The sequence below is a fragment of the Pseudomonas sp. GW821-FHT01D09 genome, assembly GCF_059422465.1.
This window is the reverse complement of the sequence record NZ_JBWKWY010000039.1, coordinates 1-46668: the sequence shown is the minus strand read 5'-3', so window position 1 is coordinate 46668 and position 46668 is coordinate 1. Positions and strand designations below refer to the sequence as shown.

45 protein-coding genes and 1 pseudogene are annotated in these 46668 nt (G+C 60.0%); 24 read left to right on the top strand and 22 right to left on the bottom strand.

Annotation, left to right across the window (positions count from 1 at the left end; genetic code table 11):
• On the bottom strand, positions 1-1322 hold a 1322-nt coding region (locus AC07W7_RS24330; protein WP_495040266.1), incomplete at its 3' end, for a DUF6531 domain-containing protein.
• A gap of 172 nt (positions 1323-1494) precedes the next feature.
• Positions 1495-2367, bottom strand: coding sequence for a BrxR family helix-turn-helix transcriptional regulator (locus tag AC07W7_RS24325; protein WP_495040265.1), 873 nt, complete (start codon positions 2365-2367; stop codon positions 1495-1497).
• 122 nt (positions 2368-2489) lie between these two features.
• Between AC07W7_RS24325 and AC07W7_RS24320 the strand changes: the two genes are divergently transcribed.
• Positions 2490-2723 (top strand): hypothetical protein, encoded by a 234-nt coding sequence (locus tag AC07W7_RS24320; RefSeq protein ID WP_076964958.1) that lies wholly within the window; start codon positions 2490-2492, stop codon positions 2721-2723.
• A 96-nt stretch (positions 2724-2819) separates the two neighbouring features.
• Entirely contained in the window at positions 2820-4784 is a 1965-nt protein-coding gene (locus AC07W7_RS24315) for a hypothetical protein (RefSeq protein WP_495040264.1), read from the top strand.
• On the opposite strand, the gene AC07W7_RS24310 is transcribed toward AC07W7_RS24315, so the two are convergent.
• From AC07W7_RS24310 to exaC, 13 genes and pseudogenes are all read right to left on the bottom strand, one after another.
• The gene (locus tag AC07W7_RS24310) at positions 4781-5179 is read right to left on the bottom strand and encodes a MerR family transcriptional regulator (protein WP_495040263.1); all 399 of its coding nucleotides are present in this window, start codon (positions 5177-5179) and stop codon (positions 4781-4783) included. The two genes, AC07W7_RS24315 and AC07W7_RS24310, sit on opposite strands and share 4 nt — an antisense overlap.
• Positions 5166-5761: pseudogene (locus tag AC07W7_RS24305) on the bottom strand (NAD(P)H-dependent oxidoreductase). The gene AC07W7_RS24310 and the pseudogene AC07W7_RS24305 overlap by 14 nt, the downstream one beginning before the upstream one ends.
• 362 nt (positions 5762-6123) lie before the next feature.
• Positions 6124-7191, bottom strand: a complete 1068-nt coding sequence (locus tag AC07W7_RS24300; protein WP_495040262.1) for a hypothetical protein — start codon at positions 7189-7191, stop codon at positions 6124-6126.
• On the bottom strand, positions 7188-8312 hold the full coding sequence (locus AC07W7_RS24295) for a DNA cytosine methyltransferase (RefSeq protein ID WP_076964954.1): 1125 nt from the start codon (positions 8310-8312) through the stop codon (positions 7188-7190). Before AC07W7_RS24295 ends, AC07W7_RS24300 begins: the two co-directional genes overlap by 4 nt.
• Before the next feature lie 593 nt (positions 8313-8905).
• Complete coding sequence (locus AC07W7_RS24290) at positions 8906-9679, bottom strand: LexA family transcriptional regulator (protein ID WP_076964953.1); 774 nt, start codon at positions 9677-9679, stop codon at positions 8906-8908.
• A 224-nt stretch (positions 9680-9903) separates the two neighbouring features.
• Positions 9904-10431, bottom strand: coding sequence for an inorganic diphosphatase (gene ppa, locus AC07W7_RS24285; RefSeq protein ID WP_003176323.1), 528 nt, complete (start codon positions 10429-10431; stop codon positions 9904-9906).
• A gap of 111 nt (positions 10432-10542) precedes the next feature.
• Positions 10543-11355 carry a M90 family metallopeptidase gene (locus tag AC07W7_RS24280; protein ID WP_169865982.1) on the bottom strand — a complete coding sequence of 271 codons (813 nt, stop codon included), beginning with the start codon at positions 11353-11355 and terminating at the stop codon, positions 10543-10545.
• Between the two features lie 6 nt (positions 11356-11361).
• Complete coding sequence (locus AC07W7_RS24275; protein ID WP_038443607.1) at positions 11362-12018, bottom strand: DedA family protein; 657 nt, start codon at positions 12016-12018, stop codon at positions 11362-11364.
• Positions 12019-12321: 303 nt separating this feature from the next.
• Positions 12322-12780 carry a GNAT family N-acetyltransferase gene (locus tag AC07W7_RS24270; RefSeq protein ID WP_076964951.1) on the bottom strand — a complete coding sequence of 153 codons (459 nt, stop codon included), beginning with the start codon at positions 12778-12780 and terminating at the stop codon, positions 12322-12324.
• A gap of 105 nt (positions 12781-12885) precedes the next feature.
• Positions 12886-13725, bottom strand: a complete 840-nt coding sequence (gene eutC / locus AC07W7_RS24265; protein ID WP_495040261.1) for an ethanolamine ammonia-lyase subunit EutC — start codon at positions 13723-13725, stop codon at positions 12886-12888.
• Positions 13722-15116 (bottom strand): ethanolamine ammonia-lyase subunit EutB, encoded by a 1395-nt coding sequence (locus AC07W7_RS24260; protein ID WP_076964949.1) that lies wholly within the window; start codon positions 15114-15116, stop codon positions 13722-13724. The genes eutC and AC07W7_RS24260 overlap by 4 nt, the downstream gene beginning before the upstream one ends.
• A 51-nt stretch (positions 15117-15167) precedes the next feature.
• Positions 15168-16601 carry an ethanolamine permease gene (gene eat, locus AC07W7_RS24255; protein WP_495040260.1) on the bottom strand — a complete coding sequence of 478 codons (1434 nt, stop codon included), beginning with the start codon at positions 16599-16601 and terminating at the stop codon, positions 15168-15170.
• Between the two features lie 204 nt (positions 16602-16805).
• Entirely contained in the window at positions 16806-18326 is a 1521-nt protein-coding gene (exaC, locus tag AC07W7_RS24250) for an acetaldehyde dehydrogenase ExaC (protein ID WP_169865994.1), read from the bottom strand.
• A gap of 291 nt (positions 18327-18617) precedes the next feature.
• On the opposite strand from exaC, the gene AC07W7_RS24245 reads away from it, so the two are divergent.
• From AC07W7_RS24245 to AC07W7_RS24225, 5 genes are all read left to right on the top strand, one after another.
• Positions 18618-20540: a sigma-54-dependent Fis family transcriptional regulator gene (locus AC07W7_RS24245; protein WP_495040259.1), complete on the top strand. Its 1923-nt coding sequence runs from the start codon at positions 18618-18620 to the stop codon at positions 20538-20540.
• A 342-nt stretch (positions 20541-20882) separates the two neighbouring features.
• Complete coding sequence (locus AC07W7_RS24240; protein WP_495040258.1) at positions 20883-22004, top strand: hypothetical protein; 1122 nt, start codon at positions 20883-20885, stop codon at positions 22002-22004.
• 268 nt (positions 22005-22272) lie between these two features.
• Positions 22273-23622 (top strand): UDP-N-acetylmuramate:L-alanyl-gamma-D-glutamyl-meso-diaminopimelate ligase, encoded by a 1350-nt coding sequence (gene mpl, locus AC07W7_RS24235; protein WP_099168336.1) that lies wholly within the window; start codon positions 22273-22275, stop codon positions 23620-23622.
• On the top strand, positions 23619-24248 hold the full coding sequence (gene ubiX, locus AC07W7_RS24230) for a flavin prenyltransferase UbiX (protein WP_076964944.1): 630 nt from the start codon (positions 23619-23621) through the stop codon (positions 24246-24248). The genes mpl and ubiX overlap by 4 nt, the downstream gene beginning before the upstream one ends.
• Positions 24241-24525 (top strand): YceK/YidQ family lipoprotein, encoded by a 285-nt coding sequence (locus AC07W7_RS24225; protein WP_099168337.1) that lies wholly within the window; start codon positions 24241-24243, stop codon positions 24523-24525. The genes ubiX and AC07W7_RS24225 overlap by 8 nt, the downstream gene beginning before the upstream one ends.
• Before the next feature lie 127 nt (positions 24526-24652).
• On the opposite strand, the gene AC07W7_RS24220 is transcribed toward AC07W7_RS24225, so the two are convergent.
• The 3 genes from AC07W7_RS24220 to AC07W7_RS24210 form a co-directional block, all read right to left on the bottom strand.
• Positions 24653-25294: an oxidoreductase gene (locus AC07W7_RS24220; RefSeq protein WP_076964942.1), complete on the bottom strand. Its 642-nt coding sequence runs from the start codon at positions 25292-25294 to the stop codon at positions 24653-24655.
• A gap of 29 nt (positions 25295-25323) precedes the next feature.
• Positions 25324-27042: a C13 family peptidase gene (locus tag AC07W7_RS24215; RefSeq protein WP_076964941.1), complete on the bottom strand. Its 1719-nt coding sequence runs from the start codon at positions 27040-27042 to the stop codon at positions 25324-25326.
• Between the two features lie 138 nt (positions 27043-27180).
• On the bottom strand, positions 27181-27636 hold the full coding sequence (locus AC07W7_RS24210) for a MaoC family dehydratase (RefSeq protein WP_076964940.1): 456 nt from the start codon (positions 27634-27636) through the stop codon (positions 27181-27183).
• Positions 27637-27843: 207 nt separating this feature from the next.
• Here AC07W7_RS24210 and AC07W7_RS24205 point away from each other — a divergent pair, with 207 nt between their 5' ends.
• The 4 genes from AC07W7_RS24205 to AC07W7_RS24190 all read left to right on the top strand — a co-directional run bounded on the left by AC07W7_RS24205 (position 27844) and on the right by AC07W7_RS24190 (position 29845).
• Positions 27844-28206, top strand: a complete 363-nt coding sequence (locus AC07W7_RS24205) for a CidA/LrgA family protein (RefSeq protein WP_057438999.1) — start codon at positions 27844-27846, stop codon at positions 28204-28206.
• Positions 28203-28919: an LrgB family protein gene (locus AC07W7_RS24200; RefSeq protein ID WP_076964939.1), complete on the top strand. Its 717-nt coding sequence runs from the start codon at positions 28203-28205 to the stop codon at positions 28917-28919. Before AC07W7_RS24205 ends, AC07W7_RS24200 begins: the two co-directional genes overlap by 4 nt.
• 21 nt (positions 28920-28940) lie before the next feature.
• Positions 28941-29531, top strand: a complete 591-nt coding sequence (locus tag AC07W7_RS24195) for an LON peptidase substrate-binding domain-containing protein (protein WP_099168340.1) — start codon at positions 28941-28943, stop codon at positions 29529-29531.
• 107 nt (positions 29532-29638) lie between these two features.
• Positions 29639-29845 (top strand): hypothetical protein, encoded by a 207-nt coding sequence (locus AC07W7_RS24190; RefSeq protein WP_076964937.1) that lies wholly within the window; start codon positions 29639-29641, stop codon positions 29843-29845.
• A gap of 1 nt (position 29846) precedes the next feature.
• Here the strand turns inward: AC07W7_RS24190 and AC07W7_RS24185 are convergent, their stop codons facing one another.
• Positions 29847-31163 (bottom strand): bifunctional DedA family/phosphatase PAP2 family protein, encoded by a 1317-nt coding sequence (locus tag AC07W7_RS24185; RefSeq protein ID WP_169866000.1) that lies wholly within the window; start codon positions 31161-31163, stop codon positions 29847-29849.
• A gap of 159 nt (positions 31164-31322) precedes the next feature.
• A complete protein-coding gene (locus AC07W7_RS24180; protein ID WP_495040257.1) occupies positions 31323-32006 on the bottom strand; it encodes a DNA-3-methyladenine glycosylase in 684 nt (227 codons plus the stop codon).
• A 177-nt stretch (positions 32007-32183) separates the two neighbouring features.
• Here AC07W7_RS24180 and AC07W7_RS24175 point away from each other — a divergent pair, with 177 nt between their 5' ends.
• The 13 genes from AC07W7_RS24175 to AC07W7_RS24115 all read left to right on the top strand — a co-directional run bounded on the left by AC07W7_RS24175 (position 32184) and on the right by AC07W7_RS24115 (position 44868).
• Positions 32184-33449: a glutamate-5-semialdehyde dehydrogenase gene (locus tag AC07W7_RS24175; protein ID WP_099168341.1), complete on the top strand. Its 1266-nt coding sequence runs from the start codon at positions 32184-32186 to the stop codon at positions 33447-33449.
• Entirely contained in the window at positions 33449-34093 is a 645-nt protein-coding gene (gene nadD, locus AC07W7_RS24170) for a nicotinate-nucleotide adenylyltransferase (RefSeq protein ID WP_076964190.1), read from the top strand. Before AC07W7_RS24175 ends, nadD begins: the two co-directional genes overlap by 1 nt.
• Positions 34094-34163: 70 nt before the next feature.
• Complete coding sequence (gene rsfS / locus AC07W7_RS24165) at positions 34164-34658, top strand: ribosome silencing factor (RefSeq protein ID WP_032861691.1); 495 nt, start codon at positions 34164-34166, stop codon at positions 34656-34658.
• Positions 34659-34667: 9 nt separating this feature from the next.
• Entirely contained in the window at positions 34668-35135 is a 468-nt protein-coding gene (gene rlmH, locus AC07W7_RS24160) for a 23S rRNA (pseudouridine(1915)-N(3))-methyltransferase RlmH (RefSeq protein ID WP_076964191.1), read from the top strand.
• A gap of 15 nt (positions 35136-35150) precedes the next feature.
• Complete coding sequence (mrdA, locus tag AC07W7_RS24155) at positions 35151-37046, top strand: penicillin-binding protein 2 (protein ID WP_169901432.1); 1896 nt, start codon at positions 35151-35153, stop codon at positions 37044-37046.
• 31 nt (positions 37047-37077) lie between these two features.
• On the top strand, positions 37078-38181 hold the full coding sequence (gene rodA / locus AC07W7_RS24150; protein ID WP_154220613.1) for a rod shape-determining protein RodA: 1104 nt from the start codon (positions 37078-37080) through the stop codon (positions 38179-38181).
• A 17-nt stretch (positions 38182-38198) separates the two neighbouring features.
• On the top strand, positions 38199-39209 hold the full coding sequence (gene mltB, locus AC07W7_RS24145) for a lytic murein transglycosylase B (RefSeq protein ID WP_076964194.1): 1011 nt from the start codon (positions 38199-38201) through the stop codon (positions 39207-39209).
• Positions 39209-40204, top strand: a complete 996-nt coding sequence (locus tag AC07W7_RS24140; protein WP_495040256.1) for a septal ring lytic transglycosylase RlpA family protein — start codon at positions 39209-39211, stop codon at positions 40202-40204. Before mltB ends, AC07W7_RS24140 begins: the two co-directional genes overlap by 1 nt.
• A gap of 183 nt (positions 40205-40387) precedes the next feature.
• Positions 40388-41545 (top strand): D-alanyl-D-alanine carboxypeptidase family protein, encoded by a 1158-nt coding sequence (locus AC07W7_RS24135; protein WP_029292257.1) that lies wholly within the window; start codon positions 40388-40390, stop codon positions 41543-41545.
• Positions 41546-41630: 85 nt separating this feature from the next.
• Entirely contained in the window at positions 41631-41906 is a 276-nt protein-coding gene (locus AC07W7_RS24130) for a DUF493 domain-containing protein (RefSeq protein WP_029292256.1), read from the top strand.
• Positions 41906-42553 carry a lipoyl(octanoyl) transferase LipB gene (gene lipB, locus AC07W7_RS24125; protein WP_076964196.1) on the top strand — a complete coding sequence of 216 codons (648 nt, stop codon included), beginning with the start codon at positions 41906-41908 and terminating at the stop codon, positions 42551-42553. The genes AC07W7_RS24130 and lipB overlap by 1 nt, the downstream gene beginning before the upstream one ends.
• 25 nt (positions 42554-42578) lie before the next feature.
• On the top strand, positions 42579-43580 hold the full coding sequence (gene lipA, locus AC07W7_RS24120; RefSeq protein ID WP_162493910.1) for a lipoyl synthase: 1002 nt from the start codon (positions 42579-42581) through the stop codon (positions 43578-43580).
• A 355-nt stretch (positions 43581-43935) separates the two neighbouring features.
• Positions 43936-44868, top strand: coding sequence for a S66 peptidase family protein (locus AC07W7_RS24115; RefSeq protein ID WP_495040255.1), 933 nt, complete (start codon positions 43936-43938; stop codon positions 44866-44868).
• Positions 44869-44935: 67 nt separating this feature from the next.
• Here the strand turns inward: AC07W7_RS24115 and AC07W7_RS24110 are convergent, their stop codons facing one another.
• Entirely contained in the window at positions 44936-46261 is a 1326-nt protein-coding gene (locus AC07W7_RS24110; protein ID WP_076964199.1) for a lytic murein transglycosylase, read from the bottom strand.
• A 61-nt stretch (positions 46262-46322) separates the two neighbouring features.
• The gene (arfA, locus tag AC07W7_RS24105) at positions 46323-46487 is read right to left on the bottom strand and encodes an alternative ribosome rescue factor ArfA (protein WP_032861705.1); all 165 of its coding nucleotides are present in this window, start codon (positions 46485-46487) and stop codon (positions 46323-46325) included.
• Positions 46488-46668 lie beyond the last annotated feature (181 nt).

The window sequence follows — 46668 nt, the reverse complement described above, 5'->3', positions numbered from 1 at the left end:
CTGGTGCGATACAGGCGCGTCCAGGCAAATGGCAGTACGCCATCCAGCTCGCCATCGGTCAGGGTCAGCAGTTCTTCTCCGGTGACCATGGACACCGGGCAACCGTGGGTCGCGGTTTTATCGGCGCTGGCGCTGGCCTGGTCGTTGGGGTTTTTCGCGGAGGAGGGCACATCGTCCACGACCTCTATCTGCTTGAGCGTGGTATTGCGCCGCGCCCCCCAGTGCATCCGCAGGCCACCCTTTTTCAAGCCGCCGACAACGCCGCGCACGGCCACCGCCTTGTAGCGCTCCACCGCCCCCATAAAACGCTTGAGGATGTCGAACACGCCCTTGACGAAGCCCACCGCCAGCTCAACCACCTGCGCCCCATACTTGGCCAGGCGCAGCCCCAGATACGCGATCCCGGCACCTTGCAGGGCAATGGTCAGCACCAGCGCAATCAGCAAATCAATGAGCAGCGACACGGCAAACCCGGCAAGCACCTCGGCGGTTTTCCCCGCCACCTGGCTGGGCGGCAATGCCGACAGCCAGATCATCGCCGTGCGCAACATCAGGTACAGCGCCGCTTCGTCGCTGGCCAGCAACATCGCCTGTTCCATCACCTGCGGCGCCTCACGCGCCAGGGCTGCCAGCTCGGCGGCCTGGGTGCCCAGGCGTTCGATGTGCTTGGCCGGGTCCTTGAGGATGTCCTGCACCAGCGACAGGCTGTCCCACACCTCGGAAATGGCTGACCAGGTGCCGGCCAATATCCCACTGCCAATGGCACTTGACGCCGACGCCTGCCAATGCGGTTTGAACCCCCTCCATTCCTTGCGCAGCCAGGCTTGTAGCTCGGCGGTCAAACCGTCGTAGGAGGTAAACAGCGCCTCCACCTGCGCCGGCGTAACCCCGCCCTGCACGCGCACCTGATAGCGCCCACCGGCCGTGCAGTGATGGGTGCCCTTGCCCTGTGCATCCAGTTGGATCAGCGTGGAGCTGCCATCATCCAGGCCAATCACCTGCACCTGGAGATTGCCCAGGGGCACGTCATACACCGACTCGAATTGGCTCTCGATCTTCAGCTCGCCGCCTGCCGGGCACACGGCAACACTGGAGGCAAAATCGGTGTCGCTCATGCTCACCGACACCTGGGAGTCACCAACCCGCAGCACCCGCTCCAGGCCCAGCAGCGACGGCAAATCCGCGGCATGGCTGGCCTTGTCCAGGGCCTGCGCGTACCAGCTTGTTACCTGCTGGCGATACACTGCCAGGCTCTGGTGAAAGCCATCGAGCTCGTATTCGATCCGCTCGATGGGCGATGAATCAGGGGCAGGGGCTGGCATCCATGACGTCTCTGCAAAAGAAAGGCGTCGGAGAATGCCGCAGGAAAAGGGAGGGTGGAGGTGTGGTCCGTTAAATCAGAATGGGCTTACGTGCAGGAGGCGTTTTCCAGGTGAGATCGCCGCTTATACCCACATGAAACGGCGATGCTGTTGACTGGTAAAAGCCGATTTTTCAGTCATACAACCAAGGCTTCAGCTCCTGCAGGTTTTTCACCACGATCTGCTGGGCCTCGGGTTTGGGGTCGAGGTTCTTCGGATCGATCTGGTAGCGCTGTAGGACATATTTCACCAAGGCCTGGCGACTGGGGATCACCAACTGCCCATCGACCATGCCCAAATCCGCCTCGATAATTGCCCGCTGCGCCGCTGCCAGGCGCTGGTCCGGGGTGATCACCAAGTCCACGGCGGTCTCCCAAACGTGATCGGCGTCGATCAGGTTCTCGGATTTGCCCAGCAACTCCGGTTCACCGCGCAGGCGGCTCAGGACGAAGTCGCGGTATTTGCCGTTCTTCTCGCAGTAGGCCCGTACATGCCAGCGCATACCGGTGTACACCAGGGTATGCGGGGCAATCAGGCGCACTTCCGGCTCGGGGTTGGCCAGGGACACGTACTCGGTTTCCAGGCGCAACCCTTCGCGGCAAGCCTTGAGCAGCGGGCGTAGGATTTGTGGGCGGATGCTGCGGTCCGGCACCTCCAGCACCTTGGTATGGGCATAGGCCAAGGCCAGCCCTTCGATGTGCGGCGCGCGTTCGTTGTTCTGGTACAGCAGGTGCAAATAGGCGCTGGCACTGTCGTCGATAAAGCGCGGCTTGAAGTGCTTGCTCGGGATGTAGCCCTTGAGCTGCTTGTCATATGTCAAGTTTCGGGGCGCATGTTCGGTGATGTAGGTGTTGATATCTTTCGAGGCCTGCTGGCGACTGATGCCGAAGCTCTGGATCAAGTGCCCCGTGGTCAGGCGGCCTTCCCACCAGGCGACGGTTTCGATCAGGCGATAGCGAAGTGCCAGGTCCCAGCGCACCTGTTCGACGGATTGTGTGCGTTTCATGACCCCTCCCATATGTGCGATTACTTTACCTGTATCTGTCTACAGTATGGACCTGTAATAAAACACGACATATCGTGTTGCTGTCTTCGAGATCGCTCGAATTCACTAAAAGGATGCAGGATATGGGGATGTCGGAGCTTGTTTCGACCAGTGCGTTGGTACTCATTGGCGTGATCTTGCTGGTGCTGTTGATGCAGTACCTGCGCCTCCGGGAAATTTGGAGGTTTGTTGCGGGCTGCCGTACGGCGACACGCTGGGCCAAGATTCGCGAGATGGAAAACCGTGAACTCAAGCGCGCCCTGCGGGCAGAGCGGGCACGGGTCCAGGAGCTGAAGCTAAGGCTGGAGCTGTCTTGAAGGGTGATCAAGGTGATGGCCTAGTGCTATTCTGCCGCGCAGCTTCCGGCGTCCAGGCTCAATGACGCTGAAAAAATCAGAAAGGGAGATAGGGACATGTCGTTGTTGGAGTTTTTGCAGGCCAAGAAATATTCAAGTTCGGGGCGGGTTCATGTCGCACCCAACATCCCGAAGAAACTCTTGAGCAACGCCCTTTCTGCCTACGGCCTGACCGTGGACCCCAGCGAAGTGGTGGTGCTGATTGACGACACCATGTTTGCCAGCGGCAAAGACGGCTGCTTGATCGGCCAGGATTACCTGGCCATCCGCGAAAGCTTCAGCGATGCCGTGGCCTATGCCTACGATGAAATCGACGGGTTGGAAATCAAGGGCAGCAAACTCTTCCTCAACAAGCGTCAGGCGATTGCCTTCAACATGCCGGACAAAGACGACCTGCACGATTGCTTTTCCCTGTTGCAGGAATGGCTGCGTACCCGGGGCGGCGAGCAGTCGGCCCCGGTGGCGACGCCGGCGGCGGTAAAGGCCTCGGCCGGCAACCAGGAACTGTCGGCAGCCCAGGTCGATTCCATTGTGCAAATGACCCTCAGCCTGGCCCAGCGCCTGGGGCTGGAGCGCGTGTACGTGCGCCCGCATATCCCGCAAAAAAAGCTGCAGGCGGCCCTGGAATCGTACGGCGCCAACATGAGCGAAGATGAAGTGCTGGTGCTGATTGACGACACCCTGTTCGGTGGCGCCAAGGAAGGCGTCTTGATGGGCGAGAGCAAGCTGGCGGTGAAGATGGTCTTCGACACCCCGCGCCTGTTTTTCTGGCGCCACCTGGACTCGCTGGCCGTGGAAAAGCGCGACCTGTTCGTCAACTCGCGCAAGGTCGGAACCTTTACCCAAGTGGGTGAGAAAGAACTGGGTGAGTTCTTCTCTGTGATCAACGAGGCCCTGGGGGATGCCCGCCGTGGGCTGGCCGATCAGCCGCTGGTGGCGGTTGCGCAACCTGCCGTTGCAGTGGTTGCCGCCGAGCCTGAGGCCCCGACCCCGCTGGCAGAACCGGTTGCCGAAGAGATCCTCGCCCTGGCAGTCATCGAAGAGACAACCTCTGACGGTCCACAGAAAAAAATCAGCGGCAAGGACAAGCTGTTGGGCTACGTTGCCGTGGCCATCGAGCAGAATAAATCGAAGATCCTACCGTTTATCAAGGACAAGACCGGCGAGGCTTCCCTGGCGGCCTTGCGTGATGACGGCAATGTTGAAAAACTCGGTGGGTTTATCTACGCCTTCCTGCCTGGAGTCGTGCGCCTGGCCCTCAAGGAAGAAACTTTTGTGCGGTTCGTCCTCGACAACCGCAACAAGCTCCTCGACAAACTGCTGGCCGGCGAAGCCGAGCGGGTCGCGGCGCTGCAAGACATCACCCCGCCGACGCGACTGGCCCCGACCTATCACGCCGAACTCGATGACCTGCTGATGGACGACGAGCCTGTGGTGCAACCCGGGCAACGGGCTATCGAGAAAATGCAGGCCATCCTCGCCGACCTGAAGCAGGAACAGCGTGACGACCCGGATTCAGCGGTTATCTGGCAGTTGCCGATCAACTACCTGGGCGCGGTGATTCCCAAGGCGCAAAAACTTATTGGCTTCCCTGATGAAGAAGTCGAAGGCCAGATCTTCTTTGTGCTGGCCTTTATGTATGGCTTCTCGTTTCATAAGATTCCCGAATCGGTTCGTCAGCAAGATGGTCTGCTCGAAGGTTTTCTGACCGGGTTTCTGATGGTGTGCGAGAACTACCAGGAACGCAGCCCAGGCAGCAAGGTAAGGCCGGAAGACGACCAGATGTTGATGGCAATGGCCATGGCCAAAATGGCCACCAAGCAGCAGCTCAATGAAATGGTCAGGAAGATGCTGGATGAGTACAAGGATGTCGCCAAGCCTGGTGACTTTGAACTCGACGACATCATGTTGCTGCTGCGTGAAGCCAATGGTTTTGCCGAGCAATGGGTCGACAGCCTGACACGGGAAATTATCGCCGAAGAACGCGCCCTGCAAAACAAATGGGGCGATCTGCTGAACTAGCTGTGGCGCGCAGTGCCGGTTTCCACCAGGCGTGCAAACTGGCACTGACCCTGGGCCTGCTCCAGGCTGCCTTCAAACGCCACCAGCCCTGCATGCACCTGTTGCAGGGCTTCGATCTGCGCCATCAACTCATGCTTCTTTTGTGCGATCGCCTGGTTGGCGCGCTGCCACGGCAACTCATCGCCATGGTGCCCGTGCAGAATCCCCTGTAACTCCTTGAGCTTGAAACCCAACTGCTGCGCGCACTTGATAAACGTCAGTAGCTCAACGCTTTGCGCCGAGTAAACCCGATACCGCCCCTCGCGTTGCGGGGGTGGCAGCAAGCCGATGTCCTCGTAGTGACGAATCGCCTTGATCGTCGTGCCTGACAACTGCGCGGCTTTACCGATGTACATGGAGGTCCTTTCCTAAAAAAATGTGCCAGCCTTTTTCAGCCACGTGTCCCGCTGCGCCGCAGTAGAGCCCAGCAGCGGGCCGAACAGCACTGTCTTGATCGGCTTGATGCCACAAAACTCAAGGGTGGTCTTACGCATCTGGTGCACGCCGGGCATGCGGTAGAACCAACGGTAATACCACGGCGGCGTATCCAGGGCCACCAGCAGATGGGCGGTGCGGCCCTTCAAGAGCTTGTCGGGGAATGCCTTGCCCTTGCGGTATTTGAAGGCAAAGCCGGAGAGGAAAATCCGATCGATAAACCCCTTCAACAAGGCCGGCACACCGCCCCACCAAATGGGGAAGACAAACGTCAGGTGTGTGGCCCAGAGTATGTCGGATTGGGCACCAAGCAAATCGGGTTCCAAGGCTTGGTCCTGGTGATAGGCGTGGTGCAGGATCGGATCGAAAACCATCTCGCCGAGCCGTAGGATACGGACCTCATGGCCGGCGGTTTTAGCCGATTGGAGGTAGGCTTCGGCGAGTGCCGAACAGAAACTGGTGCTGGAGGAGTGGCCGAGGATGACCAGAGTGCGCTGAACCACGGGGAAAGCCCTAAGGGAAATGATGTTTAGCGTAGGGTCTGCCGTATAGGGGAGAGTCAAGGGCGGCAAAAAACTGGTGATTCAAGATGGGCTTGGTTCTGGCGTGCGGGCAGTGCGGAATGTTTGAGGCAGGAGCCTTATGCAGTAGTTCCGGACGCATGGATCTGTGGGGGAGCGGTTAACTGTAATTCCTACCGCAACCGTTCTTATATGAGCCTTCCCGAGTTATCTGAATTTAATGTCAGAGGTAGAGGGGGGGGAACACTTCTGAACGCGATCAGGCGTAAAGTTGATGATTTTGGTGATGTGCGCCACTCTGATCATCCGATTTTCTTGAGATGATCAGAGTGTCTAGTTAAAAATCAATCCATTAAATTTTGATCGGCCACTAATGGGGCAGCATGAGACTCATCAGTAATAACTAATGCTACTGGTGCATAAGGCAGGGAGTTGAAAAGATTCCCAAAGTTATAGCGCCACTGTAACGCAAAGCTCATTCCGATTTTTCCATCTAAGGGACTTCTCAGAAAACGCTGCCACTCGTTATCATTAGGGAGGCGTGCAAAATCTTTGTGGTTGTCAATGACCCAGTCATTGCATGCATTTATAATGGCTGAAACTTTTTGGTTGGAGTGCCTTATTTTTATTAATTTATTCAGTTCATCTATCGAGTTTGGCTCTATTCCCTTCTTGATATCAGCTGAAGACTTGGTTTGAAAGTCTAGCTCTATAGCATTGATCAGCGCATTGATAGTGTTGTCATCGTCGTAAAGAGAGTTTAAAAGTCGCAGAAGCGACTTTGCCCGCCAGTCTTGTTGATTGATATGACATAGAAATTGAAGCATTTTCTTGCAAAGGGACTCGCTCTCATCAAAAAGCCGCTGCTTATTTTTTGATGCCAATAGACAAAGGTTTCTGTCGGCAATTTCACTCCCTTTAAGGTATGCGGCTTTGATAATTTGAATTTTGACCGGGGGAGGATTTTTTTTTGCGGTTTGATAGTCGGTTAACAGTATGATCGCATCACTCTCATTGCCAAGAATTCGCTCATACGCAGAGAAAAAAGGTTCGCTTGTGCAAAAGTTCTCGGAGGGTGATTTAATACCAAGATCCAAGTAAGGTATATCAACGCCTTTCGCCGGATTAACCTCGAGCGGAGGAATGTTGAAAGGTTTAAGAGTATGCTGTTCTAACACACCGAGTAGCGTCATTTCAATGACGCTGCCAATTGTCTTGCCGTCTAAGTTTGGCATGGACTGACCGGTTGCAAGCAGTTCATACCAGTGCGGAAGCTTTCCGCCACGCCCGACTCTTTGTAATATGCCCTTAATATTTTCTACGCCTTCGCCGCGAAGGTATAGATTCAATTGCTCAACGATTTCAGGCAAATTAATTTTTATATGCTCGCGAAGCATGAGAATTTCGGTCATACCAATTCCATTTGTGCTGAGGCCGATTGAAAGGTTGTGTAGCTAGTTGAGGTGGCTCTTTTGATTGCCCATGTCACGAGTGCTGGCGGCACGGCATTCCCATAAAGAGGATACTGGTCGTAGAGTTTCACTGACGCGCAATGATTATCTGGAAAACCTTGGATCCTGGCATATTCAACAGGAGTTAGGCGCCTAAACTCATTCCCGATTTTATAACGTTCATAGTGCCGACTGGTTGTGCAGGTCAGGGTGGGAGCAACGCCCTCTATTCCAAAAACGGAATACCCCATTCGTGCACCGCCTTTTTGGTTGTATAAAATTTCGACACCATTATAAAATCTATTCACCTCTTCACTGGTTTTTATTCGTTCCAGTGTGTTTTCTGTAAAATAAAAGTTATCGTTCGGACGCTCCTCAAGAACATCTTTAAGTTTTACTGGCCTGGCCGCATCGGAAAAACCTTCAATTTTTGCATGGAAAAACTTCCCATTAAGAGCTAGTCCCCACGTGTGAAATTTTGAGCCATGATCTTCAATGCTCTTCCAGTTTTCGGTGTTTGACGCCACAGACGCTTGATGAGGCGTTAGCTCTGAAATATCAGAGCTAGTGCAGAGGTAAGATTTTGGGGTATGGTCTCTGTGACCAATAATCACAACTCGTTCTCTGTGCTGAGGTAGGCCGAAGTTTACGGAGTTTAGAAGTCGCCATTCAACCAAATAGCCGATCTCAGACAGGGCATCTAAAATTGTGGCGAAATGTTTTCCGCTATCCATGGATAGAAGTCGTTTGACGTTTTCTAGCACAAAGTACTTGGGTTTTTTCCTTTCGAGGATGTGAACTATTTTTTCAAATAAACTTCCTCTTGCATCCTCAAGCCCAAGCTTTCGGCCTGCACTTGAAAAGGGTTGGCATGGGAAACCACCTGTTAGTAGGTCATGATCAGGAACTTGATCGAGGAAATTCGATATGTCGCCAAAATGAAAATGTTCTTCACCAAATCTTTTTTGATAGACTTTTGCGGCAGTGGGGCTGATGTCGTTGGCCCAGACTGTTTCAATTCCTAATGAGTCACATGCGACTCTAAAACCACCAATTCCTGCAAATAACTCAATTGCTTTCATAAAATTTTCGGCCTGAATGTTTGCTCTAGCTAGACAATCCGGCGCAGCCTATCTGTGCCCACGGTTTTGGGTCGCACTTTAGCAGTTTTCAAAGGCATGGGTACCGTAAGCATTCGCCCAACACGCCTTGCGCGGATAAACGGGTGCCCAGCTATGTGGCTTACTCTCTGTATTGGTAATCAAGTTGCCACAATCGGTTCGAGGGTGTTGCGCCAGCAGTCGGACTCAGCTTACCCATTGGATTTCCCCCGTCGTCCGTTTTGTCCCCCACCTTATCGTTGGGTGAGGTCAAATGGCGTAGAACACCATCGGCAGGGGGATGCCTGACTCCCCCGGAATAGCTCAGCTATCAGGAAGATTCTCGGATGGGATAGGATTATTTCGGACAATTAAAAAGCCGGCTTGTGGCCGGCTTCTCGGGGACTGGTTAAGTCTATTTTTGGTAAACCTCACCAGCCTTCAATCATTCACTCAGGCTTTCACCCAAATGATAAAGGGGGCATCAGCGGGAACTCCTCCGCATCGCCGGGCAGGGGGTGTTGGCGCTATGCCAACCCCTGCCAAATGTGCCGCGCATGATACTCATGTTTTCCTTAGTTTCCCAGCGTTTGGTCTGATTTAGAGCCGTCGTAGCCGATCAGATGGTCATCCAGCGGCACCGGTGGGCGGCGGTTGTTGAGGGTGGACCACCAGAAGACCCAGCCGAGGATTTGTACGTTTTGCTCGAAGCGTTGGTCGTAGGTCAGGAGTTCGTCGGGGTGTTCGTTGCTGTTGTGGCTGCGCATGCGCAGGCCGCCGCCGGGGCGGTTGTAGAGGTATTTGATGCGCAGCATGCCGTCGTGTTCGAGGGCGTAGATTTCGCCGTCGATGATCTGGGTGCGGCCGCGGTCGATGGCGAGGATGGCGCCGTCCTGGATAATATCGATCATGCTGTTGCCGACCATATAGGCCCCCAAGGCGCGTTCGGCAGTGACGTTGAGTTGTTCCAGGGTGCGCAGGGAGAGGCGTAGGCTTTCCTGGGTGTTGAAGGAGGCGTGGAGGGGGATTTCCACGTCGATCTTTTCCGGGCCACTGGCGGGGCCGCAGAGATAGTGGCCGCAGTCTTCGCGTGTGGCAGCGCTGTTTGCGGGGTTGGGGCCTTCCAGCTGGAGGTTGGTCGGCGGGTATTTAGGGCCTTCGCCGGTACGCAGCCAGCGGCTGGTGACACACAGCAGTTCTGCTATTTCGTCGAGCCGGGCCATGGGCACGCCGCGCTTGAACCAGTTGTTCACATGCTGGGGCGTGACGTCGCGATTCTTGGCGAAGTCGGATGCGGAAAGATGAACTTCCCGAAGTAACATTCTTAAGCGATCACCTGATGTATTCATAAACGCAGAGTTTACTGGCCGGAAAAACAGATCAAATAAACCATGAGTTGAATTGGTGTATGTAGGTGTTTCCTTATTGCAAGTAAAATCCTGGCTAAATGCTTTGCAGTTAAACGTTAGTTTCTGTTTTGTTTATATTGTTGAACGTATTGTTTATTTTTTCCCACAAAAAAAGCCCCGGATAATCGGGGCTTTTTTGATTGCCGGGGCAATGAGTAGCGGTATCAGCCTTTGTAGGCGGCTACCGACTTCATGATCTCGGCACGGGCGGCGTCTGCGTTGCCCCAACCGTCGATCTTCACCCATTTGCCTTTTTCGAGGTCTTTGTAGTTCTCGAAGAAGTGCTTGATCTGTTCCAGCAGCAGTGGCGGCAGGTCGGTGTATTCCTTCACGTCGACATACAGCTGGGACAGCTTGTCGTGTGGCACTGCGATGACTTTGGCATCGCCGCCGCCGTCGTCGGTCATGTTCAGGATGCCAACCGGGCGGGCGCGGATGACCGAGCCTGGGGTGACCGGGTAAGGGGTCACGACCAGCACGTCGAGGGGGTCGCCGTCGTCAGCCAGGGTGTTGGGGATAAAACCGTAGTTGGCCGGGTAGAACATCGGGGTGGCCATGAAACGGTCAACGAACAGGCAGTCGCTGTCTTTGTCGATTTCGTATTTGATCGGCGCATGGTTGGCCGGAATCTCGATGGCGACGTAGATGTCGTTCGGCAGGTCTTTGCCAGCCGGAATCTTGCTGTAGCTCATTGGGCGTTGCCCCCGTAGTTGGCCAGGTAAAGTGGCCGGATTGGCCTAAAAGTGGCGGCGATTATAGGCATATTCCTGCGCCGATGCCACGCGCCAGACGTCGTACGGTACTTAGCCTTCAGTCTGATAGCGCGGGTCGCTGGCCTGCAGATGTTTCAGGCGGGCCAGTGGATCCTGGCGGTAAAACTGGCTCAGTTGCGCGTAGACCTGTGGATAACTGTCTGCGAGCAAATCCGGGGCGCTGAAGAAATATTCGCTGGTGACGGCAAAAAATTCTGCCGGGTTTTCCGCCGCGTAAGGGTCGATGGCGGTTTCGGCGTCGGGGTTGTGGTCGAGCTGGCGGTTGAGGTCGTCATAGGCGCTCTGCATCACACTGGCCCATTGCTGCACGGGCATGCCATGGTGCAGCGGCGGCAGGCCGTTGGCATCGCCATTGAGCATGTCGAGCTTGTGCGCCAGTTCGTGGATCACCAGGTTGTAGCCCTCCCAATTGCCGCTGGCCAGCACGCCCGGCCAGGCGAGGATCACCGGGCCTTGCTGCCAGGCTTCGCCGCTGTGTTCGCCATCCCATTCATGTTCCACGCCGCTGGCGTCGCGATGGCGCTGGGGGCTGCGGAAGTCATCGGGGTAGAGAATGATTTCGTGAAAACCCTGGTACCACTCCAGCTCGCCGAGGTTCATCAGTGGCAGTTGGGCCTGGGCGGCGAGCAGCAGGCGTTGTTCCTGGTGCAGTTCGACGCCGGGCAGGGCGGTGAGGTGCTTTTCGGTGAGGAACAGCACGCTGGCTTCACGCAACCATTGGTCCTGTTCGGCGCTGATACCGTCGAGGAAGGTCAGGTGATGGCGCACCCGTTGCCAGGTTTCATCGGCAACCGGGTGCTTGGCCAGGAGGCGCCGGCGACGCCAGGCGCTGAGGGACCACATGGCCGATCAGTGCGGCTTGGCTTCGGATGAGGTGCGGCCAAAGCGGCTGCGGGCCACGCCAATGATCATCGGCACCAGCGACAGCAGGATGATGAACACCACCAGCAGCGACAGGTTTTTTTTGATGAACGGTACGTTACCGAAGAAGTAGCCCAGGGTGACAAGGCCGCCGACCCAGAGGATGGTGCCCAGCACGCTGAAGCCAAAGAAGCGCGGATACGGCATTTTGGCGACGCCGGCGACGAACGGCGCGAAGGTGCGCAGGATCGGCAGGAAGCGCGCCAGGGTCACGGTTTTGCCGCCGTGCTTGTCGTAGAAATCGTGGGTTTTTTGCAGGTAATCGCGGCGGAAGATTTTCGAGTTGGGGTTGCTGAACAAGCGTTCCCCGGCGGTGCGGCCGATCACGTAGTTGGTGCTGTCGCCGAGGATCGCCGCCAGCATCAGCAGGCCACCCAGCAAGACCGGGTCCATGCCGCCACCCGCGGCGACGGCGCCGGCAATAAACAGCAGGGAATCGCCGGGCAAAAACGGCATGACCACCAGGCCGGTCTCGCAAAAAATCACCAGGAACAGGATGGCGTAGATCCACGGACCGTAATTGGTTACCAGCAGGTCGAGGTACACGTCGAGATGCAGGATAAGGTCGAGCGGGTTGAAATCCATGGATGGCACCTGTGTGAATGACCCGACTCAGCGGGCCTGTGCGGAGGCTCGGGTAATAAGGCTACGCGTGTATGCCGTTTTTCTTACAACCCTAAAAGGTCGGCATTATACGGATTGAATGGTGAAAAGCGTGTTGGTTTTGTAGCGGGGGATGTCGCAGCTATTCTGACTAGCACTGATCCAAATGTGGGAGCGGGCTTGCTCGCGATAGCGGTGTGTCAGTGAAAAATACCTCGACTGACCCAGCGCTATCGCGGGCAAGCCCGCTCCCACATTTTTTTGTGGTGTTTGGGCGAATGGCTTTTAGTCTTCGCTGATCGGCAGCGTGTAGTTCTTGAACTCGGTGTCTTCACGAAAGCCCATGGACTCATAGGTCTTCTGCGCCACGGCGTTGTCGCTACTGGTCGATACGCGCAAGCGCACGGCATTGGTTTCCTTGGCCATCTTTTTTGCGGTGCGCATCAGGTTGTCGGCCACCAGTTGGCGGCGGGCATCCTCGGCGACGTAGATGTCATTGAGGATCCACACCCGTTTCAACGACAGTGAGGAAAAGCTCGGATACAGCTGGCAAAAGCCCAGCAGTTTGTGGTCGTCGTCATCCGCCAGGGCCAGGTAGATCACCGACTCCTTGCGCCGCAGGCGCTTTTCCAGAAAGGCCCGGGACGAGTCAGGAAAGGGCAGCGCGCCATAGAACTCGCGGTACTTGACGAATAATGGGGTCAACAGGTCCAGGTGTTCCAGAGTCGCTTGAGTAATCCGCATGCTAGGCCTCAACTTCTATAGGAATACAACGGCAAACGGTCCATTACTCGGGCGGCCGCCACTTGATGCTGCCTAAGGTGGCGAAAAATCGCAATCGTGCCGGCATCACTCCTTGGGCGGGCTAAGTAGGAAGTTACCTTTCATCAAGTCGGGATCATCCGACTCCAGTGTTTGAACCTGTGCCTCATCCTTGAGATTGACCCCCGACAACTGCCGCCGACAGGCCTCGCGCATCAAGTACAGCAAACGGTGCGCCGCCATGCCGTAGCTCAGGCCCTCCAGGCGTACATTGGAAATACAGTTGCGGTAGGCATCGGTAAGGCCGACCTTGGGGTTGTAGGTGAAATACAGCCCCAGGCTATCCGGTGAGCTGAGTCCCGGCCGCTCGCCGATCAGGATCACCACCATCTTGGCGCCGAGCAACTGGCCGATTTCATCGGCGACTGCCACCCGGCCCTGTTCCACCAGGATCACCGGCGACAACGACCAGCCTTCAGCGTGGGTCTGTTCTTCCATGCGTGTCAGAAACGGCGCGGTATGTTTATGCACCGCCAGCGCCGATAAACCATCGGCCACCACCACCGCCAGGTCCACCCCGCCCGGGTTGGCCAGGGCGTAGTCGCGCAGGACCTGTGCCGACTCATCGCTCAGGCGGCGCCCCAGGTCCGGGCGTTGCAGGTAGCTGTGGCGGTCAGGTGCGGCGCTGTGCAGCAACAGGCTGTCGCGGCCGCGCTCGGCCATTTGGCGGCTCAATTCGGCATGGTCAAACGGTAGGTGTACCGCGTCGCGGGCCTGGGCGTGGGCGAACTGGAAGTCCAGTTGCGCCCCCGTGGGAATGCTGGTGCCGGTGCGGCCCAGGGCAATCCGCGCCGGGGTCAGGCGCCGCAGTTCCAGCCACGGGTTATCGCTTTGAGGTGTGTCGATCTGCACTTCAGGCTCCTTCATCCCAATTGCGCCAAGGCGTGACGGAAGGCCGGGGGCAGGTTGTTGCCAAACCGCACCTTGCCATCGGCTTGCGTGAAGATGCCCATTTTCGCCAGCCACTGTTCAAATTCCGGCGCGGGCTTCAACCCCAGGGTTTGCCTGGCGTAGAGCGCGTCGTGGAAGGAGGTGGTCTGGTAGTTGAGCATGATGTCGTCGGAACCCGGGATGCCCATGATGAAGTTGATCCCGGCCACGCCCAGCAGGGTCAGCAGGGTGTCCATATCGTCCTGGTCGGCTTCGGCATGGTTGGTGTAGCAGATGTCGCAGCCCATGGGCACGCCCAGCAGCTTGCCGCAGAAGTGGTCTTCGAGGCCGGCGCGGATGATCTGCTTGCCGTTGTACAGGTACTCGGGGCCGATAAACCCGACCACGGTGTTGACCAAAAACGGCTTGAAGTGCCGCGCTACGGCATAGGCGCGGGTTTCGCAGGTTTGTTGGTCAATCCCAAAGTGCGCGTTGGCCGACAGGGCGCTGCCCTGGCCCGTCTCGAAATACATCAGGTTGTGCCCCAGGGTCCCGCGATTCAGGCTCAAGCCTGCGTCGTAACCTTCCTGCAACACATTCAGATTGATCCCAAAGCTGGCATTGGCGGCCTCGGTGCCGGCAATCGACTGGAACACCAGGTCCAGCGGCACGCCGCGGTTGATGGCTTCGATGGAGGTGGTGACGTGGGTCAGCACGCAGGCCTGGGTCGGGATTTCGTAGCGCTGGATGATGGCATCGAGCATTTCCAGCATGGCGCAGATCGAGGCGATGCTGTCGGTAGCCGGGTTGATGCCGATCATGGCGTCGCCGTTGCCATACAGCAGGCCGTCGAGGATGCTCGCGGCGATGCCGGCCGGTTCATCGGTCGGGTGGTTGGGTTGCAGGCGTGTGGACAAGCGCCCGCGCAGGCCCATCGTGCCGCGGAACTGGGTGACAACGCGGATCTTCTGTGCCACCAGCACCAGGTCCTGCACGCGCATGATCTTCGACACGGCGGCGGCCATTTCCGGGGTCAGCCCTGGCGCCAGGGCGCGTAGGCTGTGTTCGTCGGCCGCGTCGCTGAGCAGCCAGTCCCGCAGGCCGCCGACGGTCAGGTGGCTGACCACGGCAAAGGCCTGCTGGTCGTGGGTGTCGATGATCAGCCGGGTGACTTCATCGCTTTCATAGGGGATCAGCGCCTCTTGCAGGAAGTGCTTCAACGGGATATTGGCCAGGGCCATCTGCGCCGCCACCCGTTCGCCGTCGTTCTGCGCGGCGACGCCGGCGAGAAAGTCCCCGGAGCGGGCGGGACTGGCCTTGGCCATCACGTCCTTGAGGCTATCGAAACGGTAGGTCAATGCACCGACCGAGTGGGAAAAACTTGCCATACAGACTCTCCATGACGGCGCGGGCGGTGGCCCGCGCCGTGGTTTACGGCGTTAGTGCAAGGCGGCCTCTGCGGCCTGGATCGCCGCGAATTCTTCTTCCGGCGTGCCTGCTACCAAGTGATGCCGACTGTAGAAAGCAAAGTAAGCAATTAATACTCCATAGATGATCGCCGCGCCAATCACCACGCGCGGGTCCACCAGGAAGCCTGCCACGACGGCGATGCAGGCCAGTATCAAGGCCAGGCCCGAGGTGAAGATGCCGCCCGGTGTGCGGTATGGCCGCTCCATTTTGGGGCGACGGATGCGCAGGGTGATATGCGCGGCCATCATCAACACATAGGAAATGGTCGCGCCAAATACCGCCACCAGGATCAGCAGGTCGCCCTGGCCGGTCAGCGACAGGCCAAAACCGATGATCCCGGGAATGACCAGGGCCAGCACCGGTGCTTTGCTTTTATTGGTTTGCGACAATTTACGCGGCAAGTAACCCGCGCGGGACAGGGCGAAAATCTGCCGGGAGTAGGCGTAGATGATCGAGAAAAAACTCGCGATCAGCCCAGCCAGGCCCACCAGGTTGACGAAGCTGCCCATCCAGGTCGAGCCGCCGTAGGCCAGGGCCAGGGATTCCACCAGGGGGTTGCCGGATTTGACCAGCGCCAGGGTGCCGGCGCCGCCCGGGGCGATCACCAGGATCAGCAGGGCGAAACTGGTGAGCACCACAATCGCGCCGATCAGGCCACGGGGCAGGTCGCGCTTGGGGTTCTTGGTTTCTTCGGCGGCCAGGGGCACGCCTTCGACGGCGAGGAAAAACCAGATCGCATAAGGGATCGCGGCCCACACGCCGACATAGCCGAACGGCAGGAAGCTGCTGGCGCCCCTGGCCTCGGTCACGGGAATGTCCAGCAGGTTGGAGACGTTGAAGTGCGGCACCATCGCTACCAGGAACACGCCCAGGGCAATCGCGGCCACGGCGGTGATCACGAACATCAGCTTCAACGCTTCACCGACGCCCAGGATATGGATGCCGATAAAGATGATGTAGAACGCCAGGTAGATCATCCAGCCGCCAATGCCGAACAGCGACTCGCAATAGGCGCCGATAAATACGGCGATGGCGGCGGGGGCGATGGCATATTCGATCAGGATCGCCGTGCCGGTGAGAAAGCCCCCCCAAGGGCCGAAGGCGCTACGGGCAAAACCATAGCCGCCGCCAGCGGTGGGGATCATGGACGACAGTTCGGCCAGGGAGAAACACATGCACAAGTACATGGTGGCCATCAGCAATGTGGCGAGAAACATCCCGCCCCAGCCGCCCTGGGCCAGGCCGAAGTTCCAGCCGGCATAGTCGCCGGAAATCACATAGGCCACGCCGAGGCCGACTAATAGCACCCAGCCGGCGGCGCCTTTTTTCAATTCTCGTTGTTGGAAGTATTCGGAGCCGACTTTTTCAAAGTCGACTGACGAACTGGTGGGTTCGCTAGGCATGGGGAAGTACCTTTGGTTCTTATTGTTTTATCCCGGCTGACTTGAGCCGGATGAGATGCCGAGTATTTGTGATGATTCAGTGTGGGAGCTGGCTTGCCTGCGATAGCGGTTTCACATTCAACATGAGTGTTGGTTGTGCTGGCCTCCTCGCAGGCAAGCCAGCTCCCACACTTGATTGCATTTCAAGTGTGGGAGTGATGAGGGTTAGAAGAAGCCCAGTGGGTTGATGTCGTAGCTCACCAGCAGGTTCTTGGTCTGCTGGTAGTGATCCAGCATCATCTTGTGCGTCTCGCGCCCCACGCCGGATTTCTTGTAGCCACCAAACGCCGCATGCGCGGGGTACAGGTGATAGCAGTTGGTCCACACACGCCCGGCCTTGATCGCCCGGCCCATGCGGTAGGCGCGGTTGATATCGCGGGTCCACAGGCCGGCACCCAGGCCAAACTCGGTGTCGTTGGCAATCGCCAGCGCTTCGGCTTCATCCTTGAAGGTGGTGATGCTGACCACCGGGCCAAAGATTTCTTCCTGGAACACACGCATCTTGTTGGTGCCCTTGAGCAGGGTCGGCTGGATGTAATAGCCGCTGGCCAGGTCGCCGCTCAGTTTCTCCACCTTGCCGCCGGTCAGCAGCTCGGCGCCTTCGCCCTTGGCGATTTCCAGGTACGACAGGATCTTGTCGAACTGCTGCTCGGACGCCTGGGCGCCGACCATGGTGTCGGTGTCCAGTGGGTCGCCACGTTTGATCGACTCGACCTTCTTCATCACCACTTTCATGAAGTCGTCGTAGATCGACTCTTCCACCAGCGCGCGGGAGGGGCAGGTGCACACTTCGCCCTGGTTGAAGAACGCCAGCACCAGGCCTTCGGCAGCCTTTTCGATAAATTGCGGTTCGGCTTTCATGATGTCGGCGAAGAAGATGTTCGGCGACTTGCCGCCCAGCTCAACGGTGGACGGAATAATGTTTTCGGCCGCGCAATGCATGATGTGCGAGCCCACCGGGGTGGAGCCGGTAAAGGCGATCTTGGCGATACGCTTGCTGGTCGCCAGGGCCTCGCCTGCTTCCTTGCCGAAACCGTGCACCACGTTCAGTACGCCCGGTGGCAGCAGGTCGCCGATCACTTCCATCAGCACGTTGATGCCCAGCGGGGTCTGCTCGGCGGGCTTGAGTACCACGCAGTTGCCGGCGGCCAGGGCGGGCGCGAGTTTCCAGGCGGCCATCAGCAGCGGGAAGTTCCACGGGATGATCTGCCCGACCACGCCCAGGGGTTCGTGGAAATGATAGGCGGCGGTGTGTTCGTTGATTTCGGCGCTGCTGCCTTCCTGGGCGCGGATGCAGCCGGCGAAGTAGCGGAAGTGGTCGGCGGCCAGGGGGATGTCGGCGTTGAGGGTTTCGCGCACCGCCTTGCCGTTGTCCCAGGTTTCGGTGATGGCCAGCAGTTCGAGGTTCTGTTCGATGCGGTCGGCGATTTTCAGCAGCACCAGCGAGCGGTCCTGGGCCGAGGTCTTGCCCCAGGCGTCGGCGGCGGCATGGGCGGCGTCCAGTGCCTTGTCGATGTCCTTGGCTGTGGAGCGCGGGAAGTCGGCGATGGGCTTGCCATTAACCGGCGAAGTATTGGTGAAGTAGTTGCCATCGACCGGGGCCACAAATTCGCCACCGATGTAGTTGCCGTACTTGGCCTTGAACGAAACGATAGCGCCTTCAGTTCCAGGGTGTGCGTAACGCATGGGGGGTATCTCCTGACTTCTTATGTTTATTGGAGTGCAGCGTGGCTGCGCTTGATAAAGCGTAGAGCAAAGGTCGGGCCAGTGCCCTGCAGGTCAGGTAAATCAAGGGTTGTGGGTTTGTTGCAGGGCGTTGCTGTGACAGGCCTGGTACAGCCTGTGTGACACTTTGTGCCATAAACGGTACAGGCTGTGACCCATGGGTCGCCCCGGCATTGCAATGCGCCAAGGCCTGGAGGATGCTGGGTGCCCCGGTCCGCGGTGTGTCCCACGCAACAGGAGAACAATAAGAATATGCACAACGATGATTTCAGCCGCCATGCCCGGCAAGTCCTGACGGTCACCCGCGGGCAAGACCCGCTGCACGGCCCCGGCAGCGACCCATCGATCGCCCGCTCCTGGCTACGCTGCCTGGAGGACTACCACCTTGACCCGGCACTGACCATCGCCCCCACGGTGTTGGAGCATGATCGCCTGCTGGAAAGCCGCGAGCGCCTGCAACAGGTGCTGCACATCGCCGGCACCGAAATGAACCATTTGCATCAACAACTTTCCGGCGCGGGGCACGCGGTGCTGCTGACCGACGCGCGCGGGGTGATCCTCAATTGTGTCACCGCGCCCAGCGAGCGCAAGGTGTTCGAGCAGGCCGGTCTGTGGCTCGGCGCCGACTGGAGCGAGGCCTGTGAAGGCACCAACGGCATCGGCACCTGCCTGGTGGAGCGCCAGGCCCTGACCATTCACCGCGACGAACACTTTCGCGGGCGCCACACCGGGCTGACCTGTTCCGCCAGCCCGGTGTTCGACCCCCATGGCGACCTGCTGGCGGTGCTCGACGTGTCCTCGGCCCGCGAGGCGGTGTCGCGCCAGAGCCAGTTCCACACCATGGCGCTGGTCAATCTCTCGGCGAAGATGATCGAGAGCTGCTATTTCCTGCGTCACTTTGAAAGCCACTGGTTGCTGCGTTTCCACCTGCAGGCCGAGTCCGTGGGCCTGTTCAGCGAAGGGCTGCTGGCGTTTGATGGCGAAGGGCGGATCTGTGCGCTCAACCAAAGCGCGCAGAACCTGCTGGGCCAGCCGCGCGGGCGCTTGCTGGGGCTGCCGGTGGAGATGTTTTTCGATTGCACCCTGGACCAGTTGCTCGGGCGCGCCAGTGCCAATGCCAGCGCCAGTTGGCCTCTGCGCACCCGTGATGGGCGCAGTTTATTTGCGGTACTGCGCGGCGAGGCCCGCCGGGCGCCGACTCCTGTAGTGCAAGCGCCACCAAAGGTTGAGCGACCACGCTTGCCGGGTATCTGCCTGGGGGATGAGGCGCTGCAAAACGATTTTCGCAAGGCCTTGCGGGTCTTCGAGCGCGATGTGCCGCTGCTGATCAATGGCGAAACCGGCTCCGGCAAGGAGGCTTTCGCCAAAGCCGTGCACCACGCCAGCCAGCGTGCCGACAAAGCCTTTGTCGCCCTGAACTGCGCGGCCATCCCCGAGAGCCTGATCGAGAGCGAGCTGTTCGGTTACCGCGGCGGCAGCTTCACCGGCGCCCGTAAGGAAGGCATGCGCGGCAAGCTGCAGCAGGCCGACGGCGGCACCTTGTTCCTCGACGAGATCGGCGACATGCCCCTGGCCATGCAGACCCGGCTATTGAGGGTGCTGGAAGATCGGTTGGTGGTGCCCATTGGTGGCGAGCCGCAAGCGGTGGATGTGCGGATCATCAGCGCAACCCACCGTGACTTGTTGGCGCGGGTAGCCAGCGGCACTTTCCGTGAAGACTTGTACTATCGCCTCAATGGCCTGGAAGTGGTATTGCCACCATTACGCGAGCGTAGTGACAAGTCGCAGCTACTGGACTTTCTACTGGCGCAAGAAGCAGACGGGCAGCCGATAGTGCTGGCTATCGAGGCGCGTCAGGCACTACTGGATTTCTCCTGGCCGGGTAACGTGCGGCAACTGCGTACGGTGCTGCGTACATTGGCTGCACTGTGTGAAGGGGGGAGGGTAGGGTTGAGCGACTTGCCGGCGATGATTGGCCAGGCCTCCTCCCAGGCACAAATCGCCGTACCGCGAGGCAGGCAGCCATTGGAGGACGCCGAGCGCCTGGCATTGCTGGCCACCCTGGAGCAGCAGCGCTGGCATATGACCCTTGTTGCGGAACAGTTGGGCATCAGCCGCAATACCTTGTACCGCAAGTTGCGCAAACATGGCATCGCCTTGCGTTCAGCGGGCTGAGTGAGGTCGAGGGGGCTTAAGCTCCCTGGATGACTTGCTTGTCTTGTAGTTGTGCGAATGGGTGATGGATTAATTGTTTTTTTGTATTTTAAGTTTGCTGATGGTCGGGTGGGAGAAGTCAGGTAGTAACTAATTAAAGCATTTTTTGCGTTTCCAGGTGATAGCGTAAAAGATGGTAAAATTTCTGATGATTAGAGATTGTTGTTGTAAGTTGTAGTAGCTGTTTTTGTTTGTGTATTTTGTGGAACTGATTTTTGTTTTTTTATACTCAAGTGGGGCAGGCGCTTCAATGTTTATTGAAACGTTGGCTTCAGGGATGCTTGAGTTTAGCAGTGACGCTTCATGAGCTATTTTTACTATAGAGGTGAAGATATGAATATTACAAATTTCCCGGCGAAAAGTTCTCTGCAAGTTATGGAATCGGTCGCTTGGGGAGATAATCAACAAGTAGCCACCGGTACGAAAAGTGCGCCAAGCTTGAATGAAACAGCGGGCGTTCCAGAGGGCCCCGCACCCGGCGAGGCGAATACGGCGGGTGAAGGTTCTGTGCGCACAAAGAGGGGGTTTAAATCTTTAGGCCTTCCCAGGGTTTTCTCCAGGCCCAAGCCCAACATTCCCCAATCGCCTGGGCTTGCAGGTACCTATAAATCCCTTTCAGATAGCGTTCCGCGCCCGCCCGTCGGCCCTCCAAACACTCCAGGGATCACTAACTTCAGGAACCTTGCGTTCAAAACGCAGCACCCTAACTCGCCAATCTCTGGTCCGGTCAAACCGGCGGTTGCGAAACCGACGACTTTTGGCGATGTGGCAGGCAACCTGGTTGCAGCCGATCGGCTGGTCAAGGCCGGTGTATTTAAAACGGGTCCGTCCTTGAAGACCGTCACACGTGATGCGGTTGTGAATGCGACTGTAAATGGACTTGTCAGCACACCGTTAAGCATTGGCACTTACGCGGGTTCAGTGTGGAGTGGTGAAACTATCAAAGGTAACTTTAGCGCCAATACCCCATTGTTGCCGCCGGTCCACCTGCCTGCACCAAGTCAGATGGCCAATGGCGTTGCTGCGGCGTCAGGCACTACGGGGGAGCAAGATGCCGCAACGATTAATTTGCGCTTGGATAATGCCGAGTTAAAAATGCTGCTTTTGACCAATACGCTCCAAACTCTTGTAGAGGGTGGCGAGGGCAAGGCTCTTGGGAAGAGTCCGGACTGGCCAACCGGGGTGAATGAGCGCCTCGAAAAACTTGATAAAATTTACTCTGGGGCAGAAAAGGCTTTGCAGGCAGTTGCCGAAGAAAATGAATTTATTTTCAAACCCTATAAAGATGAATCTGCGACCGGGTCCAGTAGTGTCACCCATCAATTGGATGTGCTTGATAAAAGAAGCGATCAGATCAGTAAAAGTATAGGGCGCCTGGTTGTCGTCCGTGAGTTGGAAGAAAAGAAGAAAGGGAGCATAGTTTAAAAGTGAACTTTCTGTTTTTGGTTCGGTAGTTTAAATGTGTTTGTATGTTTTAATAACTGAAAGTTGTCGGGCCTGGTGTTGTACGGGGATTTCCCAATCACCGGGCTTGACTCAGTTCATTGAGTTGTAGAAAAAAGTAGAAAAAGCCCGCGACTGCTTGCCCGAGAACGCTGTGATCATGGCCGGAAAAGATTGCACGCTAATCGCTAAAAGAGTGCGAATTTTCCCACCCTACGCTAACCTGCCTCGATGTTTTACGAGGTCGACTATGCACATTCATATTCTCGGTATTTGCGGCACCTTCATGGGTTCGATGGCGGTCCTGGCCAAAGAGCTGGGCCATCATGTCACTGGCTCCGATGCCAACGTCTATCCACCCATGAGCACGCAATTGCAGGCCCAGGGCATTGAGTTGACCCAGGGTTACGACCCGGCGCAATTCAACCCGGTGCCGGACCTGGTGGTGATTGGCAATGCCATGTCCCGTGGCAACCCGGCTGTGGAATACGTGCTGAACAACGGCCTGCCTTATGTCTCCGGCCCGCAATGGCTGGCTGACCATGTGCTGCAAGGCCGCTGGGTGCTGGCGGTAGCCGGTACCCATGGCAAGACCACCACCAGCAGCATGCTGGCCTGGGTGCTGGAGCACGCGGGCATGAGCCCGGGCTTCCTGATCGGCGGTGTGCCGCAGAACTTCTCGGTGTCGGCGCGTTTGGGCGATACCCCGTTTTTTGTCATCGAAGCCGACGAGTACGACAGCGCTTTCTTCGACAAACGCTCCAAATTCGTTCACTACCGCCCGCGCACGGCGATCCTGAACAACCTGGAGTTTGACCATGCGGACATCTTCCCCGATCTGCCAGCCATCGAGCGGCAATTCCACCACCTGGTACGCACTATTCCCAGCGAAGGTCTGGTGATTCACCCCACCACCGAGCCGGCCTTGCAGCGCGTGATCGAGATGGGCTGCTGGACCCCGGTGCAAACCACCGGCGCGGGCGGGCAGTGGCAGGTCAAGTTGTTGAGCGAAGATGGCTCCAGGTTTGAAGTGCTGTTTGAGGGCGAGGCCCAAGGCATTGTCGATTGGGACATGACCGGCCAGCATAACGTCGCCAACGCCCTGGTGACCCTGGCGGCGGCGCGCCATGTCGGCGTGGTGCCGGCCATGGGCATTGCCGCGCTGAGTGCGTTCAAGAGCGTTAAGCGGCGTATGGAAAAGGTCGCTGAAGTGAATGGGATTACCATCTACGACGACTTTGCCCACCACCCCACGGCAATTGCCACCACCCTCGACGGCCTGCGCAAGCGTGTCGGCGATGCACCAGTGATCGCGATTATCGAGCCGCGCTCCAACTCCATGAAGCTGGGCGCACACCGCGATGGCCTGCCGGAAAGCGTCAACGATGCCGACCAGGTGGTGTGGTACGCACCGGCCAATCTGGGTTGGGACCTGGCGGCCGTGGCCAGGCTGTGCACGGTGCCGTCGGTTGTCAGCGACTCCCTGGAAGGCATCATCGAACAGGTCAAACGCCAGGCTAAGCCGGGCACGCATGTGGTGATCATGAGTAACGGCGGCTTTGGCGGCCTGCACGGCAAACTTGCGCAGGCGTTGCAATGAGCGGGCCGGAACGCATCACCCTGGCGATGACCGGTGCGTCTGGCGCGCCTTATGGGCTGCGCTTGCTCGATTGCCTGGTGCGCGAAGACCGCGAGGTGCATTTCCTGATTTCCAAGGCGGCGCAATTGGTGATGGCCACCGAGACCGATGTCTCGCTGCCGCCCAAGGTGCAGATGATGCAAGCCTTCCTCACCGAATACACCGGTGCGGCGGCAGGGCAGATCAAGGTCTACGGCAAGGAAGACTGGATGGCGCCAGTGGCCTCCGGCTCCGGTGCGCCGGCGGCGATGGTGGTGGTGCCGTGCTCCACCGGCACCTTGTCGGCGATTGCCACCGGCGCCTGCAACAACCTGATCGAGCGCGCGGCGGATGTGACCTTGAAGGAGCGCCGCCAGTTGATCCTGGTGCCGCGCGAGGCGCCGTATTCGAGCATTCACCTGGAGCACATGCTCAAGCTGTCGAATATGGGCGTGACCATTCTGCCGGCGTCGCCAGGCTTTTATCACCAGCCGCAGACCATCGATGACCTGGTGGATTTCGTGGTAGCACGGATTCTCAACCTGCTGAATATCCCCCAGGACATGCTGCCGCGCTGGGGTGAGCATCATTTGAGCAGCGATGAATAAAGCCCTGCTGATCGCGCTGGCACTGCACCTGACGGGCTGCGCCACCGCACGCACCCTGGATGCGGCCAAACCCGGCGCGCCAGTGGTGTATGCAGGCACGCGCCTGGATCTGTATGCAATGCAGGGTGGCTGCTGTGCCATGGACCGCTTTGGCGCCGAAGCGCCGAGCTACCCCGGCCTCGACCTGCCGGCCAGTGCCTTGCTCGACACGCTGCTATTGCCGCTGTCGGCGTTGACGGTGCTGGGGGTTGGGTTTAATGCGACGGGTGGGTTGTAGCCTGTAGCGGTGGATGTTGTCTGGGTGGGCCCCATCGCAGGCAAGCCAGCTCCCACATTTGATCTGTGAATGCATTCATGTGGGAGCCGGGCTTGCCCGCGATGAGGCCCGCCCGGTCACCGCAGATTCACTTGCCGAGTTTACGCAACTCATCCGACTCGACAACCCGCACCCCATCCTGCTCTTCCAGCGCCAGGCGCCACATGGCCCGGGCCAGTTCGCACACTTCGATGCCGCGATACTTGCCGGGAATCAGCCGTGACAACGGCCCCACGAGTTTCTCGGCCAGGCGTGTCTCCAGGCGTTCACCCAGCAGCAGCGAGGGCCGCACGATGGTCAGTTGCGGCCAACCCTGGGTTTTCAAGGCCTGTTCCATCTCACCCTTGACCCGGTTATAGAACACCGAGGATTTTGGGTCGGCGCCGATCGCGCTGATCACGATCAGGTGCCGAGCCCCCATTTCCCGGGCGCGCTTGCCGAATGCCACCACCAGGTCCAGGTCAACCGCACGGAAGGCCTGTTCGGAACCGGCTTGCTTGAGGGTGGTGCCCAGGCAGCAAAAGGCCAGGTCGACCCGGCCGCTCAGGTGTGGCAGCAATACGCTGGGGTCGCCGACCGGGTTTTCCAGGTGCGGGTGCTCGGCCAGCGGGCGGCGGCTGGGTGCCAGCACGCGAGTGACGGTGGGCTCGTTGAGCAGGCGATCCAGCAGATGTTCCCCAGTCAAGCCCGAGGCTCCGGCAAGCAATATATGCTGAGGCGTCAAGTACATGGTGTTTCCCCCCTTGATACAGTTTCAGCTTAGTTGCTCTTGGCGTCCTTGCTATTGATAGAGACGCTTTCCAGCGCCTTTCGTGCCTGCTGCTTACGCAATAATTGCCAACGGGCGATCACGCGCTTGGGGGCCCAGATCTGTGGTTCGGAGGCCTCGAAATTATCAGCCATTTCTCGTTCGGTCACATGCCGTTGGGCCAGCTTGAAGGCGTGCTGCAAATCGTCGGTCTGGGTCAGGGCCTGGGCGAACAAGGCATCGCCAAAGTAGGTGAAGTCGGCTTCTTCCGAGCAGCCAAACGACACGCGATCGGCGCGCGAGGCGGTCATGAGCAGGGTGTGTTCATCCTTGAGCGCCGGGATGAAGCCGCCGGAGTAGCACGCGGAAATCACGATGACCTTGTCGCGGTTTTTCAGTGGTGCCATCACCGCAGCCAGTTCGTCGCTTGGCAGGTCGGCCAGCTCCATGCGGGGTTGGTCGAGCACCAGTTGGTGTTCATGGGTGCCGTGGCTGGTCAGGTAGATAAACACCAGGTCTTCGGGGCCGGTGCGCTCGGCCAGAGTCTGCACGGCGCGGCGCAGGCTTTCGCGGGTCGCCATCGGGCGGTCGGCGATATGGTCGCGGTGGTTGACCAGGCGGATCTGCCCGCGCGCGCCGAAGCGGCTGGCCAGCAGGTTGCTGACATAGTCGGCCTCGCGCAGGAATACGCTTTGCTTGCCGTCGCCGGCCACCACCAGGGTGTATAGCTCGACGGCCGGGGTAGACGCCGGTACGGCGGCGAGGGCGTCGTCGAGCAAGCGGCCCTGGGCCAGTACCCCGACTTCCAGGGTATCGGGCAACAGCTTGCCGTCGGCATCGCGCACGCGCAGGCCGTTGGCCCAGGTCCCGGCCTGCACGGTGCCATCGGCGAGTACCAGGGTGCCCTGGCCGTGATAGCTGTCGTTGTCGAAACCACCGATATAGAAACTGCCATCACTGAGGTTCAGGCGCCCTTCACCGGTAAAGCGCCAGTCACTGAAGTGCCCGAGGTAATGGCTGCCATCCACGCCGGTCAGTTCGCCCTTGCCGCTGAGGGCGCCTTCGCGGAACTCGCCGGTCCACACGTCGCCGTCGGCGTTTTCGTAGCGACCCTTGCCGTTGAGCTGGTTCTGCTTGAAGTGGCCGATGTACATGTCGCCTTCGGCGCTGTTGAAGGTGCCATTGCCCTCCAGCTGGCCATTGACGAAGCGCCCGCTGAACTGGTTGCCGCTGTCGTCGTTGCGCTGGCCTTCGCCGTTGGGCTTGCCGTGGGCAAACTGGCCCTGGTATTGGCTGCCGTCGGCCAGTTCCAGGCGGCCGAGGCCGGAATACTGGTCGTCCTTGAATTCGCCGCGATAGGTCATTTGCCCCTCTTTGAGGGTGCCTTCGCCATTGCGCCGGCCTTGCCTGAAGCCGCCGACGTAGGTATTGGCCGAGGTGGTCAGGGTGCCTTGGCCGTCGAACAGGCCTTGCTGGAACTGGCCTTTATAGACTTCGCCGTTGCTGCCATGCCATTCGCCCTGGCCATGCCACTGGCCCTTGTCGAATTGCCCGGCGTACCAACTGCCGTTGGGGTAGTCCACCCGGCCCTGGCCTTGCAACAGCCCATCGACCACATCCCCGCGATAACGCCCGCCGTCTGGCAGCCGGGCATCGGGCGGCAACAGGGATTCGCCATCGCCGCAAGCGGTGAGCAACAAGGCGAGAGCAAGGGGGGCGAGTGGGCGCATAGCGGGATCCGGATAATTGAGCGCCGAGTATGCCGCAGCGGGGGAAGCTATACCTAGTGGTCTATGCGCGAATTAGGACTTGTCGGCGATGGCGCGCCTGCCGGCGCTATCGCCGGCAAGCCGGCTCCTACGGGTGTATCAGACGAAGCACAGTGACAACGACTCGGCGATGTAGGCCGGTTTTTCCTGGCCGTCGATTTCCAGGGTGCAGGTGGCCTTGAGCAGCCACTGGCCAGGCTTTTTCTCGGTGGCGTCGGTGAGGGTCACCGCCAGGCGTACCCTGGAATTGACTTTTACCGGCTGGATAAAACGCACGCTGTCCAGGCCGTAATTGACGGCCATCTTCAAGCCCTCGGGCATGATCAGGATGTCTTCGATCAACTTGGGGATCAGCGACAACGACAGGAAGCCATGGGCGATGGTGCTGCCAAACGGAGTCTGGGCGGCTTTTACCGGGTCGACGTGGATGAACTGAAAATCGCCGGTCGCTTCTGCGAACAGGTTGATACGCTCCTGGTCGATGGTGAGCCATGGGGAACGTCCCAGTTCCTTGCCGACATAATCATTGAGTTGCGCTACAGGTACATAGGGCATTGCGACTCTCCTTGGTTCATCAATTTATCTCCCGGCAGGCGCGAGCCAGTTCGCGCCTGCCGGGGTGTTGTTTTGGTTGGATTCCAGGGAACCAATGTAGATCATCATGGGCAAATGGCCCGGTCAACCCACCATGCTTTTGGCGAATGCCAGTTCATAGGGGCTGCGTGCTTATAATGCCCACGGGCTTTTGGGGGAGAAAAACCCATGTTGTTACGCGGTTTGACTTGGCTGGTGTTGTTTCAATTGCTTGGCACGGCGATCAATCATTTGTTCCTGCCGGTCTTGCCGGGGCCGATTGTCGGCCTGTTGCTGCTGCTGGCGTACCTGGTGTGGCGTGGTGAGGTCGGTGAGCCGTTGAGCCTGGCCGCCGGCAGCCTATTGCGTTACTTGCCGTTGCTGCTGGTGCCGCCGGCGGTGGGGGTGATGGTGTATGCCAAGGACATTGCGGCCGATTTCTGGGCCATCGTCGGGGCGCTGGTGTTGTCGCTGGTGATCGCCATGGCCTTTGTTGGCGTGCTGATGCAAAAGCTGGTTAAGCGCCAGGCGCAGCGGGAGGAGGGGCAATGACCTTCGATTGGCAGGGTGCGTGGGCCGCGGTGATCCACCATCCGTTATTTGGCATTGGCATTACCCTGGGCGCCTATCAACTGGTGCTGGCGGGGTTCGAGAAAACCCGCTGGATTTTCCTGCAACCGGTGCTGGTGTCGATGTTGCTGGTGATTGGCGTGTTGCTGGGATGCGGCCTGACCTACGTCGAGTACCGCAAAAGTACCGAGATCATGAGCATCCTGCTGGGCCCAGCCACGGTGGCGCTGGCGGTGCCGTTGTATCTGAACCTGAGGCGGATTCGCCAATTGTTCTGGCCGATTTTTACTACGCTGGTAGTGGGGGGCGTGTTTGCCACCGGCCTGTGTGTGTGGCTGGGGTGGTGGTTTGGCGCCGAGCATATGGTGCTGATGACCATGGCGCCCAAGTCGGTGACTTCGCCGATTGCCATGCTGGTGGCCGAGCAGATCGGTGGCGTTGCGGCACTGGCAGCGGTGTTCGTGCTGATCACCGGGGTGATTGGTGCGATGATCGGGCCGGCGTTCCTGTCGCGCCTGGGGGTACACAGCCCGGAGGCGCGGGGCATGGCCTTGGGCATGACGGCCCATGCGGTCGGCACCTCGGTGGCCTTGCAGGAGAGCGAGGAGTGCGGCGCGTTTGCCGCATTGGCGATGAGTCTGATGGGCGTGGCCACGGCGGTATTCCTGCCGTTGGCGGTGTCTTTGGTGATCTAAGTCGGGTTTAAGGAACGCTTTATGAGTCTGGCGCTTTTTCCGCTCAATACGGTGCTGTTTCCAGGCTGCACCCTCGATCTGCAACTGTTCGAGGCGCGCTACCTGGACATGATCGGCCGCTGCATGAAAAAGGGCGAAGGCTTTGGTGTGGTGTGCATCCTGGATGGCAAAGAGGTCGGCCTGGCGCCGGACGGCTATGCAGTGATTGGCTGCGAGGCGCTGATTCGGGACTTCAAGCAGCAGGACAACGGCTTGCTGGGGATTCGTGTCGAGGGCGGGCGCAGGTTTCGGGTGCTTGAGGCGGATGTGCAGCGCGATCAACTGCTGGTGGCCGATATCGAGTGGTTGCAAGAACAGCCCGAACGCCCGCTGGGCGAGGAAGACGCCGACTTGTTGGCCCTGCTTGAGGCCCTGGCGGAGCACCCGATGGTTGCCTCGCTGGACATGGGCGCCGATGCGCAAGGGCAGCAAGTGTTGGGTAACCGGTTGGCGTACCTGCTGCCGTTTACCGATTCCGACAAAATCCAATTGCTGCAACTCGACGATCCCGAGCAACGGCTGGATGCGATTCAATTGCTGCTGGATGAGCTGCAGGGCGAATTGTTCCCGTGAACCCTGTTGCTCGGAATTATCCGCAACAGATTCGGAACTTTCGTCGTTGCAGTACGCTCATCGCCTGAAATAGTGGGGCTTCAGCCACTATTTGTCAGGGAGTGAACATGATTCGTTTATCGCCATCGGAGCAGCCGGTCTGGGATGCTTTTTTTGTCAGCGTTACGACGCAGCTGATTCAGCAGGCCAACGATCGAGGCCCGGAGTACATTGCCGAGCGGGCTGCCGAAATTGCCGATGAAATGCTGCTGGAGCGTCGGGAGCGCAGCGTCGAGCGGCGCAATGCTCCCGTGGACTGGGTTGGTCCGGCGTAGGTCAATAGGCGTATCGGAGCAGGGCGTGGGAGGTCCCGGTCAGGGCAAAAAAACCGAGGACCGCCACGCACCCCGGCACGATCAGCCACCACACCTTCGGCGCCATGGCCGGTAGTGGGTGCTGGCGCTGGCTCACGGTCAGGCTGAAGGCGCAGACCGTCATGGCCAGTAAGGTGCCAGCCAAGATGTCGCTCGGCCAGTGAGCCCCCAGGTACACCCGCGACAGGGCAATGGCGGCGGCCGGAATGGCCCCCAGCAGCAGCCAGGCCAGGCGCATGCGGATCGGTTGGCCGCGACCGGCCAGCACCGCCAGCGCGAGGAAGAACGCAAACGCGCCAGAGGCGTGGCCGCTGGGCATGCTGAAGCTGGTCAGCGGGTCGACGAGGATTTCTGGCCGGCCACGGGCAAAGAACAGCTTGCTCCCGGTGTTGATCAGCGCGGCCCCCAACAGCGTGGCCCCGACAAAAATCCCCTGGCGCCATTGCCGTGCCAGTAACAGCAGGCCGGTCAACACGGCGCTGGCGACGAACATCTTCTTGAACTCGCCCAGTTGAGTGATCATCACCATGGCCCGGTCCATGGCCGGGCTGCGATGTTCCTGGACCAGGGCCATCAAGCCCTGGTCAAAATGGTTCAGGTACGGATAACCGATAAACATCGCGATCAACAGCACCAGGCTGGCGCAGCCCATCCACAGCGTGGCGCGGCGGTGGCCGCGCAGGGTGCTGTTGAGGGCGATGCCGAACAACACGGCCAGGCAGGCCGCGACCACCCCGGCCTCGGGCCAGAACCCTTCGGGCAGCGGCAGGCGAAATGCCGCGCCGGCGGCCCAGCCAGGCAACAGGTAGGCGACCGTCCAGCCGGCAGCGGCCAGTACGCTGACCGCGGCAAAGCGCGGGAACGGCATGTCGCACATCCCGGCCACCATCGGCAGCATGGGGCGCAAGGGGCCGATAAAACGTCCTACCAGCAGGCTGACGATGCCGTACTTCTGAAAGTAGGCTTCGGCGCCGTCCATCCACTCGGGATGATGACGCAAGCCGGGCAAGCGCCGGATGTTCTGGTGGAAATGCCGGCCCAGGTAGTAGGAAACCCCATCGCCCAGCAGCCCGCCGAGCAAGCCCAGCAGCAGGGTTTCCCCCAGGGACAGCGCGCCGCTGCCGGCCAGTGCGGCAATGGCGAACAGCAGCACCGTGCCCGGCACGATAATCCCGGCGATGGCCAGGCATTCCACAAAGGCGACGATAAAGACCGCCGCCGCCAGCCATTGCGGGTTAAGGGTCAGCCAGCCAGTAATGCCATCGAGCCATGGGCCCATACAATCAACTCCATTAATGGTCATCTCCCCCCGTAGAAACGAGCTTGTGTGGGAGCGGGCTTGCCCGCGATGCAAGCGACTCGGTATGACTGACAGACCGAGGTGCTGCTATCGCGAGCAAGCCCGCTCCCACATAAGCCCATTGCTGCAGGGCATATTTCAAATCAAAACGTAATCGCGGCCTTCGACCTGGCCGCGTCGCAAGGGGTTCCGTGTGCAATACGCCGCATAGCCCGCATCGACGAAGCGATACATCAGGTGTTCATCGCGCCCGCCGGGGATGCCCAGGCGGGTGGTCTGGATAATCTGCGCGGGCGCCAGGCCCACATCCTCGACGTAAAGCCGCTCCTGGTCGAAGCGTTTGGCGTCCCACATTGGCACTTTCAAATCCAGGGCCTTGCACAACAGGGTCTGCCCGGCGCAGAGCTTCTGGGGCGGGCGTGGCCGGCCGCTGGCGTCGGGGTTGTTGAGGAGCATATGTGCCAGGCTGGCGGGCCCCGAGACGTCATCCACCCAGGGGTAGGCCGACTTGATCAGCACGGCATTGCCCGGCCCCTGGGCGCTGAAGTTCAGGGAGTCGCCGCCACGGGCGTAGTACATATAGATGTGGCCGCCATCCAGAAACAAAGCCTTACGCTTTTCTGTGTAGCCGAGGGACGCATGGCTGCCTTTTTCGGCCAGGTAATAGGCTTCGGTTTCAATAATTCGCGCCGACAGCCACACATCGCCGACCCGATGGCGGATGACTTTGCCCAGCAAATCTTTCGCGAGCGTTTGTGCGTCGCGGTCGAAAAAGCCATCAGGCAGGGCGTTGGCGGGGAGCTTCGGGGGAAAACTGGACATGACGATGGACGGTTGCACAGGCCAAATGTGACCGAATGATATCAACTCCAGGCTTAATCACCGCTGAACCTTGAGTTTTTACAGTTCATTTCGACCATCCGCCCCTCACCGCTGTCCGTAGGACGGCGCGACAGCTATAATCTGCCGCTTTCCTCTTTGCCAAGACCCCACCAGACCATGACTGAGTCCGTTCTTGACTACATGACCCGCCTGGGTCGCGCTGCCCGTCAGGCCTCGCGGTTGATCGCCCGTGCGAGTACTGCGCAGAAGAACCGTGCCCTGCTGGCGGCCGCCGATGCTCTGGATGCCTCGCGCTCCGAGTTGACCGCCGCCAACGAGCTGGACCTGGCCAACGGCCGGGCCAATGGTCTGGAGCCGGCATTGTTGGATCGCCTGGCGCTGACGCCGGCCCGTATCGACGACATGATCGAAGGCCTGCGCCAGGTGGCCAAGCTGCCGGACCCCATCGGTGAAATCCGTGACATGCGCTACCTGCCGTCCGGTATCCAGGTCGGCAAGATGCGCGTGCCCCTGGGCGTGATCGGCATCATCTATGAGTCGCGCCCCAATGTGACCATCGACGCGGCGAGCCTGTGCCTGAAGTCCGGCAATGCCACCATCCTGCGCGGCGGCTCCGAGGCCATCCACTCCAACCGCGCCATCGCCGCCTGCATCCAGCAAGGCCTGGCCGTGGCCGAGTTGCCGGCCGAAGTGGTGCAAGTGGTGGAGACCACCGACCGCGCCGCCGTAGGGGCGCTGATCACCATGCCGGAATTTGTCGACGTGATCGTGCCACGCGGCGGCAAGAGCCTGATCGAACGTGTCAGTCGCGATGCCAAGGTGCCAGTTATCAAGCACCTGGATGGCGTCTGCCATGTGTTTATCGATGTGGCGGCCGATCTCGACAAGGCGATCCGCATTGCCGACAACGCCAAGACCCACCGCTACGCGCCGTGCAACACCATGGAAACCCTGTTGGTCCACGCCGGCATTGCCGAGCGTGTGTTGCCGCCGCTGGCGGCGATCTACCGCGACAAGGGCGTGGAACTGCGCGGTTGCGAGCGTACCCGGGCCTTGCTGGGCAGCGATGTGATCGAAGCCACCGAGCAGGATTGGTACACCGAATACACGGCGCCGATCCTGTCGATCCGTATCGTCGATGACCTGGACCAGGCCATCGAGCACATCAATACCTACGGCTCCAAGCACACCGACGCCATTGTTTCCGAGCATTTCAGCGATGCCCGGCGTTTCCTCACCGAAGTAGACTCCGCGTCGGTGATGATCAACGCCTCGACGCGCTTTGCCGACGGCTTCGAGTACGGCCTGGGGGCGGAGATCGGGATTTCCACGGACAAGCTGCATGCCCGTGGCCCGGTGGGCCTCGAAGGCTTGACCAGCGAGAAGTACGTGGTCTTTGGCGACGGTCATGTGCGCACTTGATGGCTAAACGCATCGGGCTGCTCGGCGGTACCTTCGACCCCGTGCACATCGGCCATCTGCGCAGTGCCCTGGAAGTGGCGGACACCCTCGGCCTGCAAGAATTGCGGCTGATCCCCAATGCCCGGCCGCCGCACCGGGACACGCCGCAGGTCAGCGCGCAGGCGCGCCTGGCGATGGTGCAGTGCGCGGTGGCCGGGATTGCCCCGTTGGTGGTGGACGACCGCGAGCTCAAGCGCGATAAACCGTCCTACACTATCGACACCCTGGAACAGACGCGGGCCGAGTTGGCCGCCGATGACCAGTTGTTTCTGCTTTTGGGTTGGGACGCATTTTGCGCACTGCCCACTTGGCATCGCTGGGAAGAGTTGCTCCAGCATTGCCACATCCTGGTTTTGCAACGCCCGGATGCCGACAGCGAACCGCCGGATGCCTTGCGCAACCTGCTGGCAGCGCGGTCGGTAAGTGACCCACAGGCCCTGACCGGGCCGAGCGGGAATATTGCATTTGTCTGGCAGACCCCGCTTGCGGTGTCGGCCACCCAGATCCGTCAACTGCTGGCCAGCGGTAAGTCGGTACGTTTCCTGGTGCCTGACGCGGTCCTGGCCTACATCGATGCGCACGGGCTTTACCGTGCGTCGAACTGAAAAGGCGCGCTTGAAGGCACGAATAGTCGTGTATTGAAGCGCCCGAACTAATGAGCAAAACGAGTTTTATATGACGAACAAAGACGTAAGCAAAGTTAAGCGCAAAGGCACGTTCAAGAGCGCACCGTTGCCGGTGGAAGCCCTGCTGGTCCCGGCTCCCGAGGGCGAAGCGCTGGTAGCGCTGGCCGTAGCGGCCCTGGAAGACGTGAAGGCCCAGGACATCCAGGTCCTGGACGTGCGTGACAAGCAAAGCATCACCGACTTCATGATCATCGCCACCGGTACTTCCAACCGCCAGATCGGCGCGATGCTGGACAAGGTTCGCGAAGCCGTCAAAGCCCAGGGCGTCAAGCCACTGGGTGAAGAAGGCAAGGGCGACAGCGACTGGGTGCTGGCTGACCTGGACACCGTGATCGTGCACATGATGACCAGCAACGCCCGCCAGTTCTACGACCTGGAGCGCCTGTGGAAAGGTGCCGAGCAGAGCCGTGCCGCCGATGGCAAGCACCACAGCCCTGAAGTCGGTCACGCGCACTTCGACAAGCTCAACAAAGACCAGGAATAAGGAACGGCTGTGCGCCTGCGTCTGATCGCTGTCGGTTCACGCATGCCCAAGTGGGTGGAAGAAGGCTGGCATGAATATGCCAAGCGTCTGCCATCGGAACTGGCGCTGGAACTGGTGGAAATACCGCTCAACACCCGGGGCAAGAACGCCGATGTGGCGCGCTTTATCCGTCAGGAAGGCGAGGCGATGCTGGCCAAGGTCGGTGCCAACGAGCGCATCGTCACCCTGGAGGTGCACGGCAAACCCTGGAGCACCGAGCAGTTGGCGGTGGAGCTGGATCGCTGGCGCCTGGATTCGCGCACGGTCAACTTCATGGTCGGCGGCCCCGAGGGGCTGGCACCGGAAGTCTGCGCGCGGGCCGATCAGCGCTGGTCGCTGTCGCCCCTGACGTTGCCCCATCCGCTGGTGCGGATTCTGATGGGTGAACAGCTGTATCGCGCCTGGACAGTCCTGTCCGGGCACCCTTACCACAAATAGTCTGCGCCCTGCCTGATGACCCAGCCGATCCGCATCAAGGACCACGAGAAAGACGCACGTCTTGTACGCGCGCGCGTGATCTTTGGCGCGATCGCGGTGGTGGTGCTGATGTGTGTGTTGATCGCCCGCCTGTATTTTTTGCAGGTGATCCAGTACGAGTATCACTCCACGCTGTCGGAAAACAACCGGGTGCATGTGCAGCCGATCCCGCCGACCCGTGGCCTGATTTTCGACCGTAATGGCGTGGTGATTGCCGATAACCGGCCCAGCTTCAGCTTGAGCATGACCCGCGAACGTTCCGGCGACTGGCAGCAGATCCTTGATGTGATTGTCGAGGTGCTGCAACTGACGCCGGAAGACCGGGCGATCTTCGAGAAGCGCATGAAGCAGGGGCGGCGCCCGTTTGAGCCGGTGCCGATCCTGTTTGAGCTGACCGAGGAGCAGATCGCCAGGATCGCGGTGAACCAGTTCCGCCTGCCGGGCGTGGAGGTGGTGGCGCAACTGGTGCGGCATTACCCGCAAGGGGCGCACTTTGCCCACTCGGTCGGCTACATGGGGCGGATCAACGAAAAAGAGCTGAAAACCCTCGATCCGGTCAACTACAGCGGCACCCACCATATCGGCAAGACCGGTATCGAGCGCTTCTACGAACCGGAACTGCATGGCCAGGTGGGTTACGAGGAAGTCGAGACCAACGCCCGTGGCCGCGTGCTGCGGGTGCTCAAGCGCACCGACCCGATTCCCGGCAAGGACATTGTCCTGAGCCTGGATATCAAGCTGCAGGAGGCTGCGGAAATGGCTCTCGGCGGGCGTCGTGGCGCGGTGGTGGCGCTGGATCCGAACACCGGCGAGGTCCTGGCCATGGTCAGCCAGCCGAGTTTCGACCCCAACCTGTTTGTCACCGGGATCAGCTTCAAGGCCTATGCCGAGTTGCGCGACTCCATCGACCGGCCGCTGTTCAACCGGGTGCTGCGCGGCCTCTATCCGCCGGGTTCGACCATCAAGCCGGCGGTGGCAATTGCCGGCCTGGATGCCGGTGTCGTGACTGCTTCCAGCCGGGTCTACGATCCGGGTTACTACATGTTGCCCAACTACGATCACAAATACCGTAACTGGAACCGTACCGGCGACGGCTATGTGGACCTGGATACGGCGATCATGCGTTCCAACGACACCTACTTCTATGACCTGGCCCACAAGCTGGGTATCGATCGCTTGTCGACCTACATGGGCAAGTTCGGCCTCGGTCAGAAAGTGTCCCTGGATATGTTTGAAGAATCCCCAGGCTTGATGCCTTCCCGCGAGTGGAAGCGCGCCACCCGGCGCCAGGCCTGGTTCCCCGGTGAAACCCTGATCCTGGGGATCGGCCAGGGCTATATGCAGGCCACGCCCTTGCAACTGGCCCAGGCCACGGCACTGGTGGCCAGCAAGGGCAAGTGGATTCGCCCGCACCTGGCCAAGACCATCGAGGGCGAAACGCCGGTGGATGAAAACCCGATCCCGGACATCGTCCTGCGCGACCCGTCTGACTGGGCCAAGGTCAACCACGGCATGCAGCAAGTGATGCACGGCGCGCGGGGCACGGCGCGCAAGGCGGCTGTTGGCGCGCAGTACCGGATTGCTGGCAAGAGCGGGACCGCCCAGGTGGTTGCGATCAAGCAGGGCGAGAAGTACGACCGCTCCAAAGTCCAGGAGCGCCATCGCGACCACGCCTTGTTCGTCGGTTTCGCCCCGGCCGACAACCCGAAAATCACCGTGGCGGTGATGGTTGAGAACGGCGAGTCCGGTTCCGGCGTGGCCGCCCCAGTGGTGCGCCAGATCATGGACGCCTGGCTGCTGGACCAGGACGGCAGGCTCAAGCCTGAGTTTGCCAACCCTTCAAGCGCGGAGGCTACGGCCCGTGAAGAGTAATTTCGACCGGATCCTCTCCAGTGAGGATGTGATGCGTCGCCGCGCCACTTTGTTGCAGCGCATGCACATTGATGGCCCGTTGCTGATCCTGCTGCTGACCCTGGCGGCCGGTAGCCTGTTCGTGCTGTATTCGGCCAGTGGCAAGAACTGGGACCTGCTGATCAAGCAGGCGTCGTCGTTCGGCCTGGGCCTGTTGTCGATGGTGGTCATCGCCCAGCTGGAGCCGCGCTTCATGGCGCGCTGGGTGCCGCTGGGGTATGTCGCCGGGGTGCTGTTGCTGGTGGTGGTGGACGTCATGGGGCATAACGCCATGGGGGCCACCCGCTGGATCAATATCCCGGGGGTGATTCGTTTCCAGCCGTCGGAATTCATGAAGATCCTGATGCCGGCCACCATCGCCTGGTACCTGGCCAAGCGCACCTTGCCGCCGCAGCTCAAGCACGTGGGGATCAGCCTGGTCCTGATCGGCATTCCGTTCATTCTGATCGTGCGCCAGCCAGACCTGGGCACCGGCCTGCTGATCCTTGCCGGCGGTGCGTTCGTGCTGTTCATGGGCGGCCTGCGCTGGCGCTGGATCATCAGCGTGCTGGTGGCGGCGGTGCCGGTGGCTGTCGCCATGTGGTTCTTCTTTATGCACGATTATCAGAAGCAGCGGGTCCTGACCTTCCTCGATCCCGAGAGCGATCCGCTGGGCACCGGTTGGAATATTATCCAGTCCAAGGCGGCCATCGGTTCCGGCGGCGTGTTTGGCAAGGGCTGGTTGCTGGGCACCCAGTCGCACCTGGACTTCCTGCCGGAAAGCCACACCGACTTTATTATCGCGGTGATGGGCGAGGAGTTCGGCCTGGTGGGCATCTGCGCACTGCTGCTGATCTACTTGCTGTTGATCGGGCGTGGCCTGGTGATTACCGCGCAAGCGCAGACGTTGTTCGGCAAATTGCTCGCCGGTGCGCTGACAATGACTTTTTTTGTTTACGTTTTCGTCAACATCGGTATGGTCAGTGGCCTGCTGCCGGTGGTTGGGGTGCCGTTGCCGTTCATTAGCTACGGCGGAACTTCGCTGGTGACATTACTGTCAGCGTTTGGGGTCTTGATGTCGATCCATACCCATCGCAAGTGGATCGCACAGGTTTGAATAAGGTGAAGATGTCAATGCAAGCAATGCGCGGCCGGGCTGCTCGATATGCGGCCTGCCTGGGCCTGTTGGGCGCCTTCGGTGCTGCACAGCCAGCCCTGGCCGGCGATTACGATGGCTCGCCCCAAGTCGCCGAGTTTGTCGGTGAGATGACGCGTGACTATGGTTTCGCCGGCGAACAACTGATGGGCGTGTTCCGCGAGGCCCAGCGCAAGCAGTCGATCCTCGACGCCATTTCGCGCCCCGCCGAGCGCGTCAAGCAGTGGAAGGACTATCGCCCGATGTTCCTCACCGACGCCCGGGTGGCGCGGGGGGTGGACTTCTGGCGCCAGCACGAGGCGGTGCTGGCCCGCGCCGAGCAGGAATATGGCGTACCGGCCCAGGTGATCGTGTCGATCATCGGCGTTGAAACCTTTTACGGGCGCAATACCGGCAGTTACCGGGTGATCGACGCTTTGTCGACCCTGGGTTTCGATTACCCGCCCCGCGCCGAATTCTTCCGCAAGGAGCTGCGTGAGTTCCTGCTGCTGGCCCGTGAAGAGCAGGTCGACCCCTTGACCCTCAAAGGTTCCTACGCCGGGGCCATGGGCCTGCCACAGTTCATGCCCAGCAGCTTTCGCGCCTATGCCGTGGATTTCGACGGTGATGGCCATATCAATATCTGGAGCAACCCTGACGATGCCATCGGCAGCGTTGCCAGCTACTTCAAGCGCCATGGCTGGGTGGCTGGCGAGCCGGTGGTGATCCGTGCCGATGTCACGGGCGAGCGCGCCGATGAGGGCCTGACCCAGGGCATCGAGCCGGTGAAAACTGTCGGGGAGTTGCGGGCGCTGGGCTGGTCAAGTCATGATGCGCTGCGCGATGATATGCCGGTTACCGCCTTCCGCCTGGAAGGCGCAGACGGCCCGGAATACTGGATGGGCCTGAAGAATTTTTACGCAATTACGCGTTATAACCGCAGTGTGATGTACGCCATGGCCGTGCATCAGCTGTCAGACATGCTGGTTCAAGCACGGGGCGTCAAGTAATGCGGGTATCGCCGATCAATAAACCGCTCAAGCTGGTGGCGCTGGCCGCATTGTCCTTGCTGGTTGTCAGTTGCTCCACCAGCCGCGCGCCGGCGCAGAAGGCCAGTGGCCCGGTAGTCCGCGCGCAGCCGGGGCTGGATATCAACCGGGCCCACAAGGACGGCGCGCCGTGGTGGGACGTCGATGTCTCGCGTATCCCGGATGCCACGCCGACCCTGCATACCGGCAACTATAAAGCCAACCCTTACACGGTATTGGGCAAGACCTACTTCCCGCTGCAGGAATCGAAGAATTATGTGCAGTCGGGCACCGCGTCCTGGTACGGCACCAAGTTCCACGGCCAGAACACCGCCAACGGCGAAGTGTATGACCTGTACGGTATGAGCGCGGCGCACAAGACCCTGCCGCTGCCGGCCTACGTGCGGGTGACCAACCTGGACAACAACCGCGTGGTGATCCTGCGGGTCAACGACCGCGGGCCGTTCTATTCCGACCGAATCATCGACTTGTCCTACGCAGCCGCGAAAAAACTCGGCTATGCCGAAACCGGCACGGCGCGGGTCAAGGTCGAAGGCATCGACCCGGCCCAGTACTGGGCCCAGCGCGGCAAGCCGGCGCCATTGATGCTCAACGAACCCCAAAGCGCGCAACCGCAGATCACCGCTTCGGCGGGCAAGGTCGAGCAGTGGACGCCGCCGCCCCAGCAACACGCCGCGCCAGTCGTGGCCGTGCCACAGGCGGCGCCGGGCAGTACGGCGGGCGGGCAATACCTGCAAGTCGGCGCTTTCGCCAACCCGGATGCGGCAGAACTGTTAAGGTCCAAGCTCAGCGGGATGGTCAGCGCGCCCGTGTTTATCAGCTCCATCGTGCGTAACCAGCAGACCCTGCACCGGGTTCGCCTGGGCCCCATCGGCTCGGCGGGCGAGATTGCCCAGGTGCAGAACAGCGTGCGCTTGGCCAACCTGGGCCAGCCCAGCGTGGTCAGCGCCGAATAAGCAGTAGCGGATCGAGGGTGCTGGCGCGCTTGCGTGCCGGGGCCCTGGTTGCAGGCTCGTCGAATAATAAAAACCCGAAGGCAAGGGTTGAGCTGGCAACTGAATACGCGACAGCCTGGCAACGGGCTGTCTGAATAGTTTTGCCCGCGAGGGCAAGTTTCCATAAGCAATTTCGAGAGACGGATGAACATCACCACCTTAGCCAAACGCCTGTGCCTGCTTGTCCCGCTGATCATCGCGCCCGCTGCCTGGGCCGTCGAAATGATGCCAGCGCCACCGCAACTGGCCGCCAAGTCCTACGTGCTCATGGATGCCGCCAGCGGCAACGTGCTGGTCGAAAACAACGGTGACCAGCGCCTGCCGCCGGCCAGCCTGACCAAGCTGATGACCGCCTACATCGCGACCCTGGAAATCCGTCGTGGCCAGATCGGTGAAAACGATCCGGTGACCGTCAGCGAAAACGCCTGGCGTACCGGCGGTTCGCGGATGTTCATCAAGGTCGGCTCCCAGGTCACGGTGAGCGACCTGTTGCACGGCATCATCATCCAGTCCGGTAACGACGCCAGCGTCGCCCTGGCCGAGCACATTGCCGGCAGCGAAGATGCATTCGCCGACATGATGAACAAAACCGTGACTGACCTGGGCATGACCAACAGCCACTTCATGAACCCGACCGGCCTGCCCAACCCAGACCACTACTCGTCGGCCCATGACATGGCGATCCTGGCGCGCGCGATCATTCGCGTCGACCCGGTGCACTACGCCATCTACTCCCAGAAGGAATTCTTCTGGAACAACATCAAGCAGCCTAACCGCAACCTGTTGCTGTGGCGCGACAAGACCGTCGACGGCCTGAAAACCGGCCATACCGACGAAGCCGGTTACTGCATGGTGTCTTCGGCTGTACGTGATGGCCAGCGCCTGATCGCCGTGGTGTTCGGCACCAACAGCGAACAGGCCCGCGCGGCTGAAACCCAGAAGCTGCTGACCTACGGTTTCCGCTTCTTTGAAACCCAGACCTTCTACCAGAAGGGTGCCGAACTGGCCCAGGCTCCTGTGTGGAAAGGCACCGAGCGTCAAGTCAAGGCCGGCCTGGCTGACGACCTGACCTTGACGATGCCTAAAGGCCAGCTCAAGAAACTGGCTGCCAGCATGACCATGAACCCGCAACTGACCGCGCCTATCGCCAAGGGCGATGTGATCGGTAAAGTCGAAGTGAAGCTGGACGACAAAGTCGTACACAGCGCCGATCTGATCGCGCTCGACGCTGTTGAGGAAGGTGGTATCTTCCGTCGCGTGTGGGATAGCATCCGTCTATTCTTCTACGGCTTGTTCAACTGATTGTGTGCACCCGCAAGGCCCCGCGTTGATCCGACGCGGGGCCTTGCCCGTCGCCACGGCTTACCGCTTACGAGGCCGTTTCGCCATGACCGATAAAGAAGTAAAGGCGCCAAAGATCGAATTCCCGGTGACGGATTATCCCGTCAAGGTGATCAGCGATACCGGTGTGGGCAACAAAGACAAGATCCTCGAGATCATGCGTAAACACGCAACGATCAACGATAACCGTGTGGATGAGCGCTTGAGCACCAACGGTAAGTACACCACGATCCAGTTGCATATCGTTGCAACCGGTCAAGACCAGCTCTACGACATCAACAGCGAACTGCGAGCCACCGGTTTCGTACACATGGTGTTGTGATGTCCCAGGTCCTGGGCTTTCGCGAGCTCGGCCAGATGGCTTACGAGCCCGTCTGGCATGCCATGCAGCGCTTCACCAATGAACGCGGCAGCTCGGCGCCCGACGAAATCTGGCTGGTGGAGCACCCACCGGTATTTACCCAGGGCCAGGCCGGCAAGGCTGAGCATCTACTACTTCCGGGTGATATTGCGGTGGTGCAGGTCGACCGAGGTGGCCAAGTGACTTACCATGGCCCCGGGCAACTGGTGGCGTACTTGCTGCTGGATGTGCGCAAGCTGGGTTACGGCGTGCGCGAGCTGGTCAGTCGCATGGAGAACTGCCTGATCGAGCTTTTGGCCAGCTATGGTGTGACTGCCGTGGCCAAGCCCGACGCTCCTGGTGTGTATGTCGACGGCGCGAAAATCGCCTCCCTGGGCCTGCGCATCCGCCATGGCTGTTCCTTTCACGGCCTGGCCTTGAACGTGGACATGGACCTGGCGCCGTTTCGCCGGATCAATCCCTGTGGTTACGCCGGTTTGGCCATGACCCAGTTGAGCGATCACGCAACACCCCTAGAATTTGCCGAGGTAAGTGCCCGGCTGCGCGCGCAGCTCGTCAAACACCTCGACTATGCTGAGCAGACGACCCTGACGGGCGGAATCGACTGATATGACTACTGATGTTGTGCAAACCATGATCCCGACGCTGGACATTACCGAGCGTCCGGCCCCGGCTCCGCGTGCCAAGGTGGAAGCCGGCGTCAAGCTGCGCGGCGCCGAGAAGGTTGCACGCATCCCGGTGAAGATCATTCCGACCACCGAACTGCCGAAAAAGCCCGACTGGATCCGTGTGCGCATCCCGGTTTCGCCGGAAGTCGACCGCATCAAGGCGCTGTTGCGCAAACACAAGCTGCACAGCGTGTGCGAAGAAGCCTCCTGCCCGAACCTGGGGGAGTGCTTCTCCGGCGGCACCGCGACCTTCATGATCATGGGGGACATCTGCACCCGTCGCTGCCCGTTCTGCGACGTGGGCCATGGCCGGCCCAAGCCACTGGACGTCAACGAGCCAGAAAGCCTGGCCATCGCCATCGCCGACCTGAAACTCAAGTACGTGGTGATCACCTCGGTAGACCGCGATGACCTGCGCGACGGCGGTGCCCAGCACTTTGCCGACTGCATCCGTGAAATCCGCAAACTGTCGCCGAACGTGATGCTCGAGACCCTGGTCCCGGACTACCGTGGCCGCATGGACGTCGCCCTGGACATCACCGCCGCCGAGCCGCCCGATGTGTTCAACCACAACCTGGAAACCGTGCCACGCCTGTACAAGGCCGCGCGCCCGGGGTCGGACTACCAGTGGTCGCTGACCCTGCTGCAGAAATTCAAGCAGATGATGCCGCATATCCCGACCAAGTCCGGCCTGATGCTGGGCCTGGGCGAAACCGACGAAGAAGTCATCGAAGTCATGAAGCGCATGCGCGAGCACGACATCGATATGCTGACCCTCGGCCAGTACCTGCAACCGTCGCGCAGCCACTTGCCGGTGCAGCGTTTCGTGCACCCGGACACCTTTGCCTGGTTTGCCGAAGAAGGCTACAAGATGGGCTTTAAAAACGTTGCGTCGGGCCCGTTGGTGCGTTCGTCGTACCATGCCGACGAGCAGGCCAAGCTGGTCAAGGCCAGCCTGGTTTCCTAAGCCTTAGCGCCGATCCATTTGCCTGGATGGGCGTGTGTGGGAGCTGGCTTGTGTGGGAGCGGGCTTGCCCTAATGCCAGTCAGTTAAGCGGATTCTGCTTTCTGTAGGAGCGAGCTTGCTCGCGAAGGACGTCAACGATAACGCGTGTTTGCTAGGTAAACGCGGCGCTCTCAAGTTCTTCGCGAGCAAGCTCGCTCCTACAAAAAGGCTTAACTGACTGGCATTAGGGCTTGCCCGCGATAGCATCGCCTCGGTGCAACTGATACACCGAGGCGTCTGCATCGCGGGCAAGCCCGCTCCCACATAAGTCCGCTCCCACAGTTCGTTGCGCTGTACAGAATAGGGAGAACCAAGGATGACCAACCCGCCCGCCACCGCCGTCCCCGCCCTGCGCGCCGAAGGCGTGATCGGCCTCATCGCTCCCGCCGGCCCCGCTGCGCTGGATGTTGAAAAGGCCGGGCACTGGATGCGCGCCCGTGGCTACGAGCTGCGGATTTTCTCGGGGGTGTATGAGCGCGATGGCTACCTGGCCGGCAGCGATAAAGTACGCCTGCGCGACCTGCACGCGGCCTTTGCCGATCCCGAGATCGACGCCATCTTCTGCCTGCGCGGTGGCTACGGCACCCCACGCCTGCTCGATAGCGTGGATTTCGAGCTGCTGGCGGCCAATCCCAAGCCCTTCGTCGGCTACAGCGATATCACCGCGCTGCACCTGGCGATCAGCCGCTATGCCGGCTTCGTGACCTTCCACGGCCCGATGCTCAATGCCGACCTGCTCGGTGACAAGCAACAACCCACCGAATCATCACTGTTCAGCCTACTCCGTGGGCAACTGGGCGCTGGCAGTGTGCTGGCGCACCCTGTGGCGTACCCGTTGACCACCATTGAACCTGGCATCGCCTATGGGCGCCTGCTGGGGGGCAACCTGTCGATGATCGCGGCTGTGATGGGCACGCCGTACGAGCTTGATGCCGAGGGCATCATTCTGTTTATCGAGGACGTCAACGAACCGCTCTATCGCATTGACCGCCTGCTGACGCACTTGCGCCTGGCGGGCAAGCTGGCGCAGGTGCGCGGTGTGTTGGTGGGGGATGTGGCAGGGGTGGAGAGCGGGGCGCTGGAGCGGCTGCTGAAACAGACCTTCGAGCCGTTGTGCATTCCGGTCCTGTCCGGCTGGCGCAGCGGCCATTGCGACCCGAACCTGACCTTGCCGATGGGCGCCCTGGTGCGCCTGGATGCGGGGGAGCAGCGGTTGGTGTTGGAGCAGGATGTGGTGTTCAAATCCTGAGGGGTTTTTGCCTGCTCTACCGCCATCGCGAGCTTGCTCGCGATGGCGGTAGACGCCTTACGCAGTTCTAGCGGTTCTGCAACGACTCCAGCAGCTTCACCGTCGGATACCCATCCGCCGGCCAGCCCAACGACTGCTGCGCCGCACGAATCGCCTTACGCGTGTTAGCGCCGATAATCCCATCCGGGTTGCCAGCCTCGTACCCCTTGGCACTCAACACCGTCTGCAATTCGATACGCTGGGTCCGGGTCAGCGGCAGTTCATCCGTTGGCCAATCCCCGCGAATCACCCCGCCACCAGCAAAACGCTCGGACAGCAGGCCGACCGCCAGGGCATAAGACGACGAGTTGTTGTACTTGAGGATTGCGCGGAAGTTGTCCAGCACCAGGAACGCCGGGCCACGATGGCCAGCCGGCAGCAGCAGGGCGGCCGATAGCGTTTCGACATTGGGCGGCACGCTGGCACCGGCCGGCACCCGCAGCCCGAGCTTCAACCACTCGCCCACCGGCTTGCGCCCCACGCCATCGGCCAGGGCGTAGTCGAAATTCTCCGGCAACTGCTGCACCTCAAAGCCCCATGGCTGGCCTTTCTGCCAGCCCGAGCTTTGCAGGTAGTGGGCGGTGGAGGCGAGGGCGTCGGCCGAGCTGTTCCAGATATCGCGGCGACCGTCGCCATCGAAATCCACGGCGTGGGTGTTGTAGGTGGTCGGTATGAATTGGGTCTGGCCCATGGCCCCGGCCCAGGAGCCACGCATCTGTTCGGCCGGGATATCACCGTGCTGGATGATTTGCAGCGCGGCCAGCAACTGCGCCTGGGCGAACGCCGGGCGGCGGCCTTCGTAGGCCAGGGTCGCCAGGGAGCGGATCACCGAGTTATTGCCCTGGAACGCGCCGAAGTTGCTTTCCATGCCCCACACCGAGACCAGCACCTGGCGATCAACGCCGTAGCGCTGTTCGATGCTTTGCAGGATATCGGCATGCTTGATCAGCAGGGCCTGGCCATTGCGCACGCGCACTGCGGACAGGGCACCGTTGAGGTATTCCCATACCGGGCGGGAAAACTCCGGTTGGCTGCGGTCGGCACGGATAACCGCCATGTCAGGGCTGACGTTGGCGAAGGCGGTGTCGAACACCGCAGGGGTAATACCGGCTTTCAGGGCCTCGATGCGAAAACCCGCCTGCCATTGGGCGAAGGTTTGGGTTGGTTGGATATCGAGATTGGTCACGGCCAGGGGCGCAACTACGGCGGGTGCGGCAACCGGTGCGGTCTGGAGCGTGGGCAGGGGCTGAGCGTCGGCGGCGGTGGGTTTTTCGGCGCAGGCGACTAACAGGATCAGGCTGGAGGCAGCAATCAATTGGCGAAGGTGCCAACGACGGGAAAGACTAGAGGGCATGCACAGGTCCAGGAAATACGAATCAGGTGCAGACCTTATCATGCCAGAGGGGCGCTTGCCTTCAGGCAGCCAGAAAGTAAGAAGCCTCCCAGCTATTAGACTGGAAGGCTTCGCGGCGGTAGCTGCCTTTGCCTTTGCCGGCGCGTTCCTGGCGACTGCGGAACAACGGCTGGGCGATAAGGGATTTGGCCTTGTTGGGGCCATGCTTGGATGGCTTTTTGCTCATGATCGGGACGCTCCGATGGGGGGGCTGGTGCGGTGCAAATCATCTGCCGAAGTTTGGCGGCTGTCCAGCCCGGCGTGATGTAGGAAATGACCTCGGTCTAAATGTTGCAGAGGTTTTGTGGGAGCGGGCTTGCTCGCGATAGCGGTGGGTCAGTTAATGGATACTTGACTGACCCACCGCC

What these genes read in the sequence shown, in the direction of transcription:
- AC07W7_RS24325 (WP_495040265.1), bottom strand. Translation starts at nt 2,367, where the DNA reads ATGAAACGCACACAATCCGTCGAACAGGTGCGCTGGGACCTGGCACTT.
- AC07W7_RS24320 (WP_076964958.1), top strand. Translation starts at nt 2,490, where the DNA reads ATGGGGATGTCGGAGCTTGTTTCGACCAGTGCGTTGGTACTCATTGGC.
- AC07W7_RS24315 (WP_495040264.1), top strand. Translation starts at nt 2,820, where the DNA reads ATGTCGTTGTTGGAGTTTTTGCAGGCCAAGAAATATTCAAGTTCGGGG.
- AC07W7_RS24310 (WP_495040263.1), bottom strand. Translation starts at nt 5,179, where the DNA reads ATGTACATCGGTAAAGCCGCGCAGTTGTCAGGCACGACGATCAAGGCG.
- AC07W7_RS24300 (WP_495040262.1), bottom strand. Translation starts at nt 7,191, where the DNA reads ATGACCGAAATTCTCATGCTTCGCGAGCATATAAAAATTAATTTGCCT.
- AC07W7_RS24295 (WP_076964954.1), bottom strand. Translation starts at nt 8,312, where the DNA reads ATGAAAGCAATTGAGTTATTTGCAGGAATTGGTGGTTTTAGAGTCGCA.
- AC07W7_RS24290 (WP_076964953.1), bottom strand. Translation starts at nt 9,679, where the DNA reads ATGAATACATCAGGTGATCGCTTAAGAATGTTACTTCGGGAAGTTCAT.
- ppa (WP_003176323.1), bottom strand. Translation starts at nt 10,431, where the DNA reads ATGAGCTACAGCAAGATTCCGGCTGGCAAAGACCTGCCGAACGACATC.
- AC07W7_RS24280 (WP_169865982.1), bottom strand. Translation starts at nt 11,355, where the DNA reads ATGTGGTCCCTCAGCGCCTGGCGTCGCCGGCGCCTCCTGGCCAAGCAC.
- AC07W7_RS24275 (WP_038443607.1), bottom strand. Translation starts at nt 12,018, where the DNA reads ATGGATTTCAACCCGCTCGACCTTATCCTGCATCTCGACGTGTACCTC.
- AC07W7_RS24270 (WP_076964951.1), bottom strand. Translation starts at nt 12,780, where the DNA reads ATGCGGATTACTCAAGCGACTCTGGAACACCTGGACCTGTTGACCCCA.
- eutC (WP_495040261.1), bottom strand. Translation starts at nt 13,725, where the DNA reads ATGAAGGAGCCTGAAGTGCAGATCGACACACCTCAAAGCGATAACCCG.
- AC07W7_RS24260 (WP_076964949.1), bottom strand. Translation starts at nt 15,116, where the DNA reads ATGGCAAGTTTTTCCCACTCGGTCGGTGCATTGACCTACCGTTTCGAT.
- eat (WP_495040260.1), bottom strand. Translation starts at nt 16,601, where the DNA reads ATGCCTAGCGAACCCACCAGTTCGTCAGTCGACTTTGAAAAAGTCGGC.
- exaC (WP_169865994.1), bottom strand. Translation starts at nt 18,326, where the DNA reads ATGCGTTACGCACACCCTGGAACTGAAGGCGCTATCGTTTCGTTCAAG.
- AC07W7_RS24245 (WP_495040259.1), top strand. Translation starts at nt 18,618, where the DNA reads ATGCACAACGATGATTTCAGCCGCCATGCCCGGCAAGTCCTGACGGTC.
- AC07W7_RS24240 (WP_495040258.1), top strand. Translation starts at nt 20,883, where the DNA reads ATGAGCTATTTTTACTATAGAGGTGAAGATATGAATATTACAAATTTC.
- mpl (WP_099168336.1), top strand. Translation starts at nt 22,273, where the DNA reads ATGCACATTCATATTCTCGGTATTTGCGGCACCTTCATGGGTTCGATG.
- ubiX (WP_076964944.1), top strand. Translation starts at nt 23,619, where the DNA reads ATGAGCGGGCCGGAACGCATCACCCTGGCGATGACCGGTGCGTCTGGC.
- AC07W7_RS24225 (WP_099168337.1), top strand. Translation starts at nt 24,241, where the DNA reads ATGAATAAAGCCCTGCTGATCGCGCTGGCACTGCACCTGACGGGCTGC.
- AC07W7_RS24220 (WP_076964942.1), bottom strand. Translation starts at nt 25,294, where the DNA reads ATGTACTTGACGCCTCAGCATATATTGCTTGCCGGAGCCTCGGGCTTG.
- AC07W7_RS24215 (WP_076964941.1), bottom strand. Translation starts at nt 27,042, where the DNA reads ATGCGCCCACTCGCCCCCCTTGCTCTCGCCTTGTTGCTCACCGCTTGC.
- AC07W7_RS24210 (WP_076964940.1), bottom strand. Translation starts at nt 27,636, where the DNA reads ATGCCCTATGTACCTGTAGCGCAACTCAATGATTATGTCGGCAAGGAA.
- AC07W7_RS24205 (WP_057438999.1), top strand. Translation starts at nt 27,844, where the DNA reads ATGTTGTTACGCGGTTTGACTTGGCTGGTGTTGTTTCAATTGCTTGGC.
- AC07W7_RS24200 (WP_076964939.1), top strand. Translation starts at nt 28,203, where the DNA reads ATGACCTTCGATTGGCAGGGTGCGTGGGCCGCGGTGATCCACCATCCG.
- AC07W7_RS24195 (WP_099168340.1), top strand. Translation starts at nt 28,941, where the DNA reads ATGAGTCTGGCGCTTTTTCCGCTCAATACGGTGCTGTTTCCAGGCTGC.
- AC07W7_RS24190 (WP_076964937.1), top strand. Translation starts at nt 29,639, where the DNA reads ATGATTCGTTTATCGCCATCGGAGCAGCCGGTCTGGGATGCTTTTTTT.
- AC07W7_RS24185 (WP_169866000.1), bottom strand. Translation starts at nt 31,163, where the DNA reads ATGGGCCCATGGCTCGATGGCATTACTGGCTGGCTGACCCTTAACCCG.
- AC07W7_RS24180 (WP_495040257.1), bottom strand. Translation starts at nt 32,006, where the DNA reads ATGTCCAGTTTTCCCCCGAAGCTCCCCGCCAACGCCCTGCCTGATGGC.
- AC07W7_RS24175 (WP_099168341.1), top strand. Translation starts at nt 32,184, where the DNA reads ATGACTGAGTCCGTTCTTGACTACATGACCCGCCTGGGTCGCGCTGCC.
- nadD (WP_076964190.1), top strand. Translation starts at nt 33,449, where the DNA reads ATGGCTAAACGCATCGGGCTGCTCGGCGGTACCTTCGACCCCGTGCAC.
- rsfS (WP_032861691.1), top strand. Translation starts at nt 34,164, where the DNA reads ATGACGAACAAAGACGTAAGCAAAGTTAAGCGCAAAGGCACGTTCAAG.
- mrdA (WP_169901432.1), top strand. Translation starts at nt 35,151, where the DNA reads ATGACCCAGCCGATCCGCATCAAGGACCACGAGAAAGACGCACGTCTT.
- rodA (WP_154220613.1), top strand. Translation starts at nt 37,078, where the DNA reads ATGCGTCGCCGCGCCACTTTGTTGCAGCGCATGCACATTGATGGCCCG.
- mltB (WP_076964194.1), top strand. Translation starts at nt 38,199, where the DNA reads ATGCAAGCAATGCGCGGCCGGGCTGCTCGATATGCGGCCTGCCTGGGC.
- AC07W7_RS24140 (WP_495040256.1), top strand. Translation starts at nt 39,209, where the DNA reads ATGCGGGTATCGCCGATCAATAAACCGCTCAAGCTGGTGGCGCTGGCC.
- AC07W7_RS24135 (WP_029292257.1), top strand. Translation starts at nt 40,388, where the DNA reads ATGAACATCACCACCTTAGCCAAACGCCTGTGCCTGCTTGTCCCGCTG.
- AC07W7_RS24130 (WP_029292256.1), top strand. Translation starts at nt 41,631, where the DNA reads ATGACCGATAAAGAAGTAAAGGCGCCAAAGATCGAATTCCCGGTGACG.
- lipB (WP_076964196.1), top strand. Translation starts at nt 41,906, where the DNA reads ATGTCCCAGGTCCTGGGCTTTCGCGAGCTCGGCCAGATGGCTTACGAG.
- lipA (WP_162493910.1), top strand. Translation starts at nt 42,579, where the DNA reads ATGATCCCGACGCTGGACATTACCGAGCGTCCGGCCCCGGCTCCGCGT.
- AC07W7_RS24115 (WP_495040255.1), top strand. Translation starts at nt 43,936, where the DNA reads ATGACCAACCCGCCCGCCACCGCCGTCCCCGCCCTGCGCGCCGAAGGC.
- AC07W7_RS24110 (WP_076964199.1), bottom strand. Translation starts at nt 46,261, where the DNA reads ATGCCCTCTAGTCTTTCCCGTCGTTGGCACCTTCGCCAATTGATTGCT.
- arfA (WP_032861705.1), bottom strand. Translation starts at nt 46,487, where the DNA reads ATGAGCAAAAAGCCATCCAAGCATGGCCCCAACAAGGCCAAATCCCTT.